Here is a 41725-nt window from a genome sequence, read left to right as displayed (position 1 = left end):
AGCTCGGCCGTCAGGAACGGGCCCGACGTGTCCACGGACAGCAGCCGTACCCGGGTCGTCCCGGTCGCCGGCCGGCGGCGGGACACCTGGTCGTCAGACAGCGGCCTCCACGAGGTCGTCCGCCGTGACGGTTGCCGGAGTGGAGTGGCCGGACAGGGCGAGCGTGAGGTCCAACTCCGCGAGCACACAGCGGATGACGTGCTCCACGCCCGCCTGTCCCTCCAGACCGAGCCCGTACACGTACGGCCGCCCCAGCAGCACCGCCCGGGCGCCGAGGGCGAGGGCCTTGAACACGTCGTCGCCGGTGCGCACCCCGCTGTCGAACAGCACCGTCAGCCGGTCGCCGACCGCGTCCGCGATCCGGGGCAGCGCATCGGCCGCCGCGACGGAGCCGGCCACCTGCCGGCCGCCGTGGTTCGAGACCACCACCCCGTCCATCCCGGCGTCCGCGGCGAGCCGGGCGTCGTCCGGGTGCAGGACGCCCTTGAGGACGATCGGCCCGTCCCAGTGCTCGCGCAGGAACGCGAGGTCGGGCCAGGTGTGGCTCGCGTCCCCGAACAGTCCGAGGAAGTGCAGCACCGCCGCGTTCGGGTCCTCGTGCACCGGCTTGTCGAGACCCGCCCGGAAGGCCGGGTCGGTGAAGTAGTTGGCGGTGCCCACCCCGTGCAGGAACGGCAGATACGCCTGGTCCAGATCGCGCGGCCGCCATGCCAGCAGCGGGGTGTCCAGGGTGACGACCAGTACCGAGAACCCGGCCGCCTTGGCCCGGGCGAGGAAACTCCGGGTCACCTCACGGTCCTTGCCCCAGTACAGCTGGAACCACCGCTCGGCGTCCCCCATCGCCTCCGCCACCTGCTCCATCGGCGTGCTCGACGCCGACGACAGGATGTACGGCACCCCCTGCGCGGCGGCGGCCCGGGCGGCCGCGGACTCGGCGTCCGGATGCATGATCGACAATACGCCCACCGGGGCCAGGGCCAACGGCGCCGGCAGCGCGCGGCCCAGCACCCGCACCGACAGGTCGCGCTCCTGTACGTTCCTGAGCATGCGCGGCACGATCCGGCGCCGGGCGAGAGCCGCCCGGTTGGCGTGTGCCGTGCTGCCGTCACCCGCGCTGCCCGCCACATAGCCCACCGGGCCGGGCCCGAGCCGGTGCTCGGCCAGCTCCTCCAGCCGGGTCAGATCGGTGGGCAGCCGGGGCACGGCCCCGGTCATCCCGTTCAGATAGATCTCGTACTGGAAGTCCGCCCAGTGCTTCGCCATCCGGCCGTCCGCCTCTCGTCGCTGAGTACGCGCTGCGGCCCGACGATACTGGCGGGTAGGCGCACCTCGGCAGGTGGCCCTCAGCCGCGGCCGGCCGCCTCGCCCAGGATTCCGGCCAGCTCATGGGGTGTGGAGAACATGGGCCAGTGACCGGTGTTCAGCTCCACCAGTTCCCAGCGCCCGCCCGCCAGCGCCTCGGTCACGGCGGGCAGCGGCGGGCGGCCGTCCAGCACACACTTGACGTATGTCGCGGGCAGCTCGGCCAGTGGGCGCTTGAGCAGGGCCGGTTCGGTCAGCGTGGCGGCCGGGTGCGGGGTTCCCTCGCCGACGAGACGGGCGATCTGTTCGTCCGTGAGGTCCTGGTTCGCGTAGGCCGCCGGGGCGAGGAGCGGCCACACGCCGTCGTGCCCGGCGAGAGCGGCACGGATGTGGTCGCTGGGGAAGCCGTCGAGGAACGACACCCCGTCCGCCGGCAGGTTGGAGTCGACGAACACCACGCGGCGCAGCCGGTCGCCGATCCGCTCGGCCGCCTGCCCGACCGGCACGCCCGAGTAGCTGTGCCCGACCAGGACGACGTCCCGCAGGTCCAGTCGCTCGACCTCGTCGACGATGTCCTGGACGTGGATCTGCTGCCCCGCGGGCAGTTCCTTCTTCTCGGCCAGCCCGGACAGGGTGAGGGCGTGCACCTCATGGCCGGCGGCGCGCAGGTCGGCCGCCACCTCGTCCCACGCCCACGCCCCCAGCCAGGCACCCGCCACCAGTACGAAGTCGGTCATGGTCGTCAACGTACCGGACAGGCCCTGCAACTTATCGTCAAATGAGCGGAGTTGACCATTCCGACGGCGGGCCTGCGGGCACGCCGGCGAGCTCTGGTTCATCGACCGGGGACGGCCCGCGAGGCGCTCAGCCGGCCCGGGCGACCGCCCGGACGGAGCGCCGTCCGCCCCGGGCAGCCGCAGCGTGAAGAGCAGCCCGGCATCGGCATGCGGGTCACCGGGTCGGGGAGTGGGGTCGACGCTCAGCGCGTCGACGGCCACCGTGCGCGCGCCCGCCGCGACCACGGCCCGGGCCGCCTCCGGGGCCAGGGGTGGGCGAGGTACGCGTCCGTGCCCCGGTGCGCCGACCAGCCGGTGACGAGCAGCAGCAGCGCGCCCGGTGTCGCCGCGAGGGCGTCGAGCGCGGGGGCCGTCAGGGCCGGCGCGATCGGCGCCCGGGCGGGCAGCCCCCGGACGTCGGCCACGACCGCGGGCCCGGCGAACCGGTCCGGCGGCAGCCCGTCCGGCCGGGACCGGGCGTCGTCGACGTGGTACGGCGCGTCGACGTGGGTACCGACTGCGAACCCAGGTGCAGGGCCAGGATGTCAGGACGTTGACGCCGTCGGCGGTGGCACCTGGGCCTCGACGGTTACGGTCAGGGACGGCGGCGCGGTGGGGGAGCCGGGGGACTGGCGGGTCAAGGCGGGCTCCAGCGAGTATGCGGCGATGGAGCGCTTCGTGGCGCGGCGGTGGCGGACGACCGTCGCAGCCGCAGGGGTGTGCGGGGCGGGGGGAGGACGTCCCGGAGGGGTCTGCTCGACGGTACGGCGCCGGAGAAGTCCCCTGCCAGAGGACGTTTCATCCGTCTTCGCCGTCGCCGGTGGAGGAATCGACCACCTCCTCACTGTCCGGTCCCTGCGCCCTGACCCGCTGGACGTGTTCCAGGGACTCGCGCAACTCGGTCAGCCAGTCGTCGGTGTGACGCTGCACCAGGCGCACGCACCAGGCGAGGGCATCACTGCGGCTGCGCGCCACGCCCCCGGCGATCAGGGTGTCCAGGACCTGCCGCTCGGGCTGCCGCAGCCGGGTCATCACCGGCGCGGCCACATGTGTGAACAGGGCGCGCTCCGCGCCGCACGCCACGCCCCAGGACACCTTCCGGCGGAACAGGTGCTCGGCCTCGCGGGCCACCTCGATCCGGACCTCACGGGTGCGCTCACGGAACTCCTGGATGCGGGCCCGTACGGCGGCCTCCCGCTCGGCGTCCGAGGCGCTCTCGGCGAGCCGGGGCTCCGGGACGCGCCCGATCACGGTGATCTCCTCGCGGTCGACGGTCACCTCGACCAGTTCCTCGAAGAGATCGTCGGGCAGGCGGCCGGCGAACCAGCCGCGCAGCTTCTCTCTCTGCTCTGTCGTAATCATGTAATGACGATTACTCCGACCCTTTCATGAACACAAGGCGTCACGAAGGGGTTCGCCGAGGGCTGAGCCGGAATGTTTCAGGCCTATTAACGAGGCGGTGGTTTTCGGCCATCCGACCGCTGCCCGCGATCAAGAACCGCTCAGTCATGCGGTCGACGTGTTCGATTTCCGTGACTTCACGCCACTGTTTCAACACGCAAGGTTACTGAAAGATGTGGGTTCGATGTGTGTTTCGTCGGCGGACTCGGCAGAGTGTCGCTCGCCGCTCCGGCGCCCACCGGGCTGGAGCGCCACCCGTCTATTCGAGCGGAAGGATGCACACAATGCGGAACACCGCGCGCTGGGCAGCGACACTCGGCCTCACGGCCGCCGCCGTCTGCGGACCCCTGACCGGGGCCGCCGGCGCTGCACCGGCTGCCGGCCCGTCGTCGCTCTACGCCCCCTCGGCGCTGGTCCTCACCACCGGCCACGGCGACAACGCGGCGACGGCCACTCCGGAGCGCGCCGTCACCCTGAACTGCGCCCCGACTGCCTCCGGCACCCACCCTGCCGCGGCCCTGGCCTGCAGCGAACTGCGCGGCATCGGCGGCGACTTCACGGCCCTGCAGACCCGGGACGACGTCTGGTGCACCAAGCTGTACGACCCCGTGGTCGTCACCGTCCAGGGCGTCTGGCAGGGCAAGCGCGTCTCCTACGAGCGCACCTTCGGCAACACGTGCATGAAGGACGCGCTCAACAGCAGCGTCTTCGCCTTCTAGGGACCGGGATCGCGCGGTCCCCGCATCGCCGGATCAGGCTCGCAACTGGGGAGTGCGGCCCCTGGAGCGGGGAACCCGCGATCTCGCACCGGGACCGACGGGCGGAGTGGGGCCGCCCGCCGGCTTCCGGGCACCAAGCCGCTCCCTGGGCCGGCCTGTGGGGGGTCGTCCCGGGGAGCGGCGAAAAACAACTGGTTTCAACAGGTGTCGACGCCACGTATTGGTGACTCGTGTCGTACAAGAGGTGACGACGCCAACGCCCGCCCGTGCACGGACAGTTGCCGTGGCGGGCGGCGGCGCGTTCTCAGGCTCCACGCCACGGCGTGCGCCGCGGCCACCAGGCCGGCACCGCCCGCCGGTAGCGCTCGTACTCCGCGCCGAACCGGCGCACCAGCCCCGGCTCCTCGTCCCAGCGCACGAACGCCCAGGTGAGTACCCAGGCCCCGGCCGCGTACGCGAACAGCACCGGCCGGGCGAGCAGCAGGCCCTGGCCGCAGAGCACGGCGACGACCGCGAGGTAGATCGGATTGCGCACGTACCGGTACGGCCCGCTCACCACCAGCCGCGCCGGCGGCGCGACAGGCGCCGGAGTACCGAGTCCTTCCAGCGCGAACCGCGTGAAGGCCTCCAGGATCACGGTGGTGCCGGCCGCCAGGGGGACGAGGCCGAGCAGCCGCAGTGGCAGCCACCAGTCACCCGCCTGCCAGCCGCCGGTCAGCCACCAGGGGACGAGCGCGGCCGCGCTGCCGGAGACCACGACGAGGAACAGGGCGCTGCCCAGCGCCGCCGACGCCTTGCGCATACCTCCACCATGACAGCGCGGAGGGGCCGCCGTCTCCCTGCTGACGGCGGCCCCTCGGACCATGGAACCCGGTCCTACATGTGGACGACGGGCGCGGCCCCGGCGTCCTGCTTGGGCACGCCGCGCCGGTAGAGCAGGAACGCGATGACCGTGCCCGCGGCGAAGAAGCCCGCCGACCACCAGAAGGCGGTGGTGTAGCTCTCGATCGTCGCCTGCGCCCGCACCAGCTTGCTCGCGGGGTTGTGGTTCGACAGGTAGTCGGTGGCGGCGCTCGCGGCGAGGGTGTTCAGCAGGGCCGTACCGATCGAACCGCCCACCTGCTGCATGGCGTTGACGGTCGCCGAGGCGACACCCGCGTCCTCGGCCGCCACCCCGCCGGTGGCCAGCTGCATGGCCGGCGGCATGACCATGCCGAGGCCCACGCCGATGACGATCAGCTGGGGGAGCACGGCGCTGACGTAGTGGGAGCCGAGCCCGATACCGGTGAGCCAGGCCATGCCGGCCGTGGCGATCGCGAAGCCCAGCGGGATGACCGCCTTCGGGCCGATCCGGGGCATCAGGACCGTGGTGCCGACCTGCGCGGTCACCATCAGCGCGCCGACCATCGGCAGGAACGCCACACCGGTCTTCGTGGGGCTGAAGCCGAGGTTGAGCTGGAGGTAGTAGGTCAGGAAGAGGAAGACGCCGAACATGCCCGCGCCGGTGATCAGCACCGCGAGGAACGAGGCGCCCCGGTCACGGTCGAGCAGGATACGCAGCGGCAGCAGCGGGTGCGGGGCCCGGGTCTGCCACCAGGCGAAGGCCGCCAGCAGGAGTCCGCCCGCGATCAGGAAGCCCCAGGTCAGCGGCGAACCCCAGTCGTGGGTCTCGGCGTTGGAGAAGCCGTACACCAGGGAGAACAGACCGGCGGCGACCAGGACGGTGCCCGGCACGTCCAGCTTGGCGTTCGCCGCGTCGCGGTGGTTGCCGAGCAGCACCCAGCCGCCGACGAAGGCGACGACCGCGATGGCCACGTTCACGTACAGGGTCCAGCGCCAGTCGAACGCGTCGGTCAGCACACCACCGAGCAGCAGGCCGACCGCACCGCCGGCACCGGCGATGGCGCCGTACACGCTGAACGCGCGGGCCCGTTCGCGGGCGTCGGTGAACGTGGTGTTGAGCAGGGACAGCGCGGCCGGAGCGAGCAGCGCGCCGAAGGCGCCCTGCAGGGCGCGGGCCACGACGAGCATGGTGAAGCCGTTCGCGGCACCGCCGAGCGCGGAGGCCGCGGCGAAGCCGACGACGCCGACGAGGAAGGCGGGCTTGCGGCCGAACAGGTCGGCGATCCGGCCGCCGAGCAGCAGCAGTGAGGCGAAGGCCAGCGCGTAGGCGGTCACGATCCACTGCCGGCTGCCGTCGGAGAAGCCGAGGTCGGCCTGGGCGGACGGCAGGGCGATGTTCACGATCGTGGCGTCGAGGACCACCATCAGCTGGGCGACGGCGATGATCGCGAGGATCCACCACCGCTTGCCCGAGGCCTCGGCGCGGGCCTTCGCGAGGGCCCCTGCGCGGGGGCCGTCGGTCAGGGTGTTCTGGGGCATGGGGGACCACTCCAGGGAAGTCGTTCGAGGAGTTCGAGGAGGATGCGCGGCGACGGCGTAAACGAAACCGTTTCGTACACGTGGACTCTAGAGGAGTTCCAGCGAAACGGCAACGTTTCGCTTGTTGGGCTGGTCCGACCTGGCCCCTGAGGGGGGTGTGTCCGCTACGGGGGCGGCACGATCTTCGAGCGTGGAACTTCTGAGGGGCCCGTCCCCGGGTCGTGGAACCGTACATTCCTTGACGGGAATATAACCGCCGAGGCATATTGGTCTCATGTCCGACGCCGTGCTCTGGACCGCTCTCGCGGACCCCCACCGGCGGGCCATCGTCGCTCTGCTCCTGGAGCGGCCCCGGCCCGTCGGGGAGATCGTGGAGGCATGCGGACTGAGCCAGCCGAGCACCTCCAAGCATCTGAAGGTGCTGCGGGAGGCGGGTCTGGTGCGGGTCAGGCAGGACGCACAGCGCCGCGTCTACGCCCTCGACCCCGCCCCGATCGCCGCCCTCGACGCCTGGCTCGCGCCGTACCGCAGGTTGTGGAACAGCAGCCTCGACGCGCTGGGCCGCCGCCTCGACGAGACGTCGGACGACACCTGACACCCCCACATCCCGAAGGACCGAAGCACCATGTCCGTCGACCTCACCGGCACCTGTCTGACGCTCGACGACGGCCGCCCCGCCGTCCGCTTCAGCCGCACCTACGACCACCCCGTCGACCGCGTCTGGCACTTCGTGACCGACCCGGACGAACTCGCCCAGTGGTTCCCCTCCCGCGCCGAGATGGACCTGCGCCCCGGCGGAGCCATCCGGTTCAGCGGCGATCCCAACATGCCGGAGTCCACCGGCAAGGTGCTCGCCGTCGACCCGCCCCGGCACCTCTCCTTCGAGTGGGGCGGCGACGAACTCCACTTCGACCTGGAGGAGGCCGGCGAAGGGCGCACCCGGTTCACCCTCACCGACGTCCTCGCCGCCGAGAACACCGCCGCCCGCAACGGCGCAGGCTGGGAGGTCTGCCTCGCCGCCCTGGACGCCAAGGCCCGCGGCGAGCGCTTCGAGGGGCCGCACGCCGGGGCGAGCGCGTCCTGGAAGGAGTTCTACGACGGCTATGTCGGAGCCGGAGTGCCCTCGGGCGCGCCGGTGCCGGGCCTGGACTGACTCTCAGGCTTGGACCAGGCTTGGACTGCAACCCTTGGTCCCGTCGGCGGAGTCCGCGTGGAGCAGCAGGACGTGGTCGCGCTCGCGCAGCACGTCGTACGGGCGCAGCGGCAACGTCGCGAGCGGGTCCAGCAGGCCGCCGCAGTCCGGTGCGCGCTCGCCCGCCGCCGCACCGGCGGCCGGGCCCGGCTCGACGAGCGGACTGTCCGGGTAAGGGAGACAGCCGGTTCAGGACCGCCTGGATGTGCTCCAGTCGCGGGGCGCGCCCCGTCTCCAGGCCATGGGCGACCGCGTCCCCCGCCTCCGGCCGGGAGTGTGGTGCATCGAGTGCACGTCCATCCCGGTGCCAGGTCCCAGTCCACCTCCACGTCCGCGAGCATGTACTCCTCAGGCAGTGCGCCGCCCTCGAAGGAGAGCCCCGGCGTCTTGCGCACGACGCTGTGCGCGCCGTCGCAGCCCACCAGGAACAGTCCGTCATGGGCGCCTCCCGCGCTGCCCCGGGAACCATGGTCGCCCGAGGGAACCCGCGCGGCGACCCGGCCACCGCCGCCCTACGCCAGCTGTCTGCGCACCAGTTCGTGCAGCCGCCCCCCGGTGTCCGCGAGCAACTGGGCGGGCGGGCCCTGCTGGATGACCTTGCCGTCCTCCATGACGACGACCCGGTCCGCGTCCAGCACCGTGGACAGGCGGTGGGCGATGACGATGCGCGTGGCGTTGAGCTTGCGGGTGCTCTCGATGACGATGCGCTGGGTGTCGTTGTCGAGGGCGCTGGTCGCCTCGTCGAAGAAGAGGATGCGCGGGCGCCGGATCAGGGCCTGGGCGATCATCAGACGCTGCCGCTGCCCCCCGGAGATCGCGCCGTTGCCCGCGACGATCGTGTGCAGGCCCATCGGCATGCGCTTGATGTCCTCCGCGAGACCCGCCATCTCGGCCGCCGCCATCGCCTCCTCGGGCGTGTACGGCTCGGTGCCGCAGATGACGTCCAGGATGGAGCCGGTGAACGGCTGCGCGTGCTGGAGCACGACCCCGCACTGCCGGCGCACCGCCGACTGGTCGAGGGCCGCCAGGTCCTGCCCGTCGTACAGGACGCTGCCAGAGACCGGTTTGTCGAAGCCGATGAGCAGGCGCAGCAGCGTGGACTTGCCGCAGCCGCTGGGGCCGACGATCGCCACGAACTCGCCCGGACGGACGGCGAAGGACACGTCGTCCAGGACGAGCGGGCCGTCGTCGGCGTACCGGAAGGAGAGCCGGCGGGCCTCCAGCGCGCCGGACAGCGGACCCGGCCGGGTGCTCGCCGTGCGCACCTCGGGCGTGGCGTCCAGGACCGGCTTGATCTCCTCGAACAGCGGCAGCGCGGCCACCGCCGAGACGAAGGAACCCGTGAGCTGGGTGACCGAGGTCAGCACCATCGTCACCGACGTGTTGAAGGTGAGGAAGGCCGCCGCCGACATCGCGCCCCTGGCCGGACCGGCCAGCAGCATGAACATCAGCAGGGTGCACACCGGCAGATAGACCGCGCCCAGCACGGTGGTGACGTTCTTGATCCGGCCGACCTTCTGCTGGAGTTCCCGGCTGCGCGCGAACTCCCCGGCCCAGGCGGCGTACGCGTAGTTCTCCGCCGCCGCGACCCGCAGCTTGGGCAGCCCGCGCAGCGTCTGGAAGGCCTGGTTGTTCAGCTTGTTGCCGAGCGTCACGAGACGGCGCTGCCAGCGCACCTGCCACAGCCCGAGCCCCAGGAACACGGCCGCGATCACGACGAGCATGCCGATCGCCGCCAGCGCCATCGGCACGCTGTACCACAGCAGCAGACCGAGGTTCATCGCACCGACCGTCACCGACTGCGCGACCACCGGGCCGACACCCGCCAGCAGCCGTCGGATCGCGCTGATGCCCATGGCGGCACTGGCGAGTTCACCGGTGGAGCGCTGGGTGAAGAACCGGGTCGGGAGCCTGAGCAGCCGGTCCCAGACGGCCGGTTGGAGCGCCGACTCGATACGGCCCTCCAGACGCAGGATGGTCAGGTTCTCCAGCAGCGTGAACGCGGCCGACACGACCCCGCTGATCATCACCGCCAGACAGACCTGGACGATCAGGCCCGTCTGGGCCCTGGGGACGTACTCGCCGAGCACCTTGCCCGTGGCGATCGGCACCAGTGCGCCGATCGCCACCGTCACCAGCCCGGCGAGCATCAGGTTCAGCAGGTCGCCACGCGTCCCGCGCAGACTGAACCGCAGCAGCCCGAGCGGACCGAGCCGCCGCTCGGGCAGCGGCCGGTAGAACATCACCGCGCGCGGCTCGAACTCCTCCGCGTTCGCCTTCTCGATCGGCGTCTCGCGTCCGGTACCGGGGTGCACGGCCACATAGCCGCCGCGCCGCCACAGCAGCGCGACCGGCGCCCCGGACAGCGCCCGGTGCCCGACCAGCGGGCCCACGTTCTCCCGCCACCAGCGCCCGTCCAGGCGGACGGCCCGGGTGCGCACCCGGGAGGCCAGTGCCACCCGCTCGACCGGGTCGAGGCGTTCGCTCTCGGTGCCGCTCTGCGCGGGCTCCGCGAGGGCGATCCCGGCCGCCTCGGCGGCCAGCTTGCAGGCCGCGTAGCCGGCGTCGGCGTCCGCGGCCGTCGTACGGCGGGCCGAGCGCTTGCCGATGGAGGCGAGCAGGGTCTGGTCGGCCTGGGCGCGGACCGCCTCACCGGCCTTGATCCCGGCGGCCGCACGCGTCTCGTGCGTGCGCTCCAGCTGCTCGATCCACCGGTCCAGCGCGGTCAGCAGCCGGTACTGCTGGTCGACCATGCTCTGCCACAGCGCCGGGTCCATCAGCAGATCGGCGGCGGCCTCCGCGCCGTACAGCGAGCCGTACTGCACGCTGCCCGGCGGCACCTGCATCCAGAACACGTCGTCGTCCCCCACGCTCGAACGAGCTCCCGCGGGGGCACCTCCATGGGCGGCGGACCGCTCCTCGGCCATCGGGTCCTGGAAGAGGACGGACAGACCACGGCCGACGCCCAGCGCGACCGCGTACTCCAGCGGGCTCGACGCCGGGGGCACGTACTGCGGGTTGCCGTACTCGTCGTACGACCACGTCTGGGTGTGGGCCGGCTGGTACAGCTCGCGCAGGTTGATCCGGTGCACCACACAGTCCCGCGCCGGGCGCGCCACCAGCGTGTGCTGCGGTCCGGCGACCGGGCCGAGCAGCAGCGCGCCCGCCTCCAGCCGGCCGAGGTGGTGCCAGTGGCCCTGCTGGGCGGCGTCCACCGCGAACAGGTCCAGGGCGCCGGCCGCGACCAGCCACAGCACCTGCGGGCCCTCCAGGTCCAGCCGGTTGAAGCCCGCGCAGTCGATGCGCGCGCCCATGGACCCCAACGCACCCAGAACGAGGTCGCCTTCGCCGACGGTCGTCATCTCACCGCTCCCTGACCAGTGCGGCGTACGCGCCGCCGCGCGCCACCAGCTCCTCGTGCCGCCCGCGCTCCACGACCGTGCCGTGCTGGAGCACCACGATCTCGTCGCTGTCCCGGACGGTGCTCAGCCGGTGGGCGATCACCACACAGGCGCAGCCGCGCCGGCGCAGGTTGTCCATCACGACCAGCTCGGTCTCCGCGTCCAGCGCGCTGGTCACCTCGTCCAGCACGAGGATGCTGGGCCGCCGCACCAACGCCCGGGCGACCTCGAGGCGCTGGCGCTGCCCGCCGGAGAAGTTCCGGCCGTCCTGCTCGACCCTGCTGTGGACGCCGCCGGGGCGGCGCATCACCACGTCGTACAGAGCCGCGTCCTTCAGCGCCTCCACCACGGCCTCGTCCGGGATCGACGGGTCCCACAGGGCCACGTTGTCGCGGACCGAGCCCTCGAAGAGGAACACGTCCTGGTCCACGAAGGAGACCGAGGAGGCGAGCGCGCCGCGCGGGATGTCCGCCAGCCGGCGGCCGTCGATGCGGATCACGCCGTCCCAGGGCGCGTACAGACCCGAGATGAGCCTGGACACCGTCGATTTGCCGCTGCCCGAGCCGCCGACCAGCGCCACCTGCTGCCCGGGGCCCACGGTCAGGTCGAACCCGGTCAGCAGCGGTTTGTCCAGCGGGCTGTAGCCGAAGGTGACGTTCTCCAGCTCGACGTGCCCGTGCAGCCGGCGCGTGGAGTCGGCGCCACCGGGGCGGGCGTAGAGCGGGTCGGCCTGGAAGTTCTCCACGTCCTTGAGCCGGGCCACGTCGGCCGCGAAGTCCTGGACGCGGCCCGCCACGCCGTTGAGCCGGGTGAGGGGTGCGGTGAAGCGGGTGACCAGCGCCTGGAAGGCGACCAGGAGGCCGACCGAGATGTGCCCCTCGACCGCCCGCATTCCGCCGATCCACAGGATCAGCGCGCTGTTGAGCGTGGCGAGCGTCGGCGCGACCACACCCAGCCAGGCGCTCGGCACGCCGAGCCGCTGCTGCTCCTCCAGCGTGGTGGCGTGCTGTCCGGCCCACTTGCGGAAGTAGCCGTCCTCGCCGCCGGTCGCCTTCATCGTCTCGATCAGCTGAAGACCGGTGTAAGACGTGTTGGTGAGCCGTGCGGTGTCCGCGCGCAGCTTCGCCGTACGGGTCGCGCGCAGCCGTACGACCAGCCGCATCGCCACCACGTTCAGCAGGGCCACGCCGATGCCGACGAACGTCAGCTGTGGGTCGTAGGTGTACAGCAGCACGGCGTACAGGACGACCACGACGGCGTCCACGCCCGCCGCCGCCAGGTCGCGGGCCAGGGTCTCGGCGACCTGGTCGTTGGACTGCAGCCGTTGCACCAGGTCGGCCGGGGAGCGCTGGGCGAAGAAGGTCACCGGCAGCCGCAGCAGATGGCGCAGGAAGCGGGCGCTGGAGAGGGTGGAGGAGATGATCCGGCCGTGCAGCAGGTTGGCCTGCTGGAGCCAGGTCAGCACCAGGGTGAGCAGGACACAGGTGGCCATCGAGGCGAACAGCACGCCCAGCAGCGAGGTCTGGCCGCCGATGAGGAACATGTCGATGTAGGTACGGCTGAGCGCGGGCACCGCCGCGCCCACCGCCACCAGCAGCAGGCTGGCCAGCACCGCGGCGGGCAGGGTGCCCGCGGTGCCGCGCAGCCGGGCCGGCATCGCGCCGAGCACGCCGGCCTTGCGTCCGCCCTTGCTGAAGCCGTCGCCGGGCTCCATCACCAGCACGACACCGGTGAAGCTGCCGTCGAACTCCTCCATGGGCACGAACCGGCGGCCCTTCGCGGGGTCGTTGACGTACACCCCGCGCCGGCCGAAGCGGCGGCCCATGCCGTCGTAGACGACGTAGTGGTTGAACTCCCAGAAGAGGATGGCCGGTGCCGTCACCTCGGCGAGGGCGGCCAGGTCCATCTGCATGCCCTTGGCGGTCAGGCCGTAACTGCGGGCTGCCTTCAGCAGGTTGCTGGCGCGCGAGCCGTCGCGGGAGACACCGCAGGCGATGCGCAGCTCCTCCAGCGGCACGTGCCGGCCGTAGTGGCCGAGGACCATCGCGAGGGAGGCGGCGCCGCATTCGACGGCCTCCATCTGGAGCACGGTCGGCGTACGGACCACGCCGCCACGGGGCTTGGGGATGGGGCGCCGGGCCGGGGCGGCGCGTCTGCGGCCGCGGATATCCTGGCCATCTCCGGTTCGGGTGCTCACGGCAGTAGCCAATCGACGGGACGCTGGTCGGCCAGCCGGATCGAACCGGAGGCGAGGGTCATGGAGTCGAGCTTGTACGGCGGCCCGTCCGCGGAGGACCACCGGTAGCCGCTCCTGGTGCCGGTCGACTTGTCGAGCGCGACCAGGACCGCCACCGGGCGGCCCTTCTTCGTGAACTGCTCGCCCAGCTGGCTGTCCCCGAGGAACGCGGCGATCGACTGGGCGGACTGGGCGGTCCGGTCCACCGACTTCACATGCCCGCGCAGCACGCCGTACTGCTGGGTCGGCACCGAGGACACGGTGAGGTCCACGGCGGCGTGCGCCGGGATGGCGGCGGCGTTCTCTGCCGGGACGTACACGGTGGCGTACAGCGGGTCGGAGGCGTGGGCGACCTTCTCCACCGCGGCGATGTTCGCACCGGTCTGGATGATCTGGCCGATGGTGGCGGCGAGTGCGGTGACGCGGCCCGCGGCGACCGTGCGGACCACCGAATCGCCTTGACTCGTCCGCACTCTGAGGACGGGAGCGTTCGCGGGCAGCCGTTCGCCCTGTTTGGCGAGTACGGCCGTCACCTGGCCGGCCACGGGGCTCTGCAGCAGATAGCTGCCCTGTCCGTGGGTGAGGATGGCCTGCGCGCTCACCGTGGAGGCGACCGAGCCGGTCACCGCCCACCCGGAGGCCGCCGCCATGACGACGACGGTGACGCCGAGCGCGAGCCAGCCCTGGGGACGGGCCAGCCGCACCGGAAGGTCCAGCTCCTCCGGCGACTGGAGCTTGGCGAGGGCCTGTTGGCGGAACTGCACGGAACTTCCCTCACCCGAGGAGAGACATGGTTACGACCTGCTTCGGGCGCCTTCGGGCACCCGAGAGTCCCGGGGCCGTGGGACGGCTCCGGGACTTCGGTGACACCGAGGTGCGATCAGAGACCGGCGACCAGGCCGGTGACCGGGGCCACGTTCAGGCCGGTGACACCCTCGAGGGTGCCGACGGCCGTGTCGACCACGCCGGAAACCGGGGCGATGCCGTTGACGGCGCCGGTCACGGTGTTGAGGGCGTTCACGGAAAGGCCGCCGGAGACGTTGTCCAGCTCGGCGTCCGAGATCTCGACGGTCTCGACCTGGGGGGTGGAGTTCATGGTGGAACTTCCCTTCGTATGGATATTTCACAAGGGGGGAAACGGCCCCCTCTGGGGACAGACGGCGGCCGCGACCGCGGGTGCCGGAACGCCCGTCTCCGGGAGCCCGGGGGACCCCCGCGGTGCGATGGATCAAAGCACGCACGCGGGCTGCGCTTCCAATCAACCAGGCCTCTCACCAGCGCACTTGCCCCGCCCGGAGCCTCAACCGTGCAGGCGCGCGCACGGCTTGTCGGCGACTCCTTCACATGGCGCACCGCATCGTCGCACCCCGGCTCTTGTCCGCCGGGCGGCGAACCCGGCACTCGGCTCCAAAGGCCTGTCAGGGGGCGCGCGGATGTGCAGAACCAGGGGTGTCAGTGACTTGGTTGAGTATTCAATGTGCAGATTCCCTGAAGCGGGGATTCCGGTAAGCGATCGGAACGGACCGCTACCGATCAGTAGCTGAGCGTGTCAGCCCGTGAGCGCACAGATGTGTCAGCCCATGAGCGCGTAGACCGTGTTCGCGCGGGCCGCGAGCGCACCTGACGCGGCGTCGGTCAGCGTGATGTCCGCGAACGCCATCCGACGGCCCAGCTTGGTCAGGACCGCTTCGATCAGGACATCCGAACCGGTCACCGCCCGCTGGAAGGACGTCGACTGCTGCACGGTCGTCATCGGCACGAAGCCGCCCCGCGCGGCCGAGACCGCGATCACCGTCGCCGTGTCGGCGGCCGCCATGAGCGCCTGCCCCGACAGCCCGCCGCCCTCCCGGGCCAGCCGCTCCGACCAGGGCAGACGCAGGATCGCGCGGTCCTCGCCCACGGTTTGGACGGACAGTCCGAGGTCGAGCACCCAGGGGGCGAAGTTGGCGGAGAGGATCTTGTCGGCTTCGGCGGTGGTCATCGTCATATGGGGGATTCTTCCCGGCCGCACGGCACGACACGCGGAGCGTGGCCGATTCGGCGCCAGGGGGCGGAAGTTGGCGAACGGAATTGAACGCACCGCATGAGCCGCCCGTACCTACAGCCATCCAGGCGCCCCCGATCAACTGCCCGACAGCGGCAGACCCCCGTCCCCAGGAGGTCGAGAAGTTTGAGTCACAAGCGAATGCCCAAGCGCAAGGCCGCGATAGCGGTGGGCGGTGTCGCGGCGCTCGGAGCGGCGGCCATCCTGCTGCCGAACGCCAACGCGTCACAGGATCACAACAACGCGGCGGGCGCTGCCGGCACCGCGAAGACCCTGAAGGCCTCGGACGCCTCGGATCTCGCCGCACAGTTGCAGAAGCTGCTCGGCGACGCCGTCGCCGGGTCCTACTACGACAGCGGAAAGAAGCAGCTGGTCGTCAACGTCGTCAGCGGCGACAACAACATCGTCCAACAGGCGGAGAAGGCCGGGGCGGTCGTCCGCCAGGTCGAGAACAGCACCTCCGAACTCAAGGCCGCCGCGCGGACGCTGAAGACCAAGGCGACCATCCCGGGCACCGCCTGGGCCGTGGACCCGCGCACGAACAAGGTCGTGGTCACCGCCGACTCCAGCGTCACCGGCGCCAAGTGGAACCGGCTCCAGTCCACCGTGCAGGGCCTCGGCTCCGGCATGGCGAGCCTGAAGAAGTCCGCCGGCACCTTCAAGACCTTCGTCTCCGGCGGCGACGCCATCTTCTCCCAGGTGCAGGGCGGCAACGTGCGCTGCTCCCTCGGCTTCAACGTCAAGGCCTCCGACGGCAGTCCCGCCTTCCTGACGGCCGGTCACTGCGGCGTCGCCGCCAAGGACTGGTCCGACTCCCAGAACGGCCAGCCCATCGCCACCGTCGACCAGGCCAAGTTCCCGGGCAACGACTTCTCCCTCGTGAAGTACAACGACGCCACCACCCAGGCGCCCAGCGAGGTCAACACCGGCAACGGCCAGACCGTCCAGATCACCCAGGCCCAGGACGCCACCGTCGGCGAGAACGTGTTCCGGATGGGCTCCACCACCGGGCTGCACAACGGCCAGGTGACCGGCCTCGACGCCACCGTCAACTTCCAGAGCGAGACCGACCCCAACGGCGTCGACACCGTCAACGGCCTCATCCAGACCAACGTCTGCGCCGAGCCCGGCGACAGCGGCGGCTCCCTGTTCACCCAGGACGGCGGCGCGGTCGGCCTGACCTCCGGCGGCAGTGGCGACTGCACCAGCGGCGGCGAGACCTTCTTCCAGCCGGTCACCGCCGCTCTGCAGGCCACCGGCGCCACCCTCGGCGACGGCGGCAACGGCGCGGGCGGCCAGGCGGGTGCGGGCGACCAGGCGGGCACCGCCGACCCCTCGGCCTCGGCCGGGGACCAGGCAGGGGCCGGTGACCAGGCGGGCGGCGACCAGATCGGCGGCTCCGCCGACCCGTCCGCCTCGGCAGGCGACCAGAGCGGCACCGGCGAGGGCACGGGCGCCGGAGACCAGTCCGGCGCGGGCACGGGCACCGGAGACCAGTCCGGCGAGGGCACGGGCGACGGGTCGTCGTCCCTGACCGACAGTCACTGACCCCCTCCAGCGGGACAGGACACCGAGCCGTCCCGCACCGGGATCCGGCAGGCCGGCCTCTCGACGGGGCCGGCCGAGCCGTCCCGAGACTCCCTGACCGGCCCGCCGCGGTTCCGGCCGGCAGGGACGGTCCGGCCCTCCGGCGGAAGGGCCGGGCCACAGCCGTCGAGCCCGGCGGCTCAGCGGTCCTCGCGGGCCCGCAGCAGCAGGACCGCCACGTCGTCCACTCGTTCCCGCGCCGCCGCGCTGTGTCGTACGAGTTCGTCGGCCAGATCCTCCAGCGGCTGGTCGCCGGCTTCGGCGAGCAGCGCGCCGAGGCCGACCAGGGAGTCCTCGATGTCGATGCCGGGGGACTCCACGAGACCGTCCGTGTAGAGGGCGAGGACCGAGCCGGGGGCCAGGGACACCTCGGTGGTCGGGTACGTGGCCGTCGCGTCGATCCCGAGCAGCGGGCCGCCGGCGAGGTCCAGCACCCGCACCTGCCCGTCCGGGCGCCGGAGCAGCGGTGGCGGATGCCCGGCGCGTGCCATCACGGCCTGCCCCTGCGCCGGGTCGAGCCGTAGGTAGAGGCAACTGGCGAACAGGTCGGCGCCCAGGTCGATGAGCAGCCGGTTGGTGCTGCTCATCACGTCCTGCGGCGCCTGACCCACCGTGGTGTAAGCCCGTACCCCGGTGCGGATCTGCCCCATCAACGCGGCCGCCGTCACGTTGTGCCCCTGGACGTCCCCGATCACCGCCGCGGCCAGCGGCCGGGTCGGCACCAGGTCGTAGAAGTCGCCGCCGATCTCCATGCCCTGAGTGGCCGGCAGATAGCGGGCGGCCGCCTCGATGCCGGGCAGCGCCGCCAGCGTGTGCGGCAGCAGCGACTCCTGCAGCCCCTGCGCCAGCCGGTGCTTGGCGTCGTACAGCTGGGCGCGCTCCAGCGCCTGCGCGATCAGGCCGCCGAGACTGGTGAGCACCGCCCGCTCGTCGGCGGGGAAGACATGCGGGTCGACGTACGCCAGCACACACGAGCCCACCGGCCGCCCGGACGCGATCAGCGGCAGATACGCCCAGGACCCGAACCCGTCCGGGGGCCGGTTCGGGTACAGCCGCGCCATCTGTTCCCACGAGTCGAAGAACGAAGGCACCCCGCTGTTGAGCGCCTGGGTGCCCGGGGTGCGTTCGCTCAGCGGCAGCCCGTCGAAGCGCTCCACCACGTACGGGTCCGCGTACCCGCGGTGTCCGAGCACATGCAGCCGCCCCGCCTGCGAGGCGAGGATCACCAGCGCCTGGCAGCCGACCGACGGGGCGACCTCGTCCCACACCAACTGCACGACGTCCTGCACCCCCACCGCCTCGGTCAGCGCCGCGGCCAGGCTCAGCACCTGAGTGATGGTCACCAGCCGCGAGGGCCCCGGCCCCGTCCGCGGCGCCTCCCGCGCCATCTCCGCCACCGCCCGCGCCCGGCTGATCCGTACGCTCAGTCCGGTCGTGCTCGGATACATCCGGAACGACAGCCACTCGCCCGGCGGGCGCAGCGCCACGAACGACGTCACCTGCTGGCTGATCAGTGCGGCCCGGTACCGGTCCTCGTACATCGGGTCGTTCAGCCACGGCACGGACACCCACGGCAGGATGCCGAGCAACTCCCCGGCGGGTCGCCCGAGCAGGTCGGCGGCGGCCGCGTTGACGAAGGCGATCCGGCTGTGCAGGTCCAGCGACATCAGTCCGTACGGCAGCCGGGACACCATCCGCGCCGCCTCCACCGATCCCAGCGTGTCCGACACACCCGACAGCGGTGTCGCCAGCAGGTCGACCTCGGGAGCGATCGGCCGGTTCTCCGCGGCGGCCCGCTCCAGCCGCAGGGCCAGCCGTTCGCAGGCCGCCGTCAGATTCTCGCGCTCCCGGTCGGACAGCTCCGGCGGATGCGCGCCGGGCCAGGTCACGAACACGGCGCCGTACACGGTCCTCGCCGTGGCCACCGGCAGCGCGGCCAGCGCGAACGGGTACGGCAGCACCACCGAGATCCGCGGATAGCAGCGTGCCATCTCCTCCTCGCCGCCCACCCACACGAGCCGCCGCTCGCGCACCGCGTCCGCCACCGGGATCGGCGCGCTCAGCCCGACCCGCTCCCACGGCGCCGCGAACGCGCGGGGCATGCCCGCCATCACCGCCATCTCCAGGACCGGCTCATCGGGCCGGAGCAGGTACACCGCGCCGGAGTGCGCGTGCACGTCCTCGATCATCGAGGCCAGCGCGATGGACAGCAGCGGTCGGCCGGCCGGAGTCCCGTCGGCTGCCCCTGGCTGTGCCGGCCCTGGCCCGTCGGACACGCCGACCACCTCCTCGCCGGGCCGCGCGTCGCGTCTCGGGGTCAAGGCTGCCTCGCGGGAACGGGCGGCGCGCGGCGAGCACCCGTCGCGCCTTCGGTCGCGGCCGTGACCTGCGCAGGCGTCTCGTCACCCCGAGGGCCTCCGGATACCCCGTCGGGACGGGATCATGCCCCCGCAGCCGAAGCGTGCGGCGGCGTGCGGGCGCCGCGTGTGCGCCCCCGCGCAACCTGATGGCCGATTCTCCGCGCCCGCGAACGGCGAACGCGCCCAAGAATGGGGCACGCGTGGAACACCTGGGGACGAGAGCCCGGCGATACGGGGCGAAGTACGGCCGACTGGAGGGGCGGGCAGTGATCCGGGTACTGCTGGTGCACGACGCGTGTCTGGTGCGATCGGTCCTGGCTGAGTGGTTACGGGGGGAACCTGGCCTGTACGTGGAGGACACACCGTGGCGTGGCGCGCCCGCGCGGGTGCGGTCCGTGCGCCCGGACGTGTGCGCGGCGGACCTGGACTGCGCCGACGGCCATGGCGTGCCGCCGCTCGGCGACCTGTGTCCGCCCGGCGCGGGTGGCGGGCCACCCGCGCTGGTGGTGCTTGCGAGTGCGAACCGTCCCGGGCTGCTGAAGCGGGCGGCCGAGGCGGGTGCGCTCGGCTTCGTCGACAAGGCGGGCTCGCCGGAGCGGCTGGTGCACGCGATCCGCTGCGTCGCGGAGAGGGAACGTTTCGTCGATGCGTCGCTGGGCTTCGGCTTCCTCAAGGCGGCGCAGATGCCGCTGACCAGACGCGAGCTGAGCGTGCTGTCCCTGGCGGCCGGCGGGGCGTCCGTCGCGGAGATCGCCGACAGCCTGCACCTGTCGCACGGCACGGTGCGCAACTACATGGCGGCGATCACCCGCAAGACCGGGGCGCGCAACCGCATCGACGCGATCCGGATATCCCGGGGGGAGGGGTGGGTGTGATCACCGGACCGGTGCGGTGGGCCGCGCCGTCCAGCCGCCGACCAGGTCCCGGTACAGGGCCGAGGTCCGCAGCAGCTCGTCGTGGGTGCCGCAGGCGGTGCGCGAGCCGTCCAGCACCAGGACGCGGCCGGCCCGGCGGGCCGAGCTGATGCGGTGGGCGACGACCACGAGGGTGCCGCCCGGCCGTTGCGCGAACGCCTGTTCGGCCCGGGCCTCCGCCGCAGGGTCCAGATGACAGGTCGCCTCGTCCAGCAGGGCGAGCGGCGCGGATGACAGATAGGCCCGGGTCAACGCGATCAACTGCCGCTCGCCCGCCGACAGCGCGACCGGATCGACCCTGCCCCCGAGCCCGCCCAGCGCCCGCAACAACGGCGTCAGCCCGACCGCCTCGGCAGCGGCCAGCAGCTCCGCCTCCGGTACCGGGTGCCTGCGGAACAGGCCCAGGTTCTCGGCGAGGGTCCCGCCATGGACGTACGCCTCCTGCGGGATCAGCACGCGGGATGCGGCCGCCTCCGGCCCCGGCACGGCATGCCCGTACACCCGGATCGACCCCTCCCGCGGCTCCAGCAACCCGGCGACCAGCCCCGTGAGCGTCGACTTCCCGATCCCGCTCGGCCCTACGACGGCGAGGTGCGCCCCCGCCGGGACGGTGAGGTCGAGTCCGTGGAGGACAGGCTCGCTCGCGGGGCCGTAGGCGAAGGCGACAGAGGTGAGGGCCAGGGCCGGGCTGGTGGGGAGCGGGGTCCCCGTGGCCTGGGGGGTCTCGCTCCGGTCCTCGGGCCCGCGTCCCCCGGAGACCGTCGGCGGCGCCAGGCGGCGCAGGACGACCGTGAGCCGGGACCCGCTGGTGCCCAGGCCGTGGACGAGGTTCTGCAGGGCGGGGAGCAGGGACTGGGTGACGTAGGCGAGGGCACCCACCAGCGCACCCGGCGTCACGCCGTGGTCCAGGAGCCAGGGCGCGGCGGCGAGCAGCAGGACCACCGGCAGCTCGCCGCCCACCGCCAGGGCGGCCACCCGGGCCACGCTCCAGCGGGCCAGGACCCGAGCGGCCCGCTGTTCCGCGTCGACCGACTCCGCGACGGTGGCCGCCACCCGGGCCTCGGCACCGGCGGCCGTGACGTCCCGCAGCCCCGGACACACCGCGCCCAGCTCCTCGGCCAGCGCTTCGTCGGCGGTGAGGAAGGCCTCCTGACGCCGGGCCAGCGGCCGCAGGGTCGCCGCGAACAGACCCAACCCGGCGAGCAGCGGGGGCACGACGACCGTCAGCAGCAGCGGGGCCAGCGAGAACAGGCCGAACAGCGCTCCGGCGGCGGTGAACAGGAAGGAGCGGGAGACCAGCACCAGTCCGGCGAGCGTGTCCCGGGCGATCTCCACCTGCTGGGTGAGCCCGGACAGCGCCCGGGCGTCCGCCTCCCGCACCCCGCGCCCGACCACGCTCGCCACCAGGCGGTCCCGGACCGGCTCGACCAGCGCGGCGACCACGCCGTACACCCGCCCGGTCCCGTACGCCCCGATGCCCACCGTGAGTCCGGCCGCGCCGAGCCACAGCAGACCGACCCGCGTGTTCCCGGCGAGGAACCCGTCGTCCAGCGCCCGGGCCGGCGCATAGCCGGCCAGGAAGGTCTGCCCGGCCTCCAGGAGGGACCAGAGCCCGAGCCGGACCAGCACCGGCCACTGCGCCCGTACGGACCCCAGGACCCGTGTCCGCGCGCTCATGCCCCGAACACCGCCCGGTACTCCGCGTCTCGCCACAGCTCGGCGTGGGGGCCGATCGCGCGTATCCGGCCGCCGTCCAGCCAGGCGACGGCGTCGGCGCGGGCCGCCGTGGCCGTGCGGTGGGCGATCAGCAGGCGGGTCGGGCCCGCTCCCGGGGCCAGCAGGGACTGGGCGATCCGGTGTTCGGTGACCGTGTCGAGGCTGGAGAGGGCGTCGTCGAGGATCAGCAGGCGGCCGTCGTGGGCGAAGGCGCGGGCGAGGCCGAGACGCTGGGACTCGCCGCCGGAGCGGGGCGCGTCGGCGCAGCGGGTGGCGTAGCCGTCGGGCAGGCGGCGGACGAAGGCGTCGGCGTGGGCCGTGCGCGCGGCCGACCGGATCCGGTCGGGGGAGGGCGTGGTGAGCCCGAACGCGATGGCCTCCTCGATGGTCGTGCCGAGCAGGACGGGGCGTTCGAAGGCGTAGGAGACCGCGCGGCGCAGGTCGGCGTGGCCGAGGTCGCGCAGGGGGACCCCGTCGAGGAGCACCTCGCCCGCGTCCGGGTCGGCGAGTCGGCCGGCGAGCTCGGCCAGCAGGGACTTGCCCGTGCCGGAGCGGCCTACCACGGCGAGGGTCGTGCCGCCGGGGACGAGCAGGTCCACGCCGTCCAGGACGGTGCGGCCGCCCCGGGCCGCCGTCACGCCGCGCAGCTCCAGCTGCCCGGAGCCGGACGGCAGCCCTCGGGTGCCGTACCCGGGCGCCGGCTCGGCCAGCACCTCGGCGAGCCGCCCGGTCGCCGTCCGGGCCCGGGAGAGCGCGGCCAGTTGTCCGACCAGCACGCCGACTCCTGTCGCGAGGACGGCGTACCGGGAGGCGGCCAGCACTTCACCCACCGACAGGCGATGGTGGGCGAGCAGCAGCCCGGCCACCGCGACCACGCCCAGGTTCAGCAGCGGTGCCACGGTGACCGCCTGTGCGGCGGCCCGCCCCTGCACCCGCCACATGCGGTGCCCGGCGCGGGACAGTTTGGGCAGCGGAGCGAGGATCCGGGCCGCCTCGCGGTCCGCCACGCCCGCGGCCCGGATGGTGCGGACGCCGCCGACCGCCTCCGCGAGAGCGGCCGCCATCCGCCCCTGCACCCGCTGGTAGTCGGCCACGCAGGCCGAGGTGTCCCGGGCGAAGGCCCGCAGCAGCAGTGCCAGTACCGGCGCACCGGCGAGGAACACGGCCGCCAGCCACGGGTCGACGAGGCCGAGCGCCACCACGCCCCCGACCGGCCCGGCGAGCGCGGCGACCAGCGCGGCCACCGCGGCCGGCGCCGTCCCCGCCTGCGCGGCGTTGCCGACCAGCCGCGCCACCAGGTCCCCGGCGCCGAACCGGGCGCCCGCGCGCGGGCCCAGGGCCAGCACCTGCCCGGTGACCCGGCGGCGCAGCCACGCGGTGGACCGGGCGTCGACCGTGCCGGTGAGCACGCCCGCGCATCCGTCCAGCACGGCGAGCAGCAGCACCAGGCCCGCGCAGCAGGCCACCCAGCGGATTGCCGGAGCGCGCGCGAGCAGCAGGTCGAGGGTCCGGCCCAGTGCGGCGGGCAGCAGCAGCCCGGCGGCCGTGGCGGCCGTGTTCACGGCGCACAGGGCGGCGCAGCGGGCGCCGCCGTGCCGGAGCACGGCACGCGGCAGACGAGCGGGAGCTTCGGGGGAGGGCGTCATCGGCTGCGGCCTCGCGTCGGGGCGGACGGGAAGGCTCCGGGCAGCCCCCTCCCGGACGGGGAAGAGGACTGCCCGGAGCCGTGGACTCACCGGCCCGGTCAGAGACAGAGCAGGATGCTGGCCGCCGAGACGCAGGACAGCAGGCTCACCGTGCTCGCGCCGGTGTGGGACAGCTCGTCGGACTCCAGGGTCTGCAGGTCGAGAAGTGCCATGGTTGTGTCTTTTCCCTTCACTGGGGACGGGGTTGTGTCACGACTCCGTCAGGTAGCGGAGCCGCGGGTGGGGGCCGCCGGTGGCGGCGGAAGGAAGGGCAGGTGCGCGGTCCGCCCGGCGTCGTGGGCCGCGGCGAGCGCCAGCAGGCAGCCTGCCGTTCCGGTGGCGAGGTCCATGGAGAGCCGCATCATCTGGTGCCCGGGGAAGGCGAGCTGGCCCTGATAGGCCATCGCCAACCAGCCGAGACCGTCGATCTGTTGCTCGAGCCGCTCCCGCCCGGCGCCCGGCGCGGTGCTCCGGGCGAGATGCAGGACCATGCCGGCGCGGCCCTGGAACAGACCGGGCTGTGCGTAGAAACGGGAGGTGGCGGCGGTGAGGATGCCGGTCCGGGCCCGCTCGAACTCCCTTGTGGTGTCGGCTGATTCGGCGAGGGAGCCGCTCGCCTGCGCCAGGTGGTCGTCGAGGACCAGCCCGATCCCCACGCTCCCGTCGCCGAGGTACGGCAGTGTCCGCCAGCCCTCGTCCACCTCCAGGGCGCCGCTCGCCTCCTGGACGACGCAGCAGGCCAGGTCGCGCCGGAGTGCCTCGGCCGCCGCGGCCAGCAGCCGGGGTTCACCGGTCTCCTGGTACCGCCGCAGCAGGAACAGCGCGGGCCCGCTCGCGCCCCGCAGCAGCCCGGCCCGCCGCCGGGGCGGGTCCGGAACCGGTTCGGCGAGGCGTCGTACGAGGATCTCGGCGGCCTCGGCGGCACGATCGCGCAGCGCCGGCTCGCCGGTCGTGCCCGCCAGCTCGCCGAGGACCAGGCCGAGTCCGGCGAGGCCGCCGTGCAGGTCGGAGGAGAGGTTGCGCCAGTTCTCCCGCAGCACACCGCCGATCAGCTCCAGCGCCCGCTGCCGGTGGCCGAGCCGGTCCAGGACCAGGGCCACGCCCGCGAGACCGTCGTACAGGCCGAGCGGGGTGCCGGGCGGTGGCGGGGCGGTGTGGTCCAGCAGCCAGCGCTCGCCCTCGTCGTACCGGCCGGCGCCGGAGACCTCCAGCGCGTACAGCACCCCGGCCGCGCCGTGCGCGAGCCCGAGGCCGCCGCCGTCGGAGAACTGGGCGATGTCGCCGGGGAAGAGCCGGTCGTCGCGCTCCGGGGTCGCGGCGGCGAGGATCGCCTTGACCATGGAGTCCCGGCTGTAGGGCCAGTCGCCCGGCACCACCGGCGGAGCGGACGTACGGCGGGCGGGCCCGCCCGCGGTGTCCCGGGTGATCTCCGCGACCGCCTCGTCCAGGAAGTCGCGCGGCACGTCCGGGAACTGCTCCGCGATGACGTCCGCCAGATGGGCCGCCTTGCCGCCGTCCACCACGAACAGCGTGGTCACCGGCAGGAACAGGGCCAGACGCAGACAGGCCAGCGCGTACCGGTCGACGTCGATGCCCCGGCGGTCCGGCGGGGCGAAGAAGCCGGGGTGGGCCACCGTCTGCCGGCCGTTCTCCTCGGCCGGGGCGGCCGCCTCGAAGTCGATGAGGTACACCGTCTCCTCGTCCGGGGCGACCATGACGTTGAAGACGTGCAGGTCGTGGAAGACCAGCCCGCGCGCGTGCACCGCCGCCAGCGCCCGCTCCACCGCCCGGTGGATGCGCAGCGCCCACGCCGTGTACGAGGCGACCTTCGCCGGATCCGGGTCGGACGTGAGCAGCGGATGCCGTTCGGCGAAGAACGAGTTGAGGGGGCGGCCCTCCAGGAAGTCCATCACCAGGAACCGGTGGTCGCCGAGCGTGAACCAGTCCCGCACCTGAGGCACCACGCCCGTCCCGGCGACCCGCTCCAGCGCGGCCTTCTCCCGCGCCAGCCGGGCCACCGCGTCCGCCCCGTCGGCGGCGAGCCCCGCGTGCGGACGCCCCTCCTTCAGCACCACCCGGCGCCCGTCCCGGGTGTCCGTGCCGACGTACACGCCGCCACCGTTGGAGAAGTGCAGCGCCTTCTCGATGCGGTACGGCAGGTCGCCCACCGTAGTGGTGTTGCGGGCCTCCAGGTGCGGGCGCAGAAACTCCGGCAGTGTCACCCACTCGGGCACCTGGAAGGACGGTGCCCGCCGGTCCGGGACCAGGCGCCCCCCGCCGTCGGTCACGGCAGGGACGAGTGAGCCGCGCTCGTCGACGACGTACCGGCGCGCGAAGGCGCCGTAGCGGACATAGAGCGGACCGTCGTGCCAGCGCAGGTCGGTCAGGATGTAGGGTCCCTCGCGGCCCTCCAGCAGCGCGCCCAGCTCACGCAGCACCTCGTGCAGCTGCTCCTCGCCGGCGGGATAGACGGTGACGAACTTGCCGCTGGTGTCCCGGCCCGCGTACTTGGCGTTGCGCAGGTGCAGCAGGTGCGGGGACGGTACGAACTTGAACGGGATGCGGCGCGGCACGCAGTAGTCCCACACGATGCCGGCGATCAGCTCCGCGTTCGCCGCCGTCGCCGAGGAGTGGATCTTCCAGCCCTGGGCCGGCGACGGGAGCGGCGCGCCGTCCTCACCGAGCGGGGTCAGCGTCAGCCAGTCGCCCGTGCGCGCCGCGTGCCAGCCGTCGGGGACCGCGCGACGCGCCGTCGTGAACAGCGGCGCGGACTCGCCCCCGACCGCCGAGAGCCGGTCGGGCGTGTCGTAGAAGTGCCCGTCGGCCAGCGCGTACACCTCGTACCGCTTGTCCATGCGCCTTGCGCCCCCTCCTCCGGTTGACCCGGTAGACACTCGCAGCAGGCGGACGGGCGCGGACAGTCACGGCTGTCATGAGATCACCGTGCGGAACGCATGGGTGAAGATGTGTTCGGCGACTTTCGAGCGGCGTCTCCACCGACGGCACGCGGAGTCTTCACAGGGGCTGCGCACGCGGCTCATACGCGCTGTAATGGCGAAGTGGCCAGTGAGGGTGCTGCGGTGCGCAGAACGAGAGCCGAGCGTGCCGAAATCGCCCTTGAAACACTCATCGCCGTGCCCGCCTCTCCCGACCGGCTGCGCCGGGTCCTCGAACAGGCACTCGTGTTCGCCGGGGCGGCGTTCGTGGGCGTCTACGTGCCCGGCGACGACCCCTCCGTGCTCTGTCTGACCGAGTCGGCGGGGCTGCCCCGCACGCTGTACGGCCTGCGCGACGGCTATTCGGCCACCGGCGGCACCCCGGTCGCCGAGGCCCACCGCACCGGGCGGCCCCGCTGGCTCGGCCCGGACGAGCTGGCCGCCTGCCCCGAGGCGCGCCGCACACCGTCGGCCGAGTTCTCCGTGGGCGCGCTGCCGCTCGGCCCGGCCGACAGCGGTTGTCTGCTCGCCGTCAGCGAGCACCCCGGCGGCTTCGGCACCGACGACCGCGCCTGCCTGGAGCTGATCGCCCGGGCGGTCGCCGTGCCCGTACCGGCCGGCCCGGACGCCGACACCGGCGAGCTGCCCGGCGACGCGTTCAGCCTGGCCATGGACACCGGCCGGGTCGAGGTCGGCGACGAGCTCCTGCGCCTCTTCGGGATCGGCCGGGACGCGTTCGACGGCAGGGTGGAGACGCTGCTCGCTCTCACCGTGCCCGAGGACCTGCCCGCCCTGATGTCGGTGGTCGAGGCCGACCACATGTCCATCGGCGACCGCGAGCTGGAGTTCCGCGCCCTGCAGCCCTCCGGCCCGCCCAAGTGGCTGCGGCTGAGCGGCCGGCTGCTGCCCGGCGGCGAGGGGCGCCCGGCCCGGCTCGTCGGCACCGTCGCGGACGCCTCCACCGTGCGCTCCGACGTCACCGACGTGGCCCGCGTGCAGCGGCTGGCCGCCGCCCTCGCCATGGCCGGCACCGTCAAGGACGTCGGCCAGGCCGTCGTCGCCGCCCTGCGCAAACCCCTCAAGGCCGACCGCATCGCCCTCGCCGAACTGGAGAACGACCGCCTCGTCGTCACCGTCCTCGACCCGCCCGACCCAGAAGCCTGGCCGGAGCTGTGGCGCTCCGAGTGGCGCACCGAATGGCCCGACGCGCCGGTGCGCGCCATGCCCACCCTCGCCGCCGCCCTGCGCGAGGGCCGCTCCCGGATCTGGCCCGCTGGCTCCCCGCTGGAGCCCGCCCTGGCCGGCGTCGGCCCCGGCGGCCTCGCCGTGCTGCCGCTGCCCGCGGGCGGCCGCATGGCCGGCGCCTGCCTGATCGGCTGGGACCGTCCGCACGAGTTCGGCCCCGACGAGCGCGCCCTGCTCACCGCCTCCGCCGGCCTCACCGGGCAGGCCCTGCTGCGCGCCCACGCCTTCGACGCCGAGCACGAACTCGTCGGCATGCTCCAGCGCACCCTGCTGCCGCGCCGCCTGCCCCGGCTGCCCGGCGCGGTCGCCGTCGCCCGGTACCTGCCCACCACCGCGGGGCTCGAGGTCGGCGGTGACTGGTACGACGTGATCCCGCTCGCCGACAACCACGTGGCCCTCGTCATCGGCGACGTCCAGGGCCACAACGCGGGCGCCGCCACCCTGATGGGCCAGATGCGCACCGCCCTGCGCGCCTACGCCGTCGAGGGCCACGCCCCGGACGTCGTCGTCGCGCACGCCAACCGGCTGCTGCTGGACATGGAGACCGACCTCTTCGCCACCTGCTGCTACGTCGACGTCGACATGGAGCAGGGCACCGCCTGGTGCGTGCGCGCCGGTCATCTGCCGCCGGTGCTGCGTCACCCCGACGGCTCCACGGAGATCGTCGAGGCCGAGGGCGGCCCGCCGCTCGGTGTGCTCACCCAGGCCGAGTTCCCGATCACCCCGCTCCGCCTCCAGCCCGGTACGGTCCTCGCGCTCACCACCGACGGTCTGGTGGAGTCCGCCGAGACCGACATCGACGTGGGCCTCGAGCGGCTCACGAGCGAACTCGCCGGCGCCGACCCCGGCCACCTCGGCCTCGTCGCCGACGCCCTGCTCACCAGGGCCCACCGCGGCGACGACGTCGCCCTGCTGCTGATGCGCTACGACGGCATGGCCGTACGCCCGCTGCGCGAGACCTGGACCGTGTGGCGGGTCCCGGAGGCCGTCCGGCACGCCCGCCGCTTCACCCGGCGCACGCTGCGCACCTGGGACGTCCCGTCCGACACCATGGACGCGGCCCTCCTGGTCGTCTCCGAGCTGGTCACCAACGCCCTCGTGCACACCGACGGCCAGGTCCGCCTCGACCTCAGCCTGGTCAACCACCGGTTGCGGCTCGCCGTCGCCGACACCTCGCCGCGCAGCCCCGTGAAGAACACCAACGTCGGCTGGGAGGCCACCGGCGGCCGCGGCATCCTGCTGGTGGAGGCGGTGTCGGAGACCTGGGGGACGGTGCCGGTCAGCGGCGGCAAACAGGTGTGGGCCGACCTCGCACCCGACACCTGACGGCCACTCGGGTACCGGTCGGGGCCGCTCCCGGCAGGTCGGAGGAGCCCGCGGGCCCGTCGTGCCTAGGGTCTCCTGTCGTGGCACACACCTTCGAAGAACTGGTGGAGAAGCAGCGCGCGGCCGCCGCGGCGCACCGCATGGTCGAGGAACTGCGCGACACCTACGGCCCGCCCGCCGAGCGCGGGATGACAGGCGCCCAGTCGGACACCTATGAGACGGCCCTGCGCGCCTGGCGGGAGCTCGCGCGGGACGTGCAGACCGCGGTGAGCGACTACGCCAGGGAGACGGACCGGCCGCGTGCCGATGTGGAGGCCGAGGTGGAGCGGGCGGCGGCGGAGGACACATGAGCCGAGCCGGCCGCCGCGCCGAGCGGCTCGCGGACGCGGCGGACGCCCGACTGCCCCTCCTGGAGGGCGGGCAGCTGCTGCGCAAGGCGTTCCCCGAGCACTGGTCCTTCCTGCTCGGCGAAATCGCCCTCTACAGCCTCCTCGTGCTGGTCCTGACCGGGGTGTGGCTGACGTTCTTCTTCCAGCCGGAGATGCGCGAGGTCGTCTACCACGGCTCCTACCAGCCGCTGCAGGGCGTGCTCATGTCGGCGGCCTTCGACTCCACCCTCCGCATCAGCTTCGACGTGCGCGGCGGACTGCTGATCCGGCAGGCCCACCACTGGGCCGCGCTCGTGTTCGTCGCCGCGATCGGCCTGCACATGCTGCGGATCTTCTTCACCGGCGCCTTCCGCCGGCCCCGCGAGATGAACTGGGCGATCGGGCTCACCCTGTTCGTCCTCGCGCTCGCCGAGGGCTTCGCCGGCTACTCGCTCCCCGACGACCTGCTCTCCGGCACCGGCCTGCGCATCGCCCAGGGCATCATGCTGTCCCTCCCGGTGGTCGGGACGTACGTGGCCTTCTTCGTCTTCGGCGGCCAGTTCCCGGGCCACGACATCATCACCCGGCTCTACCCGGTGCACATCCTGCTGCTCCCGGGCGCGCTCATCGGCCTGGTGACGGTGCATCTGACCCTGGTCTTCTATCTGAAGCACACGCAGTGGCGCGGCCCCCGCCGCAGCAACCGCAACGCCGTCGGCAAGCCGCTCTTCCCGCACTTCACCGCCCTCACCGCGGGGCTGGCCATGACCGTCTCCGGCGTGCTCGTACTGCTCTCCGGCCTCGCCCAGATCAACCCGATCTGGAACTACGGCCCCTACCGCCCCGACGTGGTCTCCACCGGCTCCCAGCCCGACTGGTACGTCGGCTTCCTGGAGGGCGCCCTGCGGCTGGTGCCGCCCTGGGAGACCAACGTCGCCGGACACACCCTCATGTGGAACGTGCTGCTCCCGGCCGTCGTCCTGCCCGGGCTGCTCTTCACCGTGCTGTACGCCTACCCGTTCGTGGAGCAGCGCCTGACGGGGGAGTGGCAGTACGAGCAGCACCTGTGCGACCGGCCGCGCGAGCGCCCCGTCCGCACCGGTCTCGGCGTGGCGGGCACCGTCTTCTTCGGCGTGCTGCTGCTGGCGGGCGGCAACGACATCATCGCCCAGACCTTCCGCATCTCCGTCAACGCCCTGACCTGGGTGCTGCGCATCGCCCTCGTGGTCGCGCCGGTCCTCGCCTTCCTGGTGACGCGCTGGCTGTGCCGGGCGCTGACGGAGGCCGAGTGCGAGCGCCTCGCCGAGGGCGTGTCCAGCGGCGGGATCCGCCAGAGCCTGACCGGCGGCTACGAGAGCGGCCACGAGCCCGTCGAGCGGTTCCGGCCCGGCGCGCCGCGCAGGCCGCTCACCGGTGCACGTACTGGAACACCATCCCGAAAACCCCGCGCGCCAGAACACCCAGACCGATGAGGAACAGCCACAGCCCGAAGACCACGCCGGTCGCCGCCACCGCGAACCCGAGCGCGGTGACGATCGGCCACGGGCTCTCGTGCGGGAAGAACGCCACCGGCCCGGCCCCGTCCGCCACCTCCGCGTCCTTACGGTCCTGCGCCCGTTTCCCCCTGCGCCGGTACTGGATCAGGCAGAAGAAGGCGTCCAGCGCCGCCATCGCGCACGCGACGACCAGCACGGCCGTGCCCGTGTCGTCCTGGGACCACACCCCGTACAGGGCGGCGGACCCGCCGAAGAACAGCGCCACACCGCCGAACAGGATCGCCTCGGCCTTCACAGCGGTCCCCTCCGCTCGGTGTCCTCGGCCATCCGACCGACCTCCGGATGATGCAGGTCGAAGGCAGGCGACTCCGACCGCACCCGGGGCAGTGCCAGGAAGTTGTGGCGCGGCGGCGGGCAGGACGTCGCCCACTCCAGGCTCCGTCCCCACCCCCACGGGTCGTCCTCGGTGACCTTCTCGGCCTTCGTGGAGGTGCGCCAGACGTTGTAGAGGAACGGCAGCGTGGAGATGCCCAGCAGGAACGCACCTGCCGAAGAAAGGGAGTTGAGCAGCGTGAAGCCGTCCGAAGGCAGATAGTCCGCGTACCGGCGGGGCATCCCCTCCTCGCCGAGCCAGTGCTGTACGAAGAAGGTCAGCTGGAACGCCGGGAACAACAGCCAGAAGTGCACTTTCCCGAGCCGCTCGTCCAGCATCTTCCCGGTGAACTTGGGCCACCAGAAGTAGAAGCCGGCGAACATCGCGAACACCACCGTCCCGAACAGCACGTAGTGCAGATGGGCGACGATGAAGTACGAGTCGGTCAGATGGAAGTCCAGCGGCGGCGAGGCGATCAGCACCCCGCTCAACCCGCCCAGCAGGAAGGACATCAGGAACCCCAGAGACCACAGCATCGGCGTCTCGAACGAGACGGACCCGTGGATCATCGTCCCGATCCACGCGAAGAACTTGATGCCGGTGGGCACCGCGATCAGGAACGACATGATGGAGAAGAACGGCAGCAACACCGCGCCGGTCGCGAACATGTGATGCGCCCACACGACCGCCGACAGCATGGTGATCGCGGTCGTCGCCCCGATCATCGGCAGATAGCCGAACAGCGGCTTGCGGGAGAACACCGGAATGACCTCGGAGATGATCCCGAAGAACGGCAGCGCCACGATGTAGACCTCCGGATGCCCGAAGAACCAGAACAGGTGCTGCCACAGCACAGCGCCCCCGTTCGCCGCGTCGAAGACGTGCGAGCCGAACTTCCGGTCCGACTCCAGCACCAGCAGGTCCGCCGTCAGCACCGGGAAAGCGGGCAGCACCAGGATCGAGGTGAACAGCACGTTCCAGGTGAACATCGGCATCCGGAACATGGTCATGCCCGGCGCGCGCAGGCACACGATCGTCGCGATGAAGTTGACCGCGCCCAGCGTCGTCGACACACCGGTCACCACCAGCCCCATCGTCCACAGGTCACCGCCCGCGCCGGGGGAGAAGTAGGCGCTGTTCAGCGGCGCGTACGCGAACCAGCCGAACGCGGCCGCACCGCCCGGCACCAGGAACCCGGACACCACCATCAGCCCGCCGAACAGGTACATCCAGTACGACAGCGCGTTCAGCCGCGGGAACGCCACGTCCGGCGCGCCGATCTGAAGCGGCATCACGGCGTTCGTGAACCCGGCGAACATCGGCGTCGCGAACAGCAGCATCATGATCGTGCCGTGGACGGTGAAGAACTCGTTGTAGCCCTGCGTGCTCAGGAACTGCAGCCCCGGCCGGGCCAGTTCGGCGCGCATCGCGAGAGCCAGCAGGCCGGCGAGGAGGAAGAAGCAGAACGCCGTGACCATGTAGAGCCGGCCGATCACCTTGTGGTCGGTCGTGCAGACCCAGCGCAGCAGGGTCCGGCCGGGCCGCGGGGCGGGGGCCGTGTACCGCGCGACGATCTCTCTGGAGTCCGACATTTCGGGTAGTTCCGTCATCGCCGGTGACGCTACCGCATGGACGCCACATGAACGGCCGACTGCACCCGTGCCACACCGTCATGACAAGCCAGTAGGACAAACGAAGCGGGCGGTGCCGTGGGCCAGGCGATGCCCAGCTCGGGATCGAGGGCGTGCACGGTGTGCTCGCGCTGCGGCGCGTACCCGGCCGAGCACAGGTACACCACGGTGGTGTCGTCGGTCAGCGCCATGAAGGCGTGCCCGAGGCCCGCCCGGGCGGTAGGTCGGCGAAGTGGACGCCGCGCAGCACGCCCCGCCGGGACACCGGGCAGTTGGCCTGGGCGAGCGTGAGGCCGTGACCGGTGGCCTCCCGGAACTCCTCGCCCCGGTACCACTCGTGGAAGCTGCCCCGCTCGCCCGGGAACACCTTGGGCTCCAGCACCCAGGTGTCTGCTACGCCCAGCTGCCGCACTCCGTCACAGCTTCCGTGTCGGCTGCTTCAGCACCACTCCCAGCACGCGCCGCACCGCGCGCAGCAGCCGCTGCGGGAGGCCGGGCGGTGCCGTGGGCGTCACCTCCACGGAACCCGGCCCGCGGCCCACCTTCAACAGCAGCGGCAGTCCGAGCGCGCGCTCCTGCTCGTCGTGCCGGGGCAGCACGAGCTCGGTCCGCCACCTGGCGTTCCTCAGGAGCGGCACCGGCACCCGCACCTCGAGCAGCGACCGCGCGCCGTTCACGGGGGTCAGCGATGAGTCCTGGTCGAAGGTGCGGTGCGAGGTGCTGTCCGTCAGCCGCACCAGGACCTCGGTGGTGTCCGGGACGTACAACGGCAGCGCGACGGTCAGCACCTCGGCGTCGGAGACGGCCGCGTCGGCCGGGGTGAGCCGGTGCAGGCCCAGCGACCTGACGGCCCGGTCGACGTCCAGGGAGAGGTTGCGGTACTCCTTCGTCCAGTACGGCAGCACGACCCGGCCGGCGACCATGCCGGCGGGCGGCGGCGTGAGTCCCTGAACGGGGGCGGGGCCCAGCCGGCACTCCTTGGTCCAGCCGCCCAGCCCGACCCGGACGTAGGCGTCCCAGAGCCCGCCGTGCAGCGGGGCGCCGCCCGCCGCCGCGGCGGGGTCGACGGTGGCCGTGCCGCGCAGCACCAGCCGGGTCCGGCCGTCCCCGGCCGCCACGCGTTCCCGGGTGACCTCCACGGGTTGGAAGAAGGAGGCGGCGGTCTCCCGGTCGCGCAGGATCAGGTCGGCACTCGCCTTCTCGAAGCCGTCGGCGGCTGCCGTGGCCAGCCAGGACACCGCCTCGGCGAGGTCGGCGGGCGCACCGTCCACCCCGACGGGCCGCGGCCCGCCGGAGTGGACGGTCAGCGGGCCGTCGGCATCGGTGAACTCGGCGGTGAACCGTACGCGCAGGGTCCCGTCCTGCCACTCGACGCCGGTCGGGGCGGCCTTGGGCCGCAGACCGTCCTCCCACTCGGCGTAGGCGACCAGGTCGTCGTACCGGTCGTCCCGGATCAGCGCGGCGACGACGCGCCCGGCCGGCCGCAGCCCGGCGGCGACGCCGGGGCCGAAGCGCTCCACGACCACCGCGTGCATCTCCCCGAACAGCTCGCGCCGGTAGTCGTCCGGCAGCGCCAGCAGCCGGCGCCCGCTCATCCGCTCGACCATCTCCACCCGCAGCCAGCGGCGGAGCAGCCTGTCGCGCAGCGGGCCCGGCTCGGTGTACCGCTCGACGACGTCCAGGGCCTCGCGGAGGTTCTTGAAGTAGCCGACCGGCTCGAAGCGCCGGATGCCCGCGTTGGCGGCGTCCTCGCGTTTGACGTGGTAATAGCAGACGTAGTCGCTCAGCACCGACACGTTGTCGGCGCGCAGGTAGGCCTCGGTGATGAAGACGTGGTCCTCCAGGCGCCGCCGGCCCTCGGGAAACCTGAGCCCCGTGCGGTCCAGGAAGGAACGCCGGAGCATCTTGTGCGGGGTGAGGCTGTCGATCAGCGGGGCGTTGTCCACCGTGGCGTGCGGGTGGTTGCGGCGGAACAGCTCCACCGGCACCGGGCGGCCCCTCCCGGCCATCTTGCCGACGATCACGTCGGCCTGGTGGGCGACCCCGTACTCGTACATCCGCTCCAGGGCCTCGTCGCCGAGGTGGTCGTCGTTGTCGACGAACATCACGAACTCGCCCCGGGCGGCCTCGATGCCCACGTTGCGGGGCTTGCCGGACCAGCCGGAGTTCTCCTGGTGGACGACCCTGATGTGCGGGTGCCCGGCGGCCAGCGCGTCCAGCCGGGCCGGGGTGGCGTCGGTGGAGCCGTCGTCGACGAAGAGGACCTCGAACTCGTCGGGGGGCATCGACTGTCGCAGCAGCGAGGCGATGCAGTCCTCGATGTGCGGCCCGGGGTTGTACACGGGTACGACGACGCTGACCTTGACCGGCATCCGGCTTCCAAGCCCCCTTGGTTCGCTTCCCGTCACCTGGGTGGCGCGGTGCGCGTGGCCGAATGTTAACTCGCGGCCTTGTGCGGGCGAACGGCTGCCCGCACGAGGAAGGCCCCAACTGGCCGCTCAGGCGTGGGTCTTGGCCAGCAACTCCAGAATCTCCGCCGTCGTACCGCTCTCGCCGAGCCGCGGGAAGATCCGCTCCACGCTGCCCCGGTGTGCCTCGGCGTCGCTGTCGGCCATGGCGTCGGTGGCGAGGGTGACGTGATAGCCGTGGGCGTAGGCGTCACGGGCGGTGGACTCGACGCCGATGCTGGTGGCGATGCCGGTCAGCACGATCTGCGTGACGCCGCGGCGGCGCAGCTGGACGTCGAGGTCGGTGCCGTGCAGGGCGCTCCAGTTGTGCTTGGTGACGTGGATGTCGCCGGGGTGGCCGGCCAGTTCGCCGACGATGACGTCCCAGCCCTCCGGGAAGGCGAGGCCGCGCGCCTGGCGCTCGGTACGGCCGGGGACGGCGTCCGCCCAGTCGGGTGCGAAGGAGACCCGGACCAGGACCACGGGCAGGTCGCGGGCCCGGAAGGCGTCGGCGAGTTCGGCCGCGCGGGCCACCACGTCCGCGGCGGCGTGCGGCTGGGTGGGCATGGCCACGATGCCGCTCTGCAGGTCGATCACGACGAGGGCGGTACGGGGGTCGAGGGTGCTGACGGACATGGGTCGATCAGGCCTTTCGGGGCTGTGGGTCGGTTGAGCGAACGGCCGGGCAGGGGCGGGCGGTCCGCCGGGTGCGCGGGGTGAACCTCGGTGTCACGGCTGCGAGAGCCGTTCCAGCAGCTCCAGCGCCTCCAGGACCGTCCGCCGCTCCTCCTCGGTGTAGCGGTCCTCGAAGGCGCGGGCCAGCCACTCCTCGCGCAGCTGCTTGTTGCCCTCGACCCGGGCCCGGCCGGACTCGGTCAGGGTGACCAGCTGGCGGCGGCCGTCGTCGGGGTCGGGGGCACGCCGGATCAGGTCGTGCTGCTCCAGGGCGGCCAGTGTCGTCGCCATCGACTGGGGCCGCACGCCCTCCGCGGCGGCCAGGGCGCTGGCCGTGGCCGCGCCGTGCTTGCCGACCAGAGAGAGTGCCGACTCCTGCGACGGGGTCAGGTCGGAGTCCTGCGCGACCTCGCGGATACGGCGCCGCAGCCGGCTGAACACCACGCGCAGGTCGCGCGCGGTGCGGGCGGCGGAGTCCGAGATGTGAGCCATGCCGTCAGCGTAGAACCGTCAGCCGAGACTGTCCAGCCTGACCTGTTCAGTTACGCCTGAAGATCTGTTCCTCGTGTTCCACATGAAGATCCCGAGGACGGCAGGGTGCACCTCTCGACCGGCATGAGTGCATAGGCTGGTGGGGTGCGTCTCCTGTTGATGTCGGACACCCACCTCCCCAATCGCGCCAAGCGGCTCCCGGAGCAGCTGCTCGCCGAACTCCCGCACGCGGACGTCGTGTTCCACGCCGGTGACTGGGTCGACACCGCCACCCTCGACCTGCTGGAGAGCCGCAGCCGGCGGCTGATCGGGGTGTACGGCAACAACGACGGCCCCGAGCTGCGGGCCCGGCTCCCCGAGGTGGCCTACGCCGAGCTGGGCGGCCTGCGTTTCGGCGTGGTGCACGAGACCGGCCCCGCGCAGGGCCGCGAGGCCCGCTGCGCCGCCCGCTTCCCCGACCTGGACGTGCTGGTCTTCGGCCACAGCCACATCCCCTGGGACACCGTCGCCCCCGGCGGGCTGCGGCTGCTCAACCCCGGCTCTCCGACCGACCGCCGCCGCCAGCCGCACTGCACCTACCTCACGGCGACCCTCGCCGACGGCGCGCTCACCGACGTCACCTTGCGGCGGCTGCCCCAGCGGTAGCCGGCCTGTGGCACGATGCGGCGATGATCTCCGACTACGACATACCCGACGTCGTACCCGCGGGAAGCATGGCCGAGCGCGACCAGCCCGTCCTCGCACTGCCGGGCGGCCTGGAGCTGCGGCCCTGGCGGACCGACGACGCCGACGCCGACGCGCTGCTGACCGCCGGGACGGACCCGGCGATCCAGCTCTGGAACCTGTTCTCCGTCCGCACCCGTGACGAGGCCCGGGCCCGGATCGAGCGCATGCACGAGCGGTGGCGCGCCGAGACGGGTGCCGTATGGGCGATCGCCCGGCCCGGCGGCCCGCCGCTGGGGCTCGCCGGGTTCCACGACGTCAATCTGACGGGCGGCAACGCCGAGATCATGTACTGGGTGCTGCCCGAGTCCCGCGGCGGCGGCATCGTCGTCGAGGCGGCCCGGCGGCTGAGCCGGTGGGCGCTGGACGACCTGGGCCTGCACCGTCTGCGGCTGTGTCACGCGGTCGCCAACCCGGCGTCCTGCCGCGTCGCGGAGAAGGCCGGCTACGCCTTCGAGGGCACGATGCGCTCCTCCCTGCTGCACGCCGACGGCTGGCACGACGAGCATCTGCACGCACTGGTGGCCGAGGACGCCTGAGCCCCCGCGGGGGAGGCGGGCCGACGACTACCGGCGCCGGGCCCTCGTGCACCGTCGCAACCCCACGGCGACCAGCACCAGCACGGCGAGTACCACGGCCGCGCCCGCTGCTCGCTTGGCCACCGGTACCGCGGCCGCTCGCAGGAGGTCGAGTGGCTCGACCGCTTCCTCCTCGGCGGGCGGTGCATGTCTCTCGTCGGTGTCGGCGGTCTGTGAGGGGCGTTCGGTCAGCCGTTGGGCGAGGCATGCCGCGAACTGGCCGACCAGGCGGTCTCCCACCTCCGCCAGCATGCCGCGTCCGAACTGCGCCGGGCGGCCGGTCACCGTCAGATCGGTCCGCACCGACACCGCCGTACCGCCGTCGCGTCCGCTCAGCGTTCCGGTGACCGTCGCCCGCGCGGTGCCCTGCCCCCGGGTCTCCCGGCCGCTGGCCACGAGCACCATCCGGTGCGCCGCATCGTCCTGCTCCTCGAAGACCGCGGTACCCCGGTAGGTCAGGGTGACCGGGCCGACCTTGACCTTCACCGAGCCGGTCACGGTCTTGCCGTCGTACTCCTCCACCACCGCGCCCGGCAGGCAGGGCGCGACGCGTTCGATGTCGAGGAGCGCGCGCCAGGCGTCGTCGACCGCGACGGGGACGGTGAACTCGTGGTGCAGCTCCATGACTTCTCCTCGTACTCAAGCCGTGGCGCGTGGGTGGATGGCCCCGGCGGTCGTGGTCAGGGGCGCGCCGCTGCCGCCCCAGCGCAGGGCGACGATCTCGGCGGCGACGGACACGGCGACCTCCTCGGGCGTACGGGCGCCGAGGTCGAGCCCGAGCGGCGAGCGCAGCCGGGACAGCTCGGCCTCGGTGAGACCGGCCTCGGTCAGCCGAGCGCGCCGTTCGTCGTGGGTACGGCGGCTGCCCATCGCCCCGATGTAGGCGGCCGGCCGGCGCAGCGCCTCCTCGAGCAGCGGCACGTCGAACTTCGGGTCGTGGGTGAGCACGCAGATCACCGTGCGTTCGTCGGTGTCCGTGCTCGCGAGGTAGCGGTGCGGCCATTCGACGACCACCTCCACGCCCGCCGGGAAGCGCTTGGGCGTGGCGAAGACCGGGCGGGCGTCGCACACGGTGACCCGGTAGCCGAGGAAGTCGCCGATGCGGGCCACCGAGGCCGCGTAGTCGATCGCCCCGAAGACCAGCATGCGCGGCGGTGGGGCGAACGACTGCAGGAACACGGTGACGGCGTCCTCGCGGCGCTCGCCGTGCGGCCCGTAGTGCCTGAGCACCGAGGCGCCGAGGGCGAGTTCGCCGCGCGCGTCGGCGGTCACCGCGACGTCGAGCCCGGTCGTGCCGAGCGTGCCGGCCTCGGAGTCCGGCCAGACGGCCAGCGTGGCCCCGCGCGGGGCGGGCCCGTCCACCACCGTGGCCACGGTCACGGGCTCACCGGCGGCCACGGACGCGGCGACCTCGCCGAACGCCGGGTCGGTCTCGGGCGTCACCGGCCGTACCAGCAGGGTGATCTCGCCGCCGCAGGTGAGTCCGACCGCGAACGCGTCCTCGTCGCTGTACCCGAAGGTCTCCAGCCGGGCCTCGCCGCTCGCCACCACGTCCTGCGCGAGCTCGAACACCGCCCCTTCCACGCAGCCCCCGGACACGCTTCCCACGACCTCGTCGTCGGACCCCACCGCCATGGCGGCGCCGGGTCCGCGCGGCGCGCTGCGGCTGACCGCGACGACCGTGGCCAGACCGAACGGGATCCGGGCCGTGTACCAGCGCTCCAGCGCCGGCAGGATCTCACGCACGCTCCGCTCCTCTCACCCGACCCAGGGGAACCCCCTGGGTCTGCGCCCCGCGCACCACCGCCGCCAGCCGCTCCAGCGCCGCCAGGCTGTGCCCCTCGACGAAGTCGTCCACGCTGGGCAGGGCCGCCGCCATCCCGCCCGCGAGGGGCACGTAACCCGGGCGTGCCTTGCGCGGGTTCGCCCAGACCACCCGGTGCGCCAGCCCGTGCAGACGGCGCATCTGCGCGCCGAGCAGCTCCGGATCGTCGCGCTCCCAGCCGTCCGAGAGCAGGACGACGACCGCGCCGCGCGCCATGCCGCGCTGCCCCCAGCGGTTGAGGAACTCGCGCAGCAGCTCTCCCAGCCGGGTGCCGCCGCGCCAGTCGGGGACAGCCTGCGCGAGCGCGGCCATCGCCAGGTCCGGGTCGCGGTGCGAGAGTTCCCGGGTCACCCGGGTCAGCCGGGTGCCGATCGTGAACACCTCCGTACGACCCCCGCGCACCGCGGCGTGCGCGAACCTGAGCAGCGCGTCGGCGTACGGCGCCATCGACCCGCTCACGTCGACGAGCAGCACGACCCGGCGGGGCCGGTCCACGCGCGCGTGCCGCCGCAGCCGGGCCGGCTCCCCGCCCCGGCGCAGCAGTTCCCGGACGGTGCGGCGCGGGTCGACGTCCCCGCGCCGGGCCGGGCGCCGCCGCGCGGAGCGCCGGGTCTGCCCGGACAGCGCGAACGCGGCCAGCAGCCGGTTGAGATGGGCGCGCTCGGCCGCGTCCAGCTCGCCGACGTCGCGGTGCCGCAGCACCTCGGTGGCACTGGCGAGCGCGGCCGTCGGCGGCCCCGCGGGCTCGCCCTCGCCCGGGGTACGGCTCCCGGCGGGCGCGTCCCGCGCGACGAGCCGCAGCCGGGGCGGGGGAACGTGCCGCACCACCTGCCGGGCGGGCACGCCCGACGGCCCGAAGTAGGCGGCGAACACCCGCTCGTACCGCTCCAGGTCGTCGTGCCCGCCGCACAGCGTCGCCCGCCCCGCCCAGTACACGTCGGCCCGCACCCCGGGCCGCAGCACGTCCACGGCACGCAGGAAGGCGTACACCCGCTCGGTGCTCGCGTCGACCCCCGCAGCCCGCACCGCCCGCACGAACCCGAGCAGCACGGCATCCGCGCCGGCGGCCCCGCCCATCCCGGCCGGCCCACCCCCCGCTCCGCCCGGAGGTCGGTCCCGGGCAGCGGAGGGGCCGATCGTGCCGGGCCCTGCCGGGCCGATGGGGGGCACGTCTCCTGGTCCGGCTGGACCGTGCAACGGCTGATCCCCGGTCCCCGGAGTCCCGTTCCCCCTGCGTCCCGATCCGGCCATGGCGGTCACGTTCCCCGCGTCGCCAGGATCGCCGCGAGATCGAGCGCCCGTGCCCGGTCCATGTCCTCCCGGTACTTCAGTGCCGAGCCCAGTGTCGCCACGGCCAGTTCCGCGTCCACCTCGCTCGCGCCGAGCGCGTCGAGGGCCTCGGCCCAGTCGATCGTCTCGGCCACACCGGGAGGCTTGAGCAGGTCCGCGCCTCGCAGGACCTGCACCAGCGCGGTGACCTGCTCGGCCAGCCGTGCCGACACCTTCGGCAGCCGGGTGCGCACGATGGCCAGTTCGCGGGCGAAGGAGGGATGGTCGAACCAGTGGTAGAGGCACCGCCGCTTCAGCGCGTCGTGTACCTCCCGGGTCCGGTTGGAGGTCAGCACGACCACCGGCGGCTCCTCGGCCCGCAGGGTGCCCAGCTCCGGGATCGTGACGGAGTACTCGGACAGGAGCTCCAGCAGGAACGCCTCGAACTCGTCGTCGGCCCGGTCGATCTCGTCGACCAGCAGTACCGACGGCTGCGTCTGCAACGCCAGCAGCAGCGGCCGGGCGATGAGGAAGCGCCGGTCGTACAGCTCGCTCTCCAGGCGGTCGGTGCTCGACGCGTTCTCGATGCTGGTCACCGGCTACACGACCCCGTTCTCGATCATCCT

General features: G+C 73.0%; 34 protein-coding genes and 3 pseudogenes. 10 read left to right on the top strand and 27 right to left on the bottom strand.

Features of this window, described 5'->3' with window-relative positions:
• Positions 1-93: 93 nt before the first annotated feature.
• From ACWC5O_RS41335 to ACWC5O_RS41320, 4 genes are all read right to left on the bottom strand, one after another.
• A complete protein-coding gene (locus tag ACWC5O_RS41335; RefSeq protein WP_450582298.1) occupies positions 94-1263 on the bottom strand; it encodes a lactate 2-monooxygenase in 1170 nt (389 codons plus the stop codon).
• 80 nt (positions 1264-1343) lie between these two features.
• Positions 1344-2039 (bottom strand): alpha/beta fold hydrolase, encoded by a 696-nt coding sequence (locus ACWC5O_RS41330; RefSeq protein ID WP_450582297.1) that lies wholly within the window; start codon positions 2037-2039, stop codon positions 1344-1346.
• A gap of 242 nt (positions 2040-2281) precedes the next feature.
• Positions 2282-2536 carry a cyclase family protein gene (locus ACWC5O_RS41325; protein ID WP_450582763.1) on the bottom strand — a complete coding sequence of 85 codons (255 nt, stop codon included), beginning with the start codon at positions 2534-2536 and terminating at the stop codon, positions 2282-2284.
• 340 nt (positions 2537-2876) lie between these two features.
• On the bottom strand, positions 2877-3440 hold the full coding sequence (locus ACWC5O_RS41320) for a hypothetical protein (protein ID WP_450582295.1): 564 nt from the start codon (positions 3438-3440) through the stop codon (positions 2877-2879).
• Between the two features lie 323 nt (positions 3441-3763).
• Here ACWC5O_RS41320 and ACWC5O_RS41315 point away from each other — a divergent pair, with 323 nt between their 5' ends.
• Positions 3764-4198, top strand: a complete 435-nt coding sequence (locus tag ACWC5O_RS41315) for a protease inhibitor (protein WP_450582294.1) — start codon at positions 3764-3766, stop codon at positions 4196-4198.
• A 304-nt stretch (positions 4199-4502) separates the two neighbouring features.
• On the opposite strand, the gene ACWC5O_RS41310 is transcribed toward ACWC5O_RS41315, so the two are convergent.
• A complete protein-coding gene (locus ACWC5O_RS41310) occupies positions 4503-5000 on the bottom strand; it encodes a methyltransferase family protein (protein WP_450582293.1) in 498 nt (165 codons plus the stop codon).
• A 74-nt stretch (positions 5001-5074) separates the two neighbouring features.
• Positions 5075-6580, bottom strand: a complete 1506-nt coding sequence (locus tag ACWC5O_RS41305) for an MFS transporter (RefSeq protein WP_450582291.1) — start codon at positions 6578-6580, stop codon at positions 5075-5077.
• Between the two features lie 274 nt (positions 6581-6854).
• On the opposite strand from ACWC5O_RS41305, the gene ACWC5O_RS41300 reads away from it, so the two are divergent.
• Positions 6855-7175 carry an ArsR/SmtB family transcription factor gene (locus ACWC5O_RS41300; protein WP_450582289.1) on the top strand — a complete coding sequence of 107 codons (321 nt, stop codon included), beginning with the start codon at positions 6855-6857 and terminating at the stop codon, positions 7173-7175.
• A gap of 30 nt (positions 7176-7205) precedes the next feature.
• Positions 7206-7733 carry an SRPBCC family protein gene (locus ACWC5O_RS41295; protein WP_450582288.1) on the top strand — a complete coding sequence of 176 codons (528 nt, stop codon included), beginning with the start codon at positions 7206-7208 and terminating at the stop codon, positions 7731-7733.
• Between the two features lie 208 nt (positions 7734-7941).
• On the opposite strand, the pseudogene ACWC5O_RS41290 reads toward ACWC5O_RS41295, so the two are convergent.
• The 6 genes and pseudogenes from ACWC5O_RS41290 to ACWC5O_RS41265 all read right to left on the bottom strand — a co-directional run.
• Positions 7942-8200: pseudogene (locus ACWC5O_RS41290) on the bottom strand (FAD-dependent monooxygenase); the annotation flags it as partial.
• 84 nt (positions 8201-8284) lie between these two features.
• Positions 8285-11134 (bottom strand): NHLP bacteriocin export ABC transporter permease/ATPase subunit, encoded by a 2850-nt coding sequence (locus tag ACWC5O_RS41285; protein WP_450582286.1) that lies wholly within the window; start codon positions 11132-11134, stop codon positions 8285-8287.
• Between the two features lies 1 nt (position 11135).
• Positions 11136-13370, bottom strand: coding sequence for an NHLP family bacteriocin export ABC transporter peptidase/permease/ATPase subunit (locus ACWC5O_RS41280; protein ID WP_450582284.1), 2235 nt, complete (start codon positions 13368-13370; stop codon positions 11136-11138).
• Positions 13367-14173 (bottom strand): HlyD family efflux transporter periplasmic adaptor subunit, encoded by an 807-nt coding sequence (locus tag ACWC5O_RS41275; RefSeq protein WP_450582282.1) that lies wholly within the window; start codon positions 14171-14173, stop codon positions 13367-13369. Before ACWC5O_RS41275 ends, ACWC5O_RS41280 begins: the two co-directional genes overlap by 4 nt.
• Positions 14174-14289: 116 nt before the next feature.
• A complete protein-coding gene (locus ACWC5O_RS41270) occupies positions 14290-14505 on the bottom strand; it encodes a type A2 lantipeptide (RefSeq protein WP_450582281.1) in 216 nt (71 codons plus the stop codon).
• A gap of 477 nt (positions 14506-14982) precedes the next feature.
• The gene (locus ACWC5O_RS41265) at positions 14983-15396 is read right to left on the bottom strand and encodes a PaaI family thioesterase (RefSeq protein ID WP_450582279.1); all 414 of its coding nucleotides are present in this window, start codon (positions 15394-15396) and stop codon (positions 14983-14985) included.
• 198 nt (positions 15397-15594) lie between these two features.
• On the opposite strand from ACWC5O_RS41265, the gene ACWC5O_RS41260 reads away from it, so the two are divergent.
• Positions 15595-17001, top strand: a complete 1407-nt coding sequence (locus ACWC5O_RS41260; protein ID WP_450582761.1) for a S1 family peptidase — start codon at positions 15595-15597, stop codon at positions 16999-17001.
• Between the two features lie 179 nt (positions 17002-17180).
• Here ACWC5O_RS41260 and ACWC5O_RS41255 read toward each other — a convergent pair whose 3' ends face one another.
• Positions 17181-19325 carry a SpoIIE family protein phosphatase gene (locus ACWC5O_RS41255; RefSeq protein WP_450582759.1) on the bottom strand — a complete coding sequence of 715 codons (2145 nt, stop codon included), beginning with the start codon at positions 19323-19325 and terminating at the stop codon, positions 17181-17183.
• A gap of 341 nt (positions 19326-19666) precedes the next feature.
• Here ACWC5O_RS41255 and ACWC5O_RS41250 point away from each other — a divergent pair, with 341 nt between their 5' ends.
• Complete coding sequence (locus ACWC5O_RS41250; protein ID WP_450582278.1) at positions 19667-20275, top strand: LuxR C-terminal-related transcriptional regulator; 609 nt, start codon at positions 19667-19669, stop codon at positions 20273-20275.
• Here ACWC5O_RS41250 and ACWC5O_RS41245 read toward each other — a convergent pair whose 3' ends face one another.
• From ACWC5O_RS41245 to lanKC, 4 genes are all read right to left on the bottom strand, one after another.
• A complete protein-coding gene (locus ACWC5O_RS41245; protein WP_450582276.1) occupies positions 20276-21991 on the bottom strand; it encodes an ATP-binding cassette domain-containing protein in 1716 nt (571 codons plus the stop codon).
• Positions 21988-23676: an ABC transporter ATP-binding protein gene (locus ACWC5O_RS41240; RefSeq protein ID WP_450582274.1), complete on the bottom strand. Its 1689-nt coding sequence runs from the start codon at positions 23674-23676 to the stop codon at positions 21988-21990. The genes ACWC5O_RS41245 and ACWC5O_RS41240 overlap by 4 nt, the downstream gene beginning before the upstream one ends.
• Before the next feature lie 98 nt (positions 23677-23774).
• A complete protein-coding gene (locus ACWC5O_RS41235; RefSeq protein ID WP_094222020.1) occupies positions 23775-23888 on the bottom strand; it encodes a SapB/AmfS family lanthipeptide in 114 nt (37 codons plus the stop codon).
• 48 nt (positions 23889-23936) lie between these two features.
• Positions 23937-26570: a class III lanthionine synthetase LanKC gene (gene lanKC / locus ACWC5O_RS41230; RefSeq protein ID WP_450582272.1), complete on the bottom strand. Its 2634-nt coding sequence runs from the start codon at positions 26568-26570 to the stop codon at positions 23937-23939.
• A gap of 204 nt (positions 26571-26774) precedes the next feature.
• Here lanKC and ACWC5O_RS41225 point away from each other — a divergent pair, with 204 nt between their 5' ends.
• From ACWC5O_RS41225 to qcrB, 3 genes are all read left to right on the top strand, one after another.
• The gene (locus tag ACWC5O_RS41225; protein ID WP_450582270.1) at positions 26775-29222 is read left to right on the top strand and encodes a SpoIIE family protein phosphatase; all 2448 of its coding nucleotides are present in this window, start codon (positions 26775-26777) and stop codon (positions 29220-29222) included.
• Positions 29223-29302: 80 nt separating this feature from the next.
• Entirely contained in the window at positions 29303-29572 is a 270-nt protein-coding gene (locus ACWC5O_RS41220) for a hypothetical protein (RefSeq protein WP_450582269.1), read from the top strand.
• The gene (gene qcrB, locus ACWC5O_RS41215; RefSeq protein ID WP_450582267.1) at positions 29569-31062 is read left to right on the top strand and encodes a cytochrome bc1 complex cytochrome b subunit; all 1494 of its coding nucleotides are present in this window, start codon (positions 29569-29571) and stop codon (positions 31060-31062) included. The genes ACWC5O_RS41220 and qcrB overlap by 4 nt, the downstream gene beginning before the upstream one ends.
• Here the strand turns inward: qcrB and ctaF are convergent.
• From ctaF to ACWC5O_RS41185, 6 genes and pseudogenes are all read right to left on the bottom strand, one after another.
• Entirely contained in the window at positions 30998-31381 is a 384-nt protein-coding gene (gene ctaF / locus ACWC5O_RS41210; RefSeq protein ID WP_450582265.1) for an aa3-type cytochrome oxidase subunit IV, read from the bottom strand. The two genes, qcrB and ctaF, sit on opposite strands and share 65 nt — an antisense overlap.
• Positions 31378-33051: an aa3-type cytochrome oxidase subunit I gene (gene ctaD, locus ACWC5O_RS41205; protein WP_450582263.1), complete on the bottom strand. Its 1674-nt coding sequence runs from the start codon at positions 33049-33051 to the stop codon at positions 31378-31380. Before ctaD ends, ctaF begins: the two co-directional genes overlap by 4 nt.
• Before the next feature lie 29 nt (positions 33052-33080).
• A pseudogene (locus tag ACWC5O_RS41200) lies at positions 33081-33502 on the bottom strand (dTDP-4-dehydrorhamnose 3,5-epimerase family protein).
• Between the two features lie 4 nt (positions 33503-33506).
• On the bottom strand, positions 33507-35462 hold the full coding sequence (locus ACWC5O_RS41195) for a glycosyltransferase family 2 protein (RefSeq protein WP_450582261.1): 1956 nt from the start codon (positions 35460-35462) through the stop codon (positions 33507-33509).
• Between the two features lie 126 nt (positions 35463-35588).
• Positions 35589-36173, bottom strand: coding sequence for a hydrolase (locus tag ACWC5O_RS41190; protein ID WP_450582260.1), 585 nt, complete (start codon positions 36171-36173; stop codon positions 35589-35591).
• Positions 36174-36266: 93 nt separating this feature from the next.
• Positions 36267-36704, bottom strand: coding sequence for a MarR family winged helix-turn-helix transcriptional regulator (locus ACWC5O_RS41185; RefSeq protein WP_450582258.1), 438 nt, complete (start codon positions 36702-36704; stop codon positions 36267-36269).
• Positions 36705-36848: 144 nt separating this feature from the next.
• Between ACWC5O_RS41185 and ACWC5O_RS41180 the strand changes: the two genes are divergently transcribed.
• Together ACWC5O_RS41180 and ACWC5O_RS41175 are read left to right on the top strand one after the other, a co-directional pair.
• On the top strand, positions 36849-37349 hold the full coding sequence (locus ACWC5O_RS41180) for a metallophosphoesterase family protein (protein WP_450582256.1): 501 nt from the start codon (positions 36849-36851) through the stop codon (positions 37347-37349).
• Positions 37350-37372: 23 nt separating this feature from the next.
• Positions 37373-37966 (top strand): GNAT family N-acetyltransferase, encoded by a 594-nt coding sequence (locus ACWC5O_RS41175; protein WP_450582254.1) that lies wholly within the window; start codon positions 37373-37375, stop codon positions 37964-37966.
• Between the two features lie 27 nt (positions 37967-37993).
• Here ACWC5O_RS41175 and ACWC5O_RS41170 read toward each other — a convergent pair whose 3' ends face one another.
• The 4 genes and pseudogenes from ACWC5O_RS41170 to ACWC5O_RS41155 form a co-directional block, all read right to left on the bottom strand.
• On the bottom strand, positions 37994-38629 hold the full coding sequence (locus ACWC5O_RS41170; RefSeq protein WP_450582252.1) for an SRPBCC family protein: 636 nt from the start codon (positions 38627-38629) through the stop codon (positions 37994-37996).
• 15 nt (positions 38630-38644) lie between these two features.
• Positions 38645-39751, bottom strand: coding sequence for an XdhC family protein (locus ACWC5O_RS41165; RefSeq protein ID WP_450582250.1), 1107 nt, complete (start codon positions 39749-39751; stop codon positions 38645-38647).
• Positions 39744-40907, bottom strand: coding sequence for a vWA domain-containing protein (locus ACWC5O_RS41160; RefSeq protein ID WP_450582248.1), 1164 nt, complete (start codon positions 40905-40907; stop codon positions 39744-39746). The genes ACWC5O_RS41165 and ACWC5O_RS41160 overlap by 8 nt, the downstream gene beginning before the upstream one ends.
• 179 nt (positions 40908-41086) lie before the next feature.
• Positions 41087-41662 (bottom strand): annotated as a pseudogene (locus ACWC5O_RS41155) (AAA family ATPase); the annotation flags it as partial.
• Between the last annotated feature and the right edge of the window lie 63 nt (positions 41663-41725).

The organism is Streptomyces sp. NPDC001450 (assembly GCF_053597295.1).
Note: the sequence above shows the minus strand (reverse complement) of the source record. Positions and strands in the feature narration are given on the sequence as shown.

Bases quoted from the DNA above. Each gene is read 5' to 3' on its own strand.
- ACWC5O_RS41335 (WP_450582298.1), bottom strand. From the start codon at position 1,263: ATGGCGAAGCACTGGGCGGACTTCCAGTACGAGATCTATCTGAACGGG.
- ACWC5O_RS41330 (WP_450582297.1), bottom strand. From the start codon at position 2,039: ATGACCGACTTCGTACTGGTGGCGGGTGCCTGGCTGGGGGCGTGGGCG.
- ACWC5O_RS41320 (WP_450582295.1), bottom strand. From the start codon at position 3,440: ATGATTACGACAGAGCAGAGAGAGAAGCTGCGCGGCTGGTTCGCCGGC.
- ACWC5O_RS41315 (WP_450582294.1), top strand. From the start codon at position 3,764: ATGCGGAACACCGCGCGCTGGGCAGCGACACTCGGCCTCACGGCCGCC.
- ACWC5O_RS41310 (WP_450582293.1), bottom strand. From the start codon at position 5,000: ATGCGCAAGGCGTCGGCGGCGCTGGGCAGCGCCCTGTTCCTCGTCGTG.
- ACWC5O_RS41305 (WP_450582291.1), bottom strand. From the start codon at position 6,580: ATGCCCCAGAACACCCTGACCGACGGCCCCCGCGCAGGGGCCCTCGCG.
- ACWC5O_RS41300 (WP_450582289.1), top strand. From the start codon at position 6,855: ATGTCCGACGCCGTGCTCTGGACCGCTCTCGCGGACCCCCACCGGCGG.
- ACWC5O_RS41295 (WP_450582288.1), top strand. From the start codon at position 7,206: ATGTCCGTCGACCTCACCGGCACCTGTCTGACGCTCGACGACGGCCGC.
- ACWC5O_RS41285 (WP_450582286.1), bottom strand. From the start codon at position 11,134: ATGACGACCGTCGGCGAAGGCGACCTCGTTCTGGGTGCGTTGGGGTCC.
- ACWC5O_RS41270 (WP_450582281.1), bottom strand. From the start codon at position 14,505: ATGAACTCCACCCCCCAGGTCGAGACCGTCGAGATCTCGGACGCCGAG.
- ACWC5O_RS41265 (WP_450582279.1), bottom strand. From the start codon at position 15,396: ATGACGATGACCACCGCCGAAGCCGACAAGATCCTCTCCGCCAACTTC.
- ACWC5O_RS41260 (WP_450582761.1), top strand. From the start codon at position 15,595: ATGCCCAAGCGCAAGGCCGCGATAGCGGTGGGCGGTGTCGCGGCGCTC.
- ACWC5O_RS41245 (WP_450582276.1), bottom strand. From the start codon at position 21,991: ATGAGCGCGCGGACACGGGTCCTGGGGTCCGTACGGGCGCAGTGGCCG.
- ACWC5O_RS41240 (WP_450582274.1), bottom strand. From the start codon at position 23,676: ATGACGCCCTCCCCCGAAGCTCCCGCTCGTCTGCCGCGTGCCGTGCTC.
- ACWC5O_RS41235 (WP_094222020.1), bottom strand. From the start codon at position 23,888: ATGGCACTTCTCGACCTGCAGACCCTGGAGTCCGACGAGCTGTCCCAC.
- lanKC (WP_450582272.1), bottom strand. From the start codon at position 26,570: ATGGACAAGCGGTACGAGGTGTACGCGCTGGCCGACGGGCACTTCTAC.
- qcrB (WP_450582267.1), top strand. From the start codon at position 29,569: ATGAGCCGAGCCGGCCGCCGCGCCGAGCGGCTCGCGGACGCGGCGGAC.
- ctaD (WP_450582263.1), bottom strand. From the start codon at position 33,051: ATGTCGGACTCCAGAGAGATCGTCGCGCGGTACACGGCCCCCGCCCCG.
- ACWC5O_RS41195 (WP_450582261.1), bottom strand. From the start codon at position 35,462: ATGCCGGTCAAGGTCAGCGTCGTCGTACCCGTGTACAACCCCGGGCCG.
- ACWC5O_RS41190 (WP_450582260.1), bottom strand. From the start codon at position 36,173: ATGTCCGTCAGCACCCTCGACCCCCGTACCGCCCTCGTCGTGATCGAC.
- ACWC5O_RS41185 (WP_450582258.1), bottom strand. From the start codon at position 36,704: ATGGCTCACATCTCGGACTCCGCCGCCCGCACCGCGCGCGACCTGCGC.
- ACWC5O_RS41175 (WP_450582254.1), top strand. From the start codon at position 37,373: ATGATCTCCGACTACGACATACCCGACGTCGTACCCGCGGGAAGCATG.
- ACWC5O_RS41170 (WP_450582252.1), bottom strand. From the start codon at position 38,629: ATGGAGCTGCACCACGAGTTCACCGTCCCCGTCGCGGTCGACGACGCC.
- ACWC5O_RS41160 (WP_450582248.1), bottom strand. From the start codon at position 40,907: ATGGGCGGGGCCGCCGGCGCGGATGCCGTGCTGCTCGGGTTCGTGCGG.